Below are 53,403 nucleotides of genomic sequence, written 5' to 3'. Positions count from 1 at the left end.
GTCGAACTTCGACTTCGACTGCGCAAACGCCGAACCCGACGCGAGCGCGACGGCGGCAACACCAACCATAAGAGCAATGCGTGACATGCGGATTGATCCTCCAAGCTGCAAGTTCGTTGGTCCGATTGACTGGACCATCGGCCTTATTGGCCTTTCATGAACGCGATTGAGTTGACACTCATGAATCGGATGTTCCATCGACGTTCCGAAACCAGAATGCGTTCGACGGAAGCACCTCCAAGACAAAACGATAATTCGGGAAACGGGGCAATCGAGATTCGGGATTCTGTGCTCTTTCACTCAAAACTGTGTCAAAAACGCCGCACAATGGTCATTTTGCACCTGCGAAATGGCGCCTGGACGTTGCCAACCCTGCAGTCGGAGGAAAAATTCTATTTTTGCCTATTTATGGAACATACGGTACAGTGAGAACGCCTCGTTCCCCCGTCTTTTCGCGTCACAACGCGCCATCCAGGGACCCCACCACCATGACCAACCTGTTGCTCCGCAACCATTCTCCCGACGAGACCGGACGCGTTCACCATGTGACGCCGGAATCGGCGGGCTGGCGTTTCATCGGTTTCGACCTGTTCCAACTGGCGGCAGGGCAAAGCGTCTGCGGTCGCAGCGAGGATCGTGAAACCTGTCTGGTGCTGGTGGCCGGACGCGCCGACGTGACGGCGGGCGATCAGAGTTGGGCCGACCTAGGCGACCGCATGAGTCCGTTCGAGGACAAGCGCCCCTTCGCCGTCTATCTGCCGCAAGGGGAATCCTGGCGGGTCACGGCCACCAGCGCGCTGGAATTGGCAGTCTGCACCGCCCCCGGCCAGAAGGGCGGTTTGCCGATTCGCCTGATTCGCCCGGAGGATGTGGCCTCGTCCGTGCGTGGGCAGGGCAGCAACACACGCCTTGTCTACGACATTCTGCCCGACTCGCAACCCGCCGACAGCCTGCTGGTGGTGGAGGTCGTGACCCCGCCCGGCAACTGGTCCAGCTACCCGCCGCACAAGCACGATCAGGACAATGGTGGGGCGGAAACCCAGCTTGAGGAAACCTATTACCACCGGATCGACCCGCCGCAGGGCTTCGCCTTCCAGCGCGTCTACACCGACGACCGGTCGCTGGACGAGGCGATGGCGGTGGAGAACGGCGATCTGGTGCTGGTCCCGCGCGGCTATCACCCGGTCGGCGCGGCCCATGGCTACACCGGCTATTACCTGAACGTCATGGCCGGGCCGCGCCGGGCCTGGCATTTCAACACCGCGCCGGAACACCGTTGGCTGCTCAAGCCCGCCTGAAAGTGGGAACGAGGCCGGATCCCGCGCTCAGGATCCGGCCTCCTCCTTGCCGTCCAACAGCTCCGCCAACGCCGACGCCAGTTGGTCCGCCGGGACGGCGTGCGGCAACACCCGCGCCGTCCGCCCCTGCCGGTCCAGCAGGTAGAAGAAGGCGGAATGGTCCATGGTGTAGGCGTCGCTCTCCCCACCCTGGGCGCGGGCGTAATAGACACGGTAGCGCTTGGCCGCCTCCGCCACCTGATCGGGGGTTCCGGTCAGGCCCAGAATGCGCGGGCTGAACAGGGCGGTGAACTCCGCGAGTTGAGCCGGGTTGTCGCGTTGCGGGTCGATGGTGACGAACAGCGGCTGCACCCCGTCGGCGCGGGGGCCGAGCCGGTCCAGCGCCTCGGCAACGATCTGCAAATCGGTCGGGCAGATGTCCGGGCAAAAGGTGTAGCCGAAGAACAGCACCACGACCCGGCCATGGAAATCCCGGTCGGTCACGGCCCGCCCGCGCTGATCGGTCAAGGCAAAGGGGCCGCCCAGCGCGGCCAGCAGCGCCTTGCCGTTGTCCGCCGTGTGTTGGGCCGCCCCGATCTGCGACCACACCGCCCCCACCGTCAGGAACAGCGCCACCGCCGCCCCCGCGATCCACGACCATCCTTTTGCGCCCATCGCGCCGCTCTCCACCGAAAAAGAAACCGAAACATGCGAAAGGGACCGCGCGGCGACGGCTCGCACCCGCCGCCGCGCGCCCGGACGGATCAGTCCACCGTGTCGTCGGCGGACAAATGATGCTCATGCCACACGGCGTTCAGGATCCCGCAGGTGCAGGCGAATCCGACGCCGAGAACCCAGGCGAAATACCACATGGGGGCGCTCTCCTCAGTACAGGCTGTTGCTGTGGCGCTGGACGTCCGCCGGGCTGACCGTTCCGCGCAGGGTGCGGAAGATGAAACCGGTGTAGGCCAACACGATGGGCAGAAAGATCAGGGTCGCCACCAGCATCACGAACAGGGTGACGTGGCTGGACGACGCGTCCCACACCGTCAGGCTGGCCGACGGCGCGACGCTGGACGGCATCAGGAAGGGGAACATGCTGACCCCCGCCGTGCCGACGACTCCGGCGATTCCCAGGCCGCTGGCGATGAAGGCGAGTCCCGCCCGTCCCGTCGCCGACAGCCCCCAGACCAGCAGCGGCCCGACCAGTCCCAGCGCCGGGGCCGCCATCATCCAGGGATGCGCGGCGTAATTGGCCATCCACGCGCCGGGCTGGCGCACCGCCTCCTTGAACAACGGGTTCGATGGGCCGTCCATCACCGCCGCCGTGGTCAGGGCATAGCCCGGCACGCCATAGAACACCCAGACACCGGCCAGCGCGAACAGGGCCACCGACACCGGCGCGCCGACGCGGATGAAGCCCCGCGCGCGGTCGCGCACCGCCCCTTCCGTCTTCAGCGACAGATACACCGCGCCGTGGGTAGTCAGCATCGCCAGCGACAGCAGCCCGGCCAGCAGGCCGAACGGGTTCAGCAGCTCGAACAGGCCACTGCCCTCATAGGCGACGCGCAGATCGCCGTCGATGCGGAACGGAACCCCCTGCAACAAATTGCCAAAGGCGACGCCGAACACCAGCGACGGAACCAGCCCCCCGGCGAACAGCGCCCAGTCCCAGAAGCTCCGCCACCGGGGATCGGCGATCTTGTTGCGGAACTCGAAACCGACCGGACGCAAAATCAGCGTCGCCAGCACCAGGAACAGGGCGATGTAGAAACCGGAAAAGGCCGCCGCGTAAATGGCAGGCCACGCGGCGAAGATCGCCCCGGCCCCCAAAATCAGCCACACCTGATTCCCGTCCCACACCGGGCCGATGCTGTTGATGGCCACACGCCGTTCCACATCGGTGCGCGCCACCAGCGGCAGCAACGCCGCCACCCCCAGATCGAACCCGTCCATGATGGCGAACCCGATCAGCAGAACGCCCAGAAACAGCCACCAGATCAGGCGGAGGATCTCGTAATCAACCAGATGGTGCATTGGATCTCTCCCTTTATTCGGCGGGCTGATGGGCGGGCGCGGCGGACGACGGGCGCAGCGCCTCGGCCGGTCCCAACCGGATGTATGTGCGCATCAGCACGACATCGACGACGGCCAGCGAGGAATAGAACAGGACGAAGCCGGTCAGGGTGAACAGCACCTGCGCCACCGACACGGAGGAGGAGGCGAGGAAGGTCGGCAGCACCCCGTCGATCGACCAGGGTTGCCGCCCGTATTCGGCCACGAACCACCCCAGCTCCGCCGCCACCCACGGCAAGGGCAGGCTCCACAGGCAAACCCTCAAGAACAGCGGGTGGCTGAAATCCCGTCGGCAGGACAGGGCGAAGGCCACCAGGAACAGGCCGATGAAGAAAAAGCCCAGCGCCACCATGATGCGGAAGCACCAGAACAGCGGCCCCACCCCCGGCACCGTGTCGCGCGCGGCCTTGGCGATGGTGGCGTCATCCGCCTTGCGCGGATCGGCGAGGTAGCGTTTCAACAGCAGCGCGTGGCCCAGATCGGCGGCGTGGGCGGTCAAGGTCGCGCGGGCCTCCGCGTCGGCCCGGTTGGCGCGCAACCGCTCCAGCGCGTCATAGGCGACCAGACCGTTGCGGATGCGCCGCTCCGCCCGCAGCACCAGATCGTCGATGCCGGGCAGCACGGTGTCGGTGGAGCGGGTGGCGATCAGCCCCAGCGCCCACGGCACCTTCACCTCGGCGTGGTTGACCCGGTTCTTGGTGTCGGGAATGGCGAACAGGGTGAAACCGGCGGGCGCTTCCTCCGTCTCCCACATCGCTTCGATGGCGGCGAGCTTCATTTTCTGGTGTTCGGACACGGCGTAACCGCTTTCGTCCCCCAGCACCACCACCGACAGGGCCGACGCCAGGCCAAAGGCCGAGGCGACGATCATCGACCGCTTGGCAAAGGCGGCGTGCCGCCCCTTCAGCAGGTAATAGGCGCTGACCGACAGCACGAAGATCGATCCGGTGACGTAACCTGCGCTGACGGTGTGGACGAACTTCGATTGGGCCACCGGGTTGAACATCAGCTCCCAGAAGGAGGTCAGCTCCATCCGCATGGTGTCGGGGTTGAACACCGCGCCAACCGGATTCTGCATCCAGCCGTTGGCGATCAGGATCCACAGGGCCGACAGGTTGGAGCCGATGGCGACCAGCCACGTCACCGTCAGATGGCCCAGCTTCGACAGCCGGTCCCACCCGAAGAAGAACAGGCCGACGAAGCTCGATTCCAGGAAGAAGGCCATCAACCCTTCGATGGCCAGCGGCGCGCCAAAGATGTCGCCGACATAATGGCTGTAATAGGCCCAGTTGGTGCCGAACTGGAATTCCATGGTGATGCCGGTGGCCACCCCCATGGCAAAATTGATGCCGAACAGCTTGCCCCAGAATTTGGTCATGTCGCGCCAGATGGCGCGCCCGGTCATCACATAGACGCTTTCCATGATGGCCAGCAGGAAGGACAGCCCCAGCGTCAGGGGCACGAACAGAAAGTGATAGAGCGCGGTCATGCCGAATTGCAGGCGCGACAGGCTCGACGGATCCAAATCAAACATCGTGCACAGACATCCTTATGAGCGCGGCGACGCCGGAACGGTCAGACGGTCGTCCATCACGGACTCGTCGATCACCGGGCGGTGCGCCGCGTCGAACAGGAACAGCCGCATCGCCACCACCACGCACAGCTTGACCAGCAGCGTGACGGCAATGGCGCGGGCCAACGGGCGGTCCGTCATCGGTCCATCTCCCGAACGTCGGTTGACCGGTTGAGGGAGGGCGCAACCACCATCCCCAACAACCCGAACAGCAGGGGCATGGACAGGAACAGGCTCCAATGCGGCGGGCGGTCGGCGCTGTGCAGCAGCGTGCGCAGGCCCGCGACGTCAAAGGCCAGCAGCAGCGCCACGAACAGGCCGCCGCCAAAGGCTCCGGCGGCGAATCCGGGCAGCAGGCGGCAGAACAGCCGCCAACCGGGCGGCGGTCGCCCGTGGGAACGGTCGGACAGAGGCATGGCAACGGGTTCCTCGGCGGGCGGCAGCGGGGCCGCCCACGGTCGATGAATGGCCCATCCCGGCCCCGCGCAAGGGCCCCGCGCAAGGGCCCTGCGCAAGGGCCCCGCGCAAGGGCGGCGTGTCGGGATGGGCCGTCGGCTCCATCAGGTCGGGAACCCCCACGGCGGCCCGCGCGGCCACGCCACCCCGACCGGACGGGCGGCGGGTGGCGGGTGCGGACGGTCGGAATACAGGGGCGGGCACAGCGTGGCCACGGGCAGGGCCAGCGTGGCGACCGTCGGCAGATCGGTGCCGCCCTGCAGGCCGGGCAGGCAGAACAGGCACAGGTCGCCGTGCGGCCGGTCGGCGTCCGGCGGAACGGGCTGGCCGGTGGCGCGGTCGATCACGACCATGCCGCCCGCCGTGCAAATCACGATGCGGTCGCCGGACAGATCCTGCGCGAACAGGGGCGACGACGGCGCGTCGGCGCGCGGCGGGTGTCCGCCAAGCGCCAGCAGATGGACCAGCAGCAGCCACACGCCCACGCTCGCGCCGATCCGGCGGCGGCGGTCGGGCCGCAGGCCAAAGAGGTGCCCAGCGGGCGTGCGCGTGGCAGAGGGGTGGAACGCGGTCATGACGCCGCTCGCGGTTCCGGTCGTCGCCTCAGACGGGCGCCAGGAAACGGAACGGAGCGGGCGTGGCGGACAGAAACACCATCATGGGATCATCCGGGAAATGGCCGGAGAATGGCCGGGGGATGGGGTCGCGGCCCCAGGGCGGCGGGGCGCGCAACGCACGGATTGCGCCGTGAAAACGGGGGAATAACGGCCACACATCCTTTCCGTTTGTATGAATCCGCAAGCGACGCGGATCCCCGGCGCGGAGGAGGTTTGGTGTGCTCGGACGGGCCGCAGCGACCGCTGGAGATGCCGGGGATTCACAACGCGGGCGGGGGTTGCCACGCGCACGCCAACGGGGCGGGCGGGATCCGCGCGCGAACAATCGCTCCGGTCAGCCGACGGACGGCGGTGCGCGGGCCTGGAGGCTGGACAGGAACCATCCGGCGGCGATGGCGTCGCCGGGCAAGGCGCGCGCGTCGTGCGCGGCAACCTGTTCGGTCGGCAGCGCCAGCGGCGGAACCGGCGGCAGCCCGGCCCCCGCCAGCAGCGGGCAGAGCGGGCAGTGGCCGGACGCGGCGGCCGTGCCGTCCTCGTCGGGGAGAGCCTGTCCGTCGGGGCCGACCTTGATGGTCTTGATCCCGTCCACCGAACAGATGGTGATGACGTCCGCCACCGTGCTGTTGGACGCGGCCATCGCCTGGGCGGGCATCATCACGCTCCAGGCCAGCGCTTGGCACAGGAAGGCCAGCGCGCCAACCATCAGGCTGACACGGCGACATCCCAGGGCAAGGCGGCGGAACAGAGACACCAGAACAAACGCCTTCGGTTGATGCTGCGGCTTATCACGGCGACGCGGTCGATCCCCGCCGCCGCAAGGCCCGAAAGCCGGAGCGCGACAGAGACGGATCAGCACCTTACGCGATTGCAGCATGCGGGGGAACCCGTCGTGTTCAAACGACGTTTCCCTGCGGTGTCGCACCCCCTGTCGCACCCCGCTGTCGGGGGTTGACAGGAAGCTGTCGCAAATGGGCCACCCGACGACCGCCAGCGGTGAAACACTGATTCCCGCCGATGCCTTGAAACCGGGAGCCATCCATGTCCGAATCCGTGTCCGTCGATGCCCTGATCGCGCGCCGCAAGCCCGGCTATTCGCTGGAAGCGCCCTTCTACACCAGCCAAAGCGTCTTTGATCTGGACCTGAAGGCGATCTTCGGACGCCATTGGATTTACGTGGCGGTGGAGCCGGAAATTCCCGAACCCGGCGATTGCGTGACGGTGGACATCGGTCGGGCGTCGGTCATCATCCTGCGCGACGACGACCTGCAGGTGCGCGCCTTTTACAACGTCTGCCGCCATCGCGGCGCGCGGTTGACGCCGGAGGGCGCGTCGTCCGTCGGCAATCTGGTGTGCCCCTATCACCAATGGACCTACGGCCTGGACGGTAAGCTGCTGTTCACCGAGCATATGGGCGCGGAGTTCGATCATTCCTGCCACGGGTTGAAGCCGGTGCATGTCCGCAGCGTCGGCGGCCTGATCTTCGTCTGTCTGGCCAAGGAGGCCCCCACCGACATCGACGCGCTGGCCGCCGCCATCGAGCCGTACATCCTCCCCCACGATCTGCGGAACTGCAAGATCGCCCATTCGACCGATCTGGTGGAGCTGGGCAATTGGAAGCTGACGATGGAGAACAACCGGGAATGCTACCATTGCGTCGGCAACCACCCGGAACTGACGGTCCCGCTGTTCGAATACGGGTTCGGCTTCGCGCCCGACAGCCTGGACGACAACCGCCGGGTTCACGCCGAACGTTATGACCAGCTTCTGGCCGAGTCCCACGCGCGGTGGGAGTCCATGGGCCTGCCGTCGCGCGAGATCGACCGGCTGACCGACATCACCGGCTTCCGCACCCAACGCCTGCCGATCGACGGCAGCGGCGAATCCCAGACCAAGGACACCCGCGTCGCCAGCCGCAAGACCCTGGGCAACCTGCCCGACCGCAGCCTGGGCGGCCTGTCCTTCTGGACCCAGCCGAACTCCTGGCACCATTTCATGTCCGACCACATCGTCACCTTCTCCGTCCTGCCGCTGACGCCCGACCGCACGCTCGTCCGCACCCGCTGGCTGGTGCACAAGGACGCGGTGGAAGGCGTGGATTACAACCTCCAAGCCCTGACGGAGGTCTGGACCGCCACCAACCAGCAGGACGCCGATCTGGTCGCCATCGCCCAGGCCGGGGCCACCAGCCCGGCCTATGAACCCGGCCCCTATTCCCCGCACACCGAAGGGTTGGTCGAGAAGTTCTGCGCGTGGTACATCGACCGTCTGTCGGCCCATCGTGGCCTGCATCGTGACCTGTCGGCGGGCGTTGAGGTGGCGGCATGACCAGCGGCGCGCACATCCCGGATTGGGCATCGGAGCTGACGGGGGCCGAGGCTCCCCTGTGGGATCCCGACCGCGACGACCGGCTGGTCTGCCGGGCGGTGCGGCAGGAAACCCACGACGTCAAAACCTTCGTCTTTTCCGGGCGCACGCCCTGCCGGTTCCGCTTCAAACCGGGGCAGTTCATCACGCTGGATCTGCCCATCGACGGCGGGATCGTGAACCGCTGCTACACGGTCGCCTCGTCGGCCGCCCGCCCGCACCGCATCGCCATCACGGTCAAGCGGGTGCCGGGCGGCCCGGCCTCCAACTGGTTGCACGACCACATGGTCCCGGGGCGCGAACTCCGCGCCACCGGCCCGATGGGGGAGTTCACCCCGGCGGACCGGCCATTGACCAAGCTGCTGTTCCTGTCGGCGGGCAGCGGCATCACCCCGCTGATGTCGATGGCGCGCACGCTCGACGATCTGGCGCTGGAGCGGGACGTCGTCTTCGTCCACGCCGCCCGCAGCCCAACCGACATCATCTTCCGCACCGAACTCGACGCCATGGCGCGGGCCGAAACCGGGTTCCGGCTGGCCCATGTCTGCGAGGCGGCGGGAGCGGAAGGGCAATGGCCGGGCTACAGCGGGCGGTTGTCGCTGCCGATGCTCCGCCTGATCGCCCCGGACCTGTTGGAGCGTGACCTCTATGTCTGCGGCCCCGCCCCCTTCATGGCGGCGGTGCGGGCGATGACGGCGGAGGCCGGGGTCAACCCGGCCCGTTACCACGAGGAAAGCTTCAACTTCGACGAACTTCCGGGCACCGCCGCCCCCGGCGAGGCGAGTCCAGCGGAACCGGCCCCAGCGGAACCGGCTGCCGCCGCAACCGGCTTCACGGTGGAGTTCGCCAAAAGCGGCAAGACCATCACCTGCGGCCCAGACACCCCCATCCTCACCGCCGCCGCTGCGGCGGGGCTGCGGTTGCCCTCCTCCTGCTCGCGCGGCCTGTGCGGCACCTGCAAGAGCAAGGTGATCTCCGGAACGGTGGCGATGAAGCACGGCGGCGGCATCCGCCAGCGCGAAATCGACGCGGGTCAGATCCTGCTCTGTTGCAGCCGCCCGACCAGCGATCTGGTGATCGACCGCTGACGGTCCTCCCTGGTCAGAGCAACGCGGGCGGGTGCCATTGCGGTCCCCACCCGTCTCCGCTCTCGACAGGGCGGGCACAACCCGGCATGAAGGCGTCGTCTCGGCATCAGGGGAGCGACCGGCCATGCGGGCGATTTTCTGCGACCAGTTCGGCGATCCGGCCCGGGTTCTGCGCCTGTGCGACCAGCCGGACCCACGCCCCGGCCCCGGCGACCTGCTGGTGCGGATGGCGGCGGCCAGCGTCAACCCGTCCGATCTGCTGACCGTGCGCGGCACCTACGCCCAGGCCACCGCCCTGCCCTTTGTGCCGGGGTTCGAGGCGGTCGGTCGGGTGGTGGCGGTGGGCGACGGCGTGCCAGCCGACTGGATCGGGCGGCGGGTGCTGCCCCTGCGCGGAACCGGCACCTGGGCGGAGCTGATCGCCAGCCCGGCCCGCTGGGCGGTTCCGGTGCCGGACGCCATTCCCGACGCGGTGGCGACCCAATGCTACATCAATCCACTGACCATCGACCGGCTGCTGACGCGTGAGCTGACCTTGCGGGCCGGAGACACGGTGATCGTCACCGCCGGGGCGTCGGCCTGCGGACGCATCGCCGCGCAGACCGCGCGGGCGTTGGGGTTGCGCCTGATCGCCGTGGTTCGCCGCGACGACGCGCGCGACGACTTGCTGGCGCTGGGGGCCACCGCTGTGGTGAACAGCGCGCGGGAGGATCTGGCCACCACCGTCGCCGCCCTGACCGACGGGCGCGGGGCCGCCGCCGCGCTCGACGCCATCGGCGGGGCGGAGAGTGCGGCCCTGGTCGATCACATCGCCCCCGGCGGCACGCTGGTGACGTATGGCCTGCTCTCCGGGTCGTTGATCCCCACCGATCTGCCCGCCGCCGCCGCGCGCGGGGTGCGGGTGCTGAGCTTTTGGCTGAAACGCTGGGTGGACCGCTGCACGGAAGACGACTGGCACGCCGCCTTTGCCGCCCTGATGGCGCGGGTCGAATCCGGCGCGCTGACCCTGACCGCCACCCCGCCTCTGCCCCTAAGCACTGTGGCCGAGGCGATGCGGCTGGCCGAAACGCCGGGCCGTCGGTCCAAGGTCGTGCTGGCGGGTTGAGGGCAAAGCCGCTAAGACAGCGTTCGCACACGCAACAATACCGTCACACACAACCGACCACCCCATGCCCAACCCGTCGATCACGCTGCGCGCCGTCTCCCACGCCTATGGCGACCGCGCCGTGTTGCGCGACCTGTCCCTGACGCTGACGGAACGGCGCGTCGCCATCCTGGGCGGGAACGGATCGGGCAAGAGCACGCTGGCCCGGATGCTGAACGGCCTGATCCTGCCCAGCGCCGGGACGGTGACGGTGGACGGGCTGGACACCCGGCGCGACGGGCGGGCGGTGCGCCAGCGCGTCGGCTTCGTTTTCCAGAACCCCGACGTGCAGATCGTCTATCCGACGGTGGAGGAGGATGTCGGTTTCGGCCTGAAGGCGCGCAAGATGCCCAAGGACGAGATCGCCCGCCGGGTGACGGCCGCACTCGACCGCTACGCCCTTGCCCGCTACCGCCACCAGCCTGCCCACCAGTTGAGCGGTGGGGAAAAGCAGCTTCTCGCCATCGCCGGGGTGCTGGTGCTCGACCCCGCCCATGTGGTGTTCGACGAGCCGACGACGCTGCTTGACCTGCGCAACCGCCGCACGGTGATCCAGGCCATCCGCGACTTGCCCCAGCACGCCATCGTCGTCACCCATGATCTGGACATGGTGATGGATTTCGACCGCGTCCTGGTGCTGGAGGATGGCCGTGTCGTGATCGACGACGCGCCGTCGGTCGCCGTTCCGGCCTATGTCGCGCGGTTGGGCTGATGCTGGGCCTCTATCTGCACCGGGATTCGCCGATCCACCGGCTGGGGGCCGGGGTGAAGATGGGCGGGTTGCTGGCGGCGACGCTGCTGGTGCTGGCCCTGCCCGGTGCGGTCGGGGCGCTGGGGGCCGGGCTGTCGGGGCTGTTCGCCCTGTGGCTGGCCAAGCTGCCGCTGGGGCGGGTGCTGCGCGAGCTGCGCGCCCCGGTGCTGATGCTGGGGCTGCTGTTCGGGGTGCAGGCGCTGGTGGCCGGGACCGGCTGGGCGGACACGCTGGCCGCCGTCGCCCGCTTCGCCGCGCTGATCCTGCTGGCCACGCTGGTGACGCTGACCACCAAGGTCGCCGCCATGGTGGATCTCTTCGAACGGGTCTTCGCCATCCTGCGCCCGCTGGGGGTGAACCCGGCCAAGCTGGCGCTGATGCTGGCCCTGACCATCCGTTTCATCCCGCTGCTGGCCGAACAGGTGCGCGAGGTGCGGATGGCGCAACAGGCGCGCGGCGTCGAACGGAGCATAGCCGCCCTGTTCGTTCCGCTGCTGGTCAAGATTCTCCGCTTGGCCGATGATCTCACCGCCGCGCTGGACGCGCGGGGGTATGACCCGACCGACGACGCCCGCCCGGGCACCAGTCCCAACGACGCCGTCGGTCCCAACAACAAGGAAGCGCAGCCCCCATGTTGACCACCCGCGATCTCGTCCTCAGCGCCCTGTTCGCCGCCCTGGTGGCCGGTTTGGGCATGGCTCCCCCCATTCCGCTGGGCTTCCTGCCCGTGCCGATCACCGCGCAATCGCTGGGCGTGATGCTGGCGGGCGCGCTGCTGGGGGCCAAGCGCGGCGGTCTGGCGCTGCTGCTGTTCGTGCTGCTGGTCGCCGCCGGTCTGCCGCTGCTGGCCGGTGGCCGTGGCGGCATCGGCGTGATCCTGGGGCCGTCGGGCGGCTTCATCCTGGCCTTCCCGGTCGGGGCCTTCGTCACCGGCCTGCTGGCCGAACGCTTCGCCACCGGGGCCAACCCGCTGCGCCTGTTCGCGGTCTGCGTGGCGGGCGGCATCCTGGCCGTCTACGCCGGTGGCATCCCCTGGCTGTCGGTGGTGGCGGGCATGCCGCTGGAAAAGGCCGTGACCGCCATGGTCGCCTTCATCCCCGGTGATCTCATCAAGGCCGGTGTCGCCGCCGCCGCCGCCGCCGCCGTGCGCCGGGCCGGTGTCCTGCCGACCGCCCACGCCTGACCAACCGGCGATCTGTGGGAATGAGCCTCGCCCGCCCCTTTGCCGAGGCCGCAAGCCGCGCCCCGGACCATCCCGCCCTGATCGTCACCGGCGCTGATCCCACCGCGCCGCTGACCTATGGCGCGCTGTTGGACCGCGTCCGGCTGGCCGGAGCGGGGGTGCGGGCGTTGGCCGCCGCCAAATCCGCGACGGGAGACGAGGCACCGCCGCGCGTCGCCCTGCGTCTCGGCAACCGGGCCGAACTGCTGGTCCTGTTCCTCGGCACGGTGGCGGCGGGCGGCATCGTCGCCCTGCTCGACCCGAAATGGAGCGCGGAGCAAAGCGCCGCCGCGCTCGACACCCTGCGCCCCGACCTGTTGGTTGATGAGGCGACGGTCGCCGACTGGCTCTCCTCACAAGGCGACACCAGCGCCGATGTTCCGCCCTTCGATCTGCCCTTCGTCGATCCGGCCACGCCCTTTCTGATCGGCTTCACCTCCGGGACCACCGGGCGGCCCAAGGCGTTCATCCGCAATCAAGCCTCCTGGCTGGCCACGCTCGACGCCAGCCGGGCGGAGTTCGGCATCGGCCCCGACGACGGCGTGCTGGTTCCGGGTCCGCTGGTCCACGGGCTGGGCCTGTACGGCGCGGTCGAGGGGCTGTCCGCCGGGGCGACGGTGCATGTCCAGGCGAAATTCGACGCCGCCGACGCCGCGCGGCGGCTGGCCGATCCGGCGGCGGCGCTCACCACGCTGGTGGTGGTTCCCACCATGCTGGTCGGCATCCTCGACGCGGCGGAGCGCGCCGGTCTGGCCTTCCCCGCCCTGCGCCGGGTGGTGTGCTCCGGGGCCAAGCTCGCCCCCGCCACCCATGACCGGCTGCTGGCGCTCTGCCCCGGCGTCACCGTGCTGGAGTATTACGGCGCGTCGGAACTGAGCTTCGTCAGCCTGCGCGATTCCCGCGAGGGCGCGCCGCCCGACAGCGTCGGCCGTCCCTTCCATGGGGTGGAATTGTCGGTGCGCGACGACGACGGCCATCCGGTCCCGACGGGCCAGCCCGGCACCGTCTGGGTGCGCAGCGCGATGCTGAGCGACGGCTATCTCGGCCCGTCCGACGGGTCGGGGTTCCGCGCCCGCGACGGCTGGGGAACCGTGGGTGATTTCGGCTGGATCGACGCCCAGGGCTGGTTGCGCCTGATCGGGCGGGCGGGCGACATGCTGATTTCCGGCGGCCTCAACGTCTACCCGGCGGAGGTCGAAGCCGTCCTGCGCGCCCATCCGGCGGTGGCCGAGGCGGTGGTGTTCGGCCTGCCCGATCCCTATTGGGGCGATCTGGTCAGCGCCGTCCTGTGGTGGCGCAGCGCGGCGCGCGTCGGCGCGGAGGAGTTGCGCGCTTGGTCGCACGCCCATCTTGAAGGTTACAAGGCCCCGCGCCGCCTGTTCGCCGCCGCCGACATGCCCCTGACCAGCAGCGGCAAGATCGCCCGCGCCGACATCCGTGACCGCGCCCGCAACGGGGCGTTGGAGGCGATTGCGTGAGCCAACGCGCCATCATCATCGCCGCGCGGCGCAGCCCGGTGGGGCGGATCGGCGGCAGCCTGCGCGACCTGCCGGTCGAGGATCTTGCCGCCCCGGTGATCCGCGCCGCCCTGGCCGACGCCAGGCTGGAGCCGGACGCGGTGGATGAGGTGCTGTTGGGCAACGCCGTCGGCCCCGGTGGCAACGTCGCCCGCCTGTCGGCGCTGGCCGCCGGGCTGCCGGTGAGCGTGCCGGGGGTGACGGTGGACCGCCAATGCGGTTCGGGGCTGGAGGCGATCAACCTCGCCGCCCGTCTGGTCCAGGCCGGGGCCGGGGAGATCATCGTCGCCGGTGGGGTGGAAAGCACCAGCACCGCGCCGTGGCGGGTCGCCAAGCCAACCAGCCTCTACCGCAGCCCGACCTTTTATGACCGCGCCCGTTTCGCCCCCGAAAGCATCGGCGATCCGTCAATGGGGGAGGCCGCCGAAAACGTCGCCGCCGCCTATGGCATCACCCGCGAGCGGCAGGATGCCTATGCCCTGACCAGCCATCGCAAGGCGGTGGCCGCGCAGGACAGCGGTCGTTTCGTCCGCGAAATTGTACCCCTCACTCTGCCCGACGGAACCGTCATCGACCGCGACGACGGGCCGCGCCGCGACAGCAGCCTGGAACGGTTGGCCCGGTTGCGCCCGGTCTTCCGCGACAACGGAACCGTGACGGCGGGCAACGCCTGCCCGATCAACGACGGCGCGGCAGCGGTCGTTGTCGTGTCGGAACGGATTCATCAAGCGTTGGGCGGCCCGCCCGGCCTGTGGGTGGTTGATTCCCAGGCGGCGGGCGTCGATCCCCATCTGCTCGGCACCGGGCCGATTCCGGCGGTGCGCAAGCTGCTGGCCCGCCACCCCGGCCTGAGCCTGGACGCCATCGACCGTGTCGAATTCAACGAGGCGTTCGCCGCCCAGGTGCTGGCCTGCCTCGACACGCTGGGGCTGGACGCGGATCGGGTGTGCGTGGGCGGCGGGGCCTTGGCGCTTGGCCACCCCTATGGCGCGTCGGGGGCCATTCTGATGACCCGCCTGTTCAGCGAACTTCTGCACAACACACTTCTGTTCCCAACCGGCCCGGAACGGCCCCGGCGTGGTCTGGCCACGCTGGGCATCGGCGGCGGTTTGGGGTTGGCAACCTTGGTGGAAACGATGTCATGACCGCAGCGCCCTCATCCGGCACAACCGGCAAACCCACAACCGGAAGTTCTACAACCGGCGGCTCCTTCCGTTCGGCCTTCCGTCACCGCGCCTTTGCCCTGTTCTGGAGCGCGCGCGTCTGCGCCATGCTGGCGATTCAGATGCAGGTGGTGGCGGTGGGCTGGCAGATGTACGATCTGACCGGCAGCGCGCTGGATTTGGGTCTGGTCGGGTTGAGCCAGTTCCTGCCGTCGCTGGCCCTGCTGCTGTTCGCCGGGCATGTGGTGGACAACCACGACCGCAAACGGGTGCTGTTCGCCGCCTTGGCGGTGGAGTGCGCGGCGGTGTTCGGGCTGTTTGTCGCGACCATGGCCGGGGCCTTGTCGCCGTCGGCGATCTTCGCCACCGTCGCCCTGATCGGGGCCGCCAAGGCGTTCGAGGGACCGGCCAATCAAGCCCTGCTGTCGGCCACCGTCCCGGTGGAGGATCTGCCGAACGCCATCGGCTGGCAATCCTCCGCCATCCAGGTGGCGCAGATTTCCGGCCCGGCGCTGGGCGGGCTGCTCTACATCGCCGGTCCGGCGGTGGTCTATGGCGTCAGCGCGGCGATGCTGCTGCTGGCGGTGCTGTTGATCCTGGCGACCCGCCCGCGCCCGGTGACGATGGTGCGCCGGGCCATGAGCTGGTCCACCCTGCTGGCCGGGGCCTCCTTCATCCGCAGCCGTCCGGAGATTCTGGGCGCGATCTCGCTCGATCTGTTCGCCGTGCTGCTGGGCGGGGCGACGGCGCTGTTGCCGATCTACGCCCGCGACATCCTGCACGTCGGCCCCTGGGGGTTGGGGTTGCTGCGCAGCGCCCCGGCGCTGGGCGCGCTGGCGATGGCGGTGGCGATCACCCGCTGGGGGGTGCAGCGCCACGCCGGGCGCTGGATGCTGATCGCCGTCGGCGGCTTTGGTCTGGCCACCATCGTCTTTGGCCTGTCCACCGACCCCGTCTTGTCCTTCGTCGCCCTGTTGGCGGTTGGGGCCACCGATCAGGTCAGCATGTTCGTGCGCCAGACCCTGATCCAGCTCGCCACCCCCGACGACATGCGCGGGCGGGTGGGGGCCGTCACCTCGCTGTTCATCGGCGCGTCGAACCAGTTGGGCGAGTTCGAATCCGGGGCGGCGGCGGCGGCGTTCGGCGTGGTTCCGGCGGCGGTGGCCGGTGGCGTCGGTGCGGTGGCGCTGGCGGGGGCCTGGGCCTGGGTCTTTCCGGCCCTGCGCCGGATCGACCGCCTGTCGGAAACGCGCTGATCCCACGCTGAAAACGAAACACCCCCGCTGCACAGGGCGCGGGGGTGTTCGCAACACATCCGGCGCGACCGGACCGTCACGCGGCCAGCGGCGTCAACCCCTGGGTCAGTGGCTCGAAGAAGCGGCGGAAGCGCTCTTCCGCGTCGGCGTCCATCAGGAAGGACAGGCGCACACCACCGTTGGAACTGATGACCATCGCCGGGATGTCGGCGGTGTAGCCCGACAGGCGCAGCGTGACCCGTGCGTTGGACGGCACCTGCGGCCCGGCGGCCAGCAGCGCGCCACCAATCGACAGATTCTCCACCATCACCTCCACGGACCGCCCCCCCACCTCCAGGCTGCCCGCCTTGCGCACGGCGTAGCGCCGGGCGCGGCGGCGGTCGGCGTCGCGGGTGGAGGTGCGGATCACGCGGACGATGTCGGTGCGCAGGCCGGTGATGCTGACCGCCACCTCATCGGCCTTGGTCCGCACATCCTCGGCGGCGGCCCCGGTCGTTTGCGCGTCGTTCGCCACCACCTCGATGCGGGAACTGACCAGCCGCGCGGCGGACGCCGCCTCGATGACGTTGCGGGAGATGTCGCGGGTGGCGGCGGCCTGCTGGGCCACGCCCGCCGCGACCGTTCCGGCGATCACGTCGATTTCGCCGATGCGTCCCGACATGCTGTCCACCATCGACACGGCGGCCCCGGTGGCGGCGCGCACCTCGGCGATCTGGCGGGCGATGTCGTCGGTGGCCTTGGCGGTCTGGTTGGCCAGCGCCTTGACCTCGCTCGCCACCACGGCGAAGCCCTTGCCAGCCTCACCGGCCCGTGCCGCTTCGATGGTGGCGTTCAACGCCAGCAAGTTGGTTTGTCCGGCGATGTTGGCGATCAGGGTCGCGATGTCGCCGATCCGGCTGACCGCGTCGCTCAGCGACAGAATGGTGCGCTGGGTTTCGGTGCTGAGCTGCACGGTTTCGCGCGTCGCTTCGCTCGCCCCACTGATCTGGCGGCTGATCTCCTGGATCGACACCGACAGTTCCTCGGTCGCCGCCGACACGGTTTCGGCGTTGGCCAAAGCCTGCCGGGCGGCGGACGCCACATCCTGCGAATGGGCACCGACGCGGGCGGCGGCCTCGGCCATCTGGCGGGCGTTGTCGGTCATTTCGTGGGTGCGGTCGGAAATCACACCGACGGCGATCTGGCTTTCCTGCTCCACCGTGCTCGCCATCGATTCGAGCGCGGCGACGCGCTGCTCCTCGGCCTGCTCGCGCATCCGTTCCTGTTCGGCGCGCAGACGGTCGTTGTCCAGGGCGTTTTTCAGGAATTGCGCCACCGCCGCCGCCATCGCGCCGATCTCACCGCCTCGGTGAAGCTCCGGCACCGTCACGCTGGTGTCGCCACCGGCCAAACGGCCCATCACCGCCGTGATCCGGCCCAACGGGGCCGACAGCGCCCGGCTCAGCAACGTCGCCACGAGCGCTGCCACCAGCAGACCGGCCAGAGTCGCCACAATCGACACCCATTGCGCCTGATCGCGCAAGCCCGCGACGTTGGCCGTTCCCTCATCCACGCCCCGCTGACCGACCTCGTACAGCGGAACCAACGCGGCCTGAACATCGGCGTAGGCGCGATCCAGCGCGACCAACGCCTCGCGCTCCTTGCTGCGCAGATCGACCATGACCGGCACGGTGTATTCGATGATCTGGTCCAGCGCGTGGGACGCCTTTTGAATCGAACGGCCCCGCTGCTTGTCGAAAATGGATTGCTTGTTGTCGCTGGACGCGGCGTTGATCTGGCGGGCGGTGTCGTGCACCTGCCGATCCAGCTTGGTGAAGTCGGTGAACAGCTTGGCGAGCTTCGGATCCTTCGGGGTGTAGACCCGCGTCATGGTGGCGAAGTCGCTCTTCTCCGGGTCGATGTTGCCCGCGAACGGGGTGTCGAACCGCGCCGCCTCGCCCAGCGCCTCCACCCATTGCGCCTGCCGGGCCTTCAGCAGATAGGCGTATTGCCCGACGTCATACACCATCTCGTTGAGGGTGAAGGTGTAGGACAGGCGGGTGTCGTGCAGGGCAACGACGGCGCGGGCCTGGGTGGCAAAGGCGACCATCGCCAACCGCGCCTTTTCCGCCAGCGCGGCGGTGTCGCCGACCGCCGACTGGGGAATGAACAGGTGGATGCCCTTGTCCGCGTACAGCTTGCCCGCCGCCGAGGAGCGGAACGCCTCGGAATCCGTGCCGTCGCGCAACATGGTCAGATCCATGTCGGCCAGGGCCAGTTCCTCGTCCAGCGCCTTGACCGCCGCCGGATCGGCGACGGTCCCACGCAGGATCCGCTGCACCTCGATGATGGATTTCAGGGCGCGGGCGTTGGCCTGTTGTTCAATGTGCAGCTTCGGAACATCGGCGTTCAGCGTGTCATCCACCTCCGCCGACATGCGACCGGTGGCGAAATAGCCGACCACCCCCGGAATCGACGACACGACGACCGCCGCCGCCAACCCCACAACCAGCTTGCTTCGGATCGTTGCCAACATGATGGATAACCCCAGGGTGAATGAGCCGATGGTCCGAAAACGCGGGAGCCGGGTCGGCTCACTTGGCCTTGCGCAGCTTTTCCAGATGCTCCAGCACCTCGGTCAACTCACCCTTGGCTTCCGCCAGAGCCTGCTTGTTCTTGCTGGTTTGCCAATCCTTGATGAAGGTGTAGGCGCGGGCCGGATGCATCACGAGGTCGATGTAGTTGCGGGTCTTGCTGAACTGGTCCAGCGCCTTCAGCGGTTGGCCGATGGCGTCGCCCGCGTCGCCGCTGTCACCCCATTTGGCTTCGAGCTGGTCGGGCGTCATCGCCTTCATGCCCGCCGCGCTGGAGATCACCAACTCCATCATCTTGGCGTCGGCGGGGGTCTCCTTGGCGTTTTCCTTGCACGCCTCGATCCCCATGGCCATCAGCTTCTCCTGACGGGCCAGGGAGGCCGCCGGATCGGCGATGGTCCCGGTCAACAATTCGCGCACCGATTCCGTCACCGTCGCCTTGTAGGCATCGACGTCGAACGCCATCGCCGACAGCGGCGTGAACAGGATGGCGGCGGCCAGAAGGGATTTGATGCTGCGGCTCATGCTCTCGTCTCCTCGCCATTCCAGCGATGGCGTTCTGGTTTTTGTTCAGCGTCCCCGCACCGTCCTGCGACCGGGTGACGCAGCCCTGTTGAACTGCCTAAGCAATCATCAGGCCAACTGACAAGAACTTTGGTATGACCCCAACCAAACCAACGTTTCCAAAGCCTACGCGCATCATTCTGCGGTGACGTGGGTTTCTTTCAGTCCGATTCTCATGCGATTCCAAATCAAATTGGTTCGCAAAATGCAAAGAACGTCTCGATTTGAAAAATCCGTAACAGAGTCAGCCCGAATCGAGGCAAGTCCGAAATTCACGTAACATCTTTGTGTTAGTTTCTTCTAATCCAATCGGCGCGATGCTTTGCGCTGTATCTTGCGCGCCCATCACCGTGACCCAGAGGCCGGGCCACCGTTCGGATTTCCGAACGCTCTTTCCGCCACCCATCCGGAAATCCGGACGCTGGCAATCCGAACTGACACAACATCAAACAAAATCAATGGATTGAAATTGAAAACCCGGCAACCGGCGCTGGCACAGCCGTTGCTCTATGGGCGGTATCCCGCACAGACGGGAAAGCCATCACGGAGCGAAACGTCCCATGCCTGCCGCCGCCACCCGCCCCACCCGCCTGGAACATGATCTGCTGGGCGACCGCGAGGTTCCCGCCGATGCCTATTACGGCGTCCACACCCTGCGCGCGGTCGAGAATTTCCCGATCACCGGCACGCCCATCGGCCATTACCCCGATCTGGTGCGGGCGCTGGCGGACATCAAGACGGCGGCGGCCCGCGCCAACCAGGAATTGGGGCTGTTGAGCGCGGAGCGCGCCGACGCCATCGCCGCCGCCTGCCGCGAGATCCGGGGCGGGGCGCTGCTGGATCATTTCGTGGTGGACGTCATCCAGGGCGGGGCGGGCACCTCGACCAACATGAACGCGAACGAGGTCATCGCCAACCGCGCGTTGGAGATTCTGGGCCACGCGCGCGGGGCCTACAGCCACCTGCACCCCAACGAACATGTCAACATGAGCCAGTCCACCAACGACGTCTACCCGACGGCGCTGAAGCTGGCGACCTACACCGGCATTTTCCGGCTGGTGGAGGCGATGGGCTATCTGCGCGCCGCCTTCCAGCGCAAGGCCGACGAGTTCGCCGATGTGCTGAAGATGGGCCGCACCCAGTTGCAGGACGCCGTTCCGATGACGCTGGGGCAGGAGTTTTCCACCTACGCCGTCATGCTGGCCGAGGATGAGGAGCGGTTGAAGGAAGCCGCCCTGCTGATCCGCGAAATCAATCTGGGGGCCACTGCCATCGGCACCGGCATCAACGCCCACCCGGACTACGCCCCGCTCGTCTGCCGCCGCTTGGCCGAAATCAGCGGGGTGCCGGTCGTCACCGCCCCCAACCTGATCGAAGCGACGCAGGATTGCGGCAGCTTCGTCCAATTGTCGGGCGTGCTGAAGCGGGTGGCGGTGAAGCTGTCGAAGACCTGCAACGACCTGCGTTTGCTGTCCAGCGGCCCGCGCGCCGGTCTAGGCGAAATCAACCTGCCCGCCCGTCAGGCCGGGTCCTCGATCATGCCGGGCAAGGTCAACCCGGTGATCCCCGAGGTGGTCAACCAGATCGCCTTCGAGGTCATCGGCAACGACATGACCGTGACCTTCGCCGCCGAAGCCGGTCAGCTCCAGCTCAACGCGTTCGAGCCGATCATCGCCCACAGCCTGTTCAAGAGCATCACCCACCTGCGCCAGGGCTGCCGGGTGCTGGCCGACCTGTGCGTGGACGGCATCACCGCCAACCGCGACCATCTGGCCGCCGCCGTCCGCAACTCCATCGGCATCGTCACCGCGCTCAACCCCTACATCGGCTACGCCAACGCCACGGAAATCGCCGCCGAGGCGCACCGCACCGGCAAGGGCGTCGCCGAGCTGGTGGAGGCGCGCGGCCTGATGACGGCGGAGGCGCTGGCCGAGGTGCTGCGCCCCGACATCCTGACCCGGCCCCAGATGATCCCCACCGCCGGATAACGCGCTCTCACCACAAAACGCCGTTCACAGACGACCCGGCGGATGCACCGCCGGGCAGGGAAGGACACGTCTCATGAATCGACAGACGACGCTCATCATCGCCGCGATGCTGCTTGGCATCCTCACCGGCTATCTCTGCAACACCCTGCTGTCCCCGGCGGACGCCAAGACGGTGGCCGGTTATTTCGTGATGGTCACGGACATTTTCCTGCGCCTGATCAAGATGATCATCGCCCCGCTGATCTTCTCCACCCTGGTGGCGGGCATGGCGGGCATGGGCGACGCCAAGACCGTGGGCCGCATCGGCGGCAAGGCGGTCGGTTGGTTCCTGATGGCGTCCTTCGCCTCGTTGTTCCTCGGCCTGATCTTCGCCAACCTGCTGCAGCCGGGCGCGCACGTCACCATGCCGTTGCCGGACTCCTCGGCCAGCGCGGGGCTGAAGACGTCGTCGCTGAACCTCAAGGACTTCCTGATCCACGTCTTCCCGCGCAACATCTTTGAAGCGATGGCGACGAACGAGATCCTGCAAATCCTGGTCTTCTCGCTGTTCTTCGGCCTGGCGCTGGGCCAGTTGCGCGACACCAAGGCGGGTCTGCTCGCCCAGGCGATCGAAGAGGTGGTTCCGGTCATGCTGCGCGTCACCGACTATGTGATGCGCTTCGCCCCGATCGGTGTCTTCGCCGCCGTCGCCAACGTCGTCGCCACCCAGGGCCTGGGCGTTCTGGCGGTTTACGGCACCTTCATGGGCGGTTTCTACCTGACGCTCGCCGTGCTGTGGCTGGTGCTGCTCACCGCCGGTTTCGCCGTGCTCAAGGGCGACGTGTTCCGTCTGGTCGGCCTGACCCGTCAGCCGATGCTGCTGGCCTTCTCCACCGCGTCGAGCGAATCCGCCTATCCCCGCCTGATGGAAACCCTGAAGCGCTTCGGTGTGAGCGAGCGGGTGATCGGCTTCGTCCTGCCGCTGGGTTACTCCTTCAACCTCGACGGTTCGATGATCTACACGGCCTTCGCGTCGCTGTTCATCGCCCAGGCCTACAACCTGCCGCTCAGCTTGGACCAACAGATCACCATGCTGCTGGTGCTGATGGTGTCGAGCAAGGGAATCGCCGGGGTGCCGCGTTCGTCGCTGGTGGTGGTTGCCGCCGTGCTGCCGATGTTCAACCTGCCGGAAGCGGGCGTGCTGCTGATCCTGGGCATCGACCATTTCCTGGACATGGGCCGCACCGCCACCAACGTGCTGGGCAACGCCATCGCCACCTCGGTGGTCGCCAAGTGGGAAAACGCGCTGGGCACCGAGACCGACGAGGACGAGGACGCCGCCGATCCGGTGCTGGCCTCCGCCACCGCGCGCCACTGATCCCGCCGAAGGGGAAGAGGGGTAGCTAATAAGGGGGCGGGGAAGGGGGCGGGCAGCCCCCTTCTCCACCGGGACAGCCCCCACCCCACCCGATTGTTCCGCGCGCGATTGCCGGAAACCACGGACTGATCTAGGACTGACAACCTGCCCCTATCACGGAGCGCCCCGCCGTGTTCCCACATCACCGCCCGCCCCGCCGCGCCGCCACGCCCCCCCGGACCGCGACCGCGCGCGATGACGTCGCCATGGAACAGGTGAACAGCGCCCGCAAAACCGTTTCACGGTGTTTCAAACGTTCCATTCGCGCGCGCAAGGGCCGCCGCTGATGCGCCTCGCCCCTCTCACCCGCTCCGTCATCCGCCGCCTGCGCCGCATCGGTCCCGTGGCGCTGCTGGTGTTGCTGACCGCCCTGCTGATCGGCGCGGCGGCGTTCCGGGCCAGCGAAACGGCGGGGCTGGCGGCGCTGCGCGAGACCGGGCGGCACCGGCTGGACCTCTACGCCGCCAGCCTGGAACGGGAAATCGACAAATACGCCTTCTTCCCCGCCACGCTCGAACTGGAACGCGACGTTCTCGATCTGGCCGCCGGACGCCCGGCCCCAAAGGCGGACGTCAACCGCTTTCTGGAACGGCTGAACCAGCGCACCGGAACGCTCGCCATCTATGTGATGAACGCGCAGGGCCGCGTCGTCGCGTCGAGCAACTGGAACCGCCCGGACAGCTTCATCGGCGAGGATTTGTTTTACCGCCCCTATTTCATCGCGGCGGCGGCGGGGCGACCTGGGCGCTTTTACGGCATCGGCACCACGCGGAACGAGCCGGGCTATTTCCTCTCCTCCACCCTGATCGACAATGGCGAGATCGTGGGGGTTGCGGTGGTCAAGGTCAGCCTGGAGCAGCTTGAACGCTCCTGGGCGACGGTGGAGGCCCCGGTGCTGGTGGTGGACGAGAACGGCGTGGCCATCCTCGCCTCCGTTCCGTCCTGGCGCTACAGCACCCTGCGCCCATTGGACGGGGCGGAGCGGCAGCGGCTGGAACGGACCCTTCAATACAACGCCCGTCCGCTGCCGCCGCTGGGTCTTGCCCCGGTGCGCCAGTTGTCGGACGACGCCGAACTCGTCCGCCTGCCCGCCGAAGCGCGGACGGAGGCCGACGCCGCCTCGCCCTTCGCCATTTCCGGTCTGGTGCTGGCGCAAAAGGCCCCGCTGCACGGCACGCCCTGGAGCATGACGGTGCTGTCGCCGGTCGCGCCGGTCACGGCCATGGCCTGGGCGCACGCGGCGTTGAGCGCGGTCGGCAGCGCGCTGGTCGGCATGCTGGCTCTTTTGTGGCGGCAGCACCGGCGGCACCTGCGCGCCCTGCGCCACGCCAACGACGCCCTGGAACGCAAAGTGGAGGAGCGCACCCGCCATCTGCGCGCCGCGCAAGGAGAGTTGGTCCACGCGGGGAAACTGGCGGTGATCGGCCAGATGTCCGCCGGGTTGGCGCATGAATTGAACCAACCGCTGGCCGCCCTGCGCACCCTGTCGGGGAACACGGTGAAGTTCCTGCAACGCGGCAAGCTGGAGGCCGCGCAGGACAATCTGGAGCGCATCGGCCAGTTGGTGGACCGCATGGGCGCGCTGACCGGCGAGTTGAAGCGCTTCGCCCGCAAATCCACCGGCGCGCCCCAGCCGGTGGCGGTCGGGCGGGTGATCGGCAACGCGCTGTTCCTGCTCGACGCCCGCCTCAACCGCACCGCCGTGGCGGTGACGGTGGAGGCGGCGGACGACGCGGTGGCCCTGTGCGACGCCAACCGCCTGGAACAGGTGCTGGTCAACCTGCTGACCAACGCGCTCGACGCGCTGGCCGATGCCCCTGATCCAGCCATCACCATCGCCGCCAGCCGTCAGACCGACCGGGTGCGCGTCACCGTGGCCGACAACGGCCCCGGCCTGTCCGACACCGCGCGCGACCGTCTGTTCGAACCCTTCTTCACCACAAAGGATGTGGGCAAGGATGGCGGCAAGGAGACCGAGACCGGCGGCGGCCTGGGCTTGGGGCTTGCCATTTCGGCGGGGATCGTGCGTGACTTCGGCGGCACGCTGAGCGGAACCAACGGCCCGGACGGTGGGGCGCTCTTCGCCATCGATCTGCCCGCCGCCCCCGATCCGGCGGCCCCCGATCCGGTCATCGACACCCCCAACCGCGCCAACGCGTGAGGTTCCGACCATGCCCCCAAGCCCGACCACGCCCCCGCTCACCGTCCTGATCGTCGAGGATGACGCGAACGTCCGGCTGGGCTGCCAACAGGCGCTGGAGCTGGAGGACATCCCGGTGGAAGCGGTGGCGAGCGCGGAGGAGGCGCAACGGCGGCTTGCCGGGTCCGGCGGCGCGTCGGGTGGAAGCGGTCCCGCCGTGGTCGTCACCGACATCCGCCTGCCCGGCATGGACGGCCTGGATTTGCTGCGCAGCCTGCACGCCGCCGATCCCGAACGCCCGGTGGTGCTGATGACCGGGCACGGCGACGTCGCCATGGCGGTGCAGGCGATGAAGATGGGCGCGCACGACTTCATCGAAAAGCCCTTCTCCCCCGATTATCTGGTGGAGGTGGTGCGCCGCGCCCTCGACAAACGGCGGCTGACGCTGGAGGTGCGGGAGCTGCGCGACCGCTTGCAGAACCGCCAGAGCATCGACGCCCGTCTGGTCGGCGGCTCCCCGCTGATGGACCGGGTGCGCCGCCTGATCCTCGATCTCGGCAACTCCGCCGCCGATGTGCTGATCCACGGCGAAACCGGCACGGGCAAGGAGCTGACCGCGCGCTGCCTGCACGACGCCAGCCCGCGCCGCACCGGCAATTTCGTCGCCATCAACTGCGGTGGGCTGCCGGAAAGCCTGTTCGACAGCGAGATTTTCGGCCATGAGGCGGGCAGCTTCACCGGGGCCGGCAAGCGCCGCATCGGCAAGGTGGAGCACGCCAACGGCGGCACCCTGTTCCTGGACGAAATCGAAAGCATGCCGATGCCGGTGCAGATCAAGTTTCTGCGCGTGTTGCAGGAACGCTCGCTCGAACGGTTGGGATCCAACACGGCGATCCCGGTGGATTGCCGGGTGGTGGCCGCCACCAAGGTCGATCTGCGGGCGCTGGCCGACCGGGGGCAGTTCCGCGCCGACCTCTATTACCGGCTGAACGTCGCCACCCTGCCCTTGCCGCCGCTGCGCGACCGGCGCGAGGACATTCCCCTGCTGTTCGAACAATTCGCCTTGCAGGCCGCCCTGCGCCATGGCCGTCCGGTGCCGGAACCGGACACCGCCCGCATGGCCCGGCTGATGGCCTATGACTGGCCGGGCAACGTGCGCGAGCTGCGCAACGTCGCCGACCGCTGCGCCCTGGGCATCGAAAGCGGCTTTCCGTCCTTTGGCGACAGCGCGTCCGCCGCGCCGCGCCCGTTGGCCGACGCCGTGGCCGCCTTTGAACGCGCCATGATCGCCGACGCCCTGCGCCGCCACGACCACAGCCTCGCCCGCGCGGCGGAGGAGCTGCAAATCCCGAAAACAACCCTGCACGACAAAATACGCAAGCATGAGTTGTAATTCGGGCGCGCGGTTATCCTATGCCGCAGGAGCCGGACCGGTTGTCCCCCGCTCGATCAAATCCGGCAGCAGCGGCGGCGGCGGCGGCGGGTCCAGGCCATCCAGCCGGGCCAGCAGATAGTCGGCGGCCAAGCGCCCGATTTCGCGGTTGTCGATGTGCAGGGTGGTCAGGGGCGGGGCGACGTGGCGGCTGATCGCCAGATCGTCAAACCCCGTGATCGACAGATCCTCCGGCACCCGCAGGCCCATGGCCTGGGCTTCCAGCACCGCGCCGATGGCCAGATGGTCGTTGCCGCAGATGATCGCCGTCGGGCGCGGACCGGACCGCACCGCCGCCTCCAGCATCGCCCGCAGGCTGCGCCGCCCGAAATCGATGCTCCACGCCCCTTCGAACAGGCGCTGGGGCCGGATCGCCAGCCCCTGTTCGGCCAGCGCCGCCCGAATGCCGCGCAGGCGGGCCTGCACACGGTCGTTGTCGGCGGTCGGCTGGATGATGACGCCGAAATCGCGGTGCCCAAGGTCGAGCAGACGGCGCGTCAGCCGCTCGAACGCCTCCTGGTTGTCAAATCCGACGCACGCGTGCGGGCTGTCGGGCCGGTGGCTGTAGGTGACGACGTAGGGAATGGCGCGGGCGGCGATCACCGCGAACAGGTCGGGCTTGTGCGACTCCCCGACAATCGCCAACCCCTCCACCCCGCGCGCCAACATCGCCTGCACGTCGCTGAAGGCCTGGTCCTGGCTGTAGTTGAAGCAGCTCAACAGCAGGGTGATGCCCCGCTCGGCAAAGGCGGTTTGCATCGCCCCGACCTGGGCGGCGAAAATCTCGTTGTCGAGGGTGGGGATCACCGCGCCGACGATGGAGGTGCGCCGCCGGGCCAGCGCGCTGCCCGCCGCGTGCGGCATCCAGCCCATCGCCCTGGCCGCCGACAACACCCGGTCGCGGATCGCCGGGGCCACCTTTTCCGGGTTGTTGAACACGCGCGAGACGGTCGCGGTCGACACCTCGGCGGCGGCGGCGACATCCACCGCGCGGGGGCGGCGCGGCGGGTTCGGCGCACGCTCGGTCATCAACCCCATCCTTTGCGTCTGCGCGCGAATCCAGCCCCGCGCCCTGCGGCTTCAACCTGTGAAAGCGATTACAGAGCGTGACGATGGACGTCAAGTTCCCTGTTGTGCGAAGCCGGATTGCGGGGTATGTAAGCGCTTACATTTTGCAATGAGGGATGAGCGGATCATCCGCCAATCCCCAAACCCGGTACGTCACAAACCGAAACATCAAGGCCCGGCACGGGCCATTCAGGAGGAACGCGATGCGGAAGACTCTGACCGCCATGGTCGCGGGTGCGCTGTCGGTCGGCGCGCTGCTGGTTGCCAACGTTGGCCACGCCGCCGAAATCGGCACGCACAGCTTCAAGATGGCCAGCGCCGGGGCGGATGGTTCGCCGCTGGTCCTGGGCATGGGCAAATTCGCCGAGATCGTGGCGGCCAAGAGCGGCGGCAAGATGAAGGTCCAGTTGCACCCGAACGGGGCGCTGGGCGGCGACGTTCAGATGATCTCCGCCTTGCAGGGCGGCATCGTGGAAATGACGGTGCTGAACGCCGGTCTGCTGTCGAGCCTGGATCCGAATTTCGTTCTGGTCGATCTGCCCTTCCAGTTCGACACGCCCAAGGAGGCCGACGCGGTGATGGACGGGCCGGTGGGCCGCGCCCTGCTCGACCGCGTGCAACCCAAGGGGCTGGTCGGTCTGGCCTATTGGGAGCTGGGATTCCGCCAGTTGACCAACAGCCGCCGCGCCGTCACCACGGTCGATGACATCGCCGGGCTGAAGATCCGCGTCGTCCAGTCGCCGATCTACATCGAACTGTTCAAGGCGCTGGGGGCCAACGCCGTGCCGCTGCCCTTCCCGGAAGTCTACACCGCGCTGGAAACCAAGACGGTGGACGGGCAGGAAAACCCCGCCCCCAGCATTCTGTCCGCCAAGCTGAACGAGGTTCAAAAGTACCTGACCCTCAGCAACCACATGTACAACCCGCAAGCCGTGCTGGTCAGCGCCAAATTCTGGGCCAAGCTGAACGCCGACGAACGCAAGCTGATCGAAGAGGCCGCGCAGGAGGCCCGCGATTACGAACGCGCCGTGTCGCGCGAACAGGCCGGCAAGGCGGTGGAGGAGCTGAAGGCGCGCGGCATGACCGTGACCACGCTCGCCCCGGCGGAAATCGAGAAGTTCCGCGCCAAAATCCAACCGGTCATCGACAGCTTTTCGCAAAAGGTCGATCCCGCGCTGATGGCCCAGGCCAAGGCCGAGATCGCCAAGGCCCGCGCGGCCCGCTGATCGTTCCCATCCCCCATCCCAACACACGGATTCAGCCGACCATGGCCCAACGCATCGAAGGCATCATCCCGGTGATGCTCACCCCCTTCACCGAGGCCGGAGACATCGACCCGGCGGGTCTGGCGCGGCTGACCGAGTGGTACATCGCCAACGGGGCCGACGCCCTGTTCGCCGTCTGCCAATCCAGCGAAATGCAATTCCTGTCGCTGGACGAACGCGTGGCGCTCGCCCGGTCGGTGATCGCCACCGTCAACGGGCGGGTGCCGGTGGTCGTCTCCGGCCACATCAGCGACGACCTCGACGCGCAGGTCGAGGAGTTGACGGCGATGGCCGCCACCGGCTGCGACGCCCTGGTGCTGGTCACGAACCACCTCGACCCGAAGAATGAGGGGGAGGTGGTGTTCCGCCGCACGCTTGACCATCTGCTGGCCCGGCTGCCCGCCGATCTGCCGCTCGGGCTGTACGAATGCCCGGCCCCCTACCGGCGGCTGCTGTCCGACAGCGAGTTCCGTTATTGCCTGGAGGTCGGGCGCTTCACCCTGCTGAAGGACGTCAGTTGCGATCTGCCGACGGTGACGCGGCGGGTGGCGATGGCGCAGGGCAGCGGTCTGGCCGTCATCAACGCCAACGCGGCGATTGCCCGCGACGCCATGCGGGCGGGGTCGCCGGGCTTCACCGGCGTGTTCACCAACATCCACCCCGACCTGTACCGCTGGATGCGGCTGGAGGGGGCGGATCATCCGGCCCTGTGCGACGAGCTGGCGACCTTCCTGGTGCTGGCGGCGGTGACGGAAGGGTTGGGCTATCCGGCCCTGGCGAAGATCGTCCACCAGCGGCTCGGCACCTTTGACTCCATCCGCTGCCGGGTGATCGATTACGACGTGCGCGAACGCTTCTGGGCGCTCGACGCCGTTCTGGACAAGGTGATGGTCGGAACCGACCAGTTCCGCGCCCGCATCGCCGCTCTGCCCGGCCCGCGCCGGTAACGGGCGCTGCGGATCCAACAACAACGCCCAAGGGAGGAAACGCCATGGCGCGGGTGATCGAAGGCTACGTCGCGGTCCTGAAATTCCTGATGGTGCTGTGTCTGGCGATCATGCTGGTCCTGGTCTTCGGCAACGTCGTGCTGCGCTATGGCTACAACAGCGGCATCACGGTGTCGGAGGAGCTGACCCGGCTGCTGTTCGTGTGGATGACCTTCATGGGCGCGGTGGTGGCGCTGCACCGCAACGGCCATTTGGGCATGGACAGCCTGGTGGCGGCCCTGCCGCGCGCCGGGCGTCTGGCCTGCTTCGTCGTCAGCCATCTCCTGATGATCTACGCCACCGGACTGCTGTTGAGCGGCAGTTGGGAGCAGACGCTCATCAACCTCGACGTGGCGTCCCCGGCGACCGGCCTGTCGATGGGCATTTTCTATGGCTCCGGCGTGCTGTTCGGGGTGCTGGGGTCGGTGATCCTGCTGACCAATCTGGTCCGCGCGGTCACGGGCCGGATGAGCGACGCGCAACTCATCATGGTGACGGAGTCGGAGGAATCGGCGGAGACCGCCCACACCCCACGCTGAGGTTTCATATCTCCTGTCTTCCGCTGCCCTGTCTTCTGTCAACGCCGCGCCGACCAAGGACGCACCCGATGATCGTCACCGTGTTTCTCGGTTCCCTGCTGGGGGCCATGGCGATTGGCATGCCGATCGCCTTTGCGTTGCTGCTGTGCGGCGTGGCCCTGATGGCCCATCTCGACGCTTTCGACGCGCAGATCGTCGCCCAGAACGTCATCAACGGGGCCGACAGCTTCCCGCTGGTCGCCGTGCCCTTCTTCATGCTGGCGGGCGAGGTGATGAACGCCGGGGGCCTGTCCAAGCGGATCGTCGCCGTCGCCATGGCGATGGTCGGCCACATCCGGGGCGGTCTGGGCTATGTCGCCATTCTGGCCGCCTGCATCATGGCCAGCCTCTCCGGCTCGGCGGTGGCCGACGCCGCCGCGCTGACAGCCCTGCTGATGCCGATGATGACGGCCGCCGGGCATGACCCCGCCCGCTCTGGCGGCCTGATCGCGGCGGCGGGCATCATCGCGCCGATCATCCCGCCCAGCATCGGTTTCATCATCTTCGGCGTCATCGCCAACGTGTCGATCACCAAGCTGTTCCTGGCCGGGATCATGCCGGGCCTGATGCTGGGGCTGGCGCTGGTCGCCGCCTGGTGGCTGTCGGTGCGCAAGGAGGATTTGACCCCTCCCCCCCGCGCCACGGCGGCGGAGCTGTTGGCCGCGCTGCGCGACGGCTTTTGGGCGCTGATGCTGCCGGGGATCATCATTTTCGGCCTGAAGTTCGGTGTCTTCACCCCGACGGAGGCGGCGGTCGTCGCGGCGGTCTATTCGCTGTTCGTCGCCATGGTGGTCTACCGCGAGCTGAAACCCGCCCAGCTGTACGATCTGTTCGCGTCAGCCGCCACCACCACCGCCGTGGTGATGTTCCTGGTCGCCGCCGCGATGGTGTCGGCCTGGATGATCACCATCGCCAACCTGCCCGCCCAGGTCGGCGCGCTGCTGTCGCCCTTCATGGACAACCCCACCCTGTTGATGGCGGTCATCATGCTGCTGGTCGTGGTGGTGGGAACAGCGATGGACATGGCCCCGACCATCCTGATCCTGACCCCGGTTCTGATGCCGGTCATCAAGCAGGCCGGAATCGATCCGGTCTATTTCGGCGTGCTGTTCATCATCAACAACGCCATCGGCCTCATCACCCCGCCGGTCGGCACGGTGCTGAACGTCGTCGCCGGGGTGGGGAAACTCAGCATGGGCAGCGTCATCCGGGGCGTCTGGCCCTTCATGGTGGCGCAACTGATCGTGTTGGCCCTGCTGGTGCTGTTCCCATCGCTTGTCACCGTTCCGGCCCGCTGGTTCGCCGGGTGAGAGTTGCAGCGACGGCGGCTTTCCGGCCGCCGTCGCCCTTCCCGTTCAGATCACAAAATCGCTCTGCCCGATCTGGCGCGCGCTGTGGGCGAGCGCCAGACCTTGCAGGACCCCGGTCACATCGTCCGCCGCCGCCGGACGGCCGAAATGATAGCCCTGGACCAGATCGCAGCCGTTGCGGGTCAGCCACGCGTGCTGTTCGGCGGTTTCCACCCCTTCGGCCACCAGCAGCATGTTCAGGCTCTGCCCCAAGGCGATGATCGCCCGCGCGATGGCCTGCCCGCCGGTGTTGGATGCCTGCCCATCGGTGAGGTTGCGGGTGAAGGAGCCATCCATCTTCAGGATGTCGAACGGCAGGCTGTTGAGGTAGCTGAGGCTGGAATAGCCGGTGCCGAAATCGTCCAGCGCCAGCCGGATGCCCAACCGCTTCAGCGACGCCAAAACCCGGCGGCTCAGCGCCATGTCCTCGATCAGCAGCCCTTCGGTGATTTCCAGCACCAGACGGGAGGGATCCAGGCCGCTGCGGTCCAGCACCCCGCGCACATGCTCGACCAGCTCCGGGTCGCGCAGTTGGCGGGGAGACAGGTTGACGGCGATCTCGATCGGCGGCTGCCCGGCCAACTCCCAGGCGCGGGCCTGACGGCAGGCGGTGTCCAGCACCCAGCGGCCAATCGCCACGATCAGCCCACTTTCCTCGGTCAAGGGAATGAAGGTGGCGGGGGAAACGAGGCCGAACGCCTCGCTGCGCCAGCGCAACAGCGCCTCCACCCCCACCGGGCGGCCTGATCCGGCCTCCACCAACGGCTGATAATGCAAAAAGAACTGGCCGCGCTCCAACGCCTGGGCCAACTGCGCCTTCATCGCCAACCGCTCCGCCGCCGCCGCCGTCATCGCCGCGTCGTAGAATTGCAGGGCGTTGCGGCCCTGCTCCTTGGCGTGCTGCATCGCCATGTCGGCTTTGCGCAACAGATCGTCGATGGCGTCGGCGTCGTCGGGAAACAGCACGCCCCCAACACTGGCCGACAGGCTGTAGCTGTCGCCCGCCAGCGGAAAGGGGTCGGCCAACGCCCGCTGCACCCGCGCGGCCAACACCGCCAGCTCCTCCCGCTCCCCCGGATCCTCGATCAAGGCGGTGAACTCGTCTCCGCCAAAGCGCGCCACGAAAACAGAGGGCGGCAGGGCGTCGCGGATGCGGCGGGCGATGGCGACCAACAGATCGTCGCCCAACTCGTGGCCAAGGCTGTCGTTGATCTCCTTGAAGCGGTCGAAATCCAGGAACAGCACCGCCAGCCGACGCCCGGCCCCGCGCGCCGCCGTGATCGCGCGCTCCAGCCGCTGGCGGAACTGGAAGCGGTTGGGCAGGCCGGTCAAGGCGTCGAACTGCGCCAGATAGGCCATGCGGTCTTCGGTGGCCTTGATGTGGGTGATGTCGCGGAAAACCAGAACACCGCCAACGATCCGGCCATTGGTTTCCAGCAGCGGGCGGGCGTTGACGCGGATCCAGGCACCGGGCCGCGCCCCCTCTTCCTCCGTCCCCTCCGCCCCCCGGTCCAGGAACAGGCTTTGCCGCTCGATGCTGTCGCCCCGGATGGCGCGGGTCATCGGGCGCAAGGCGGGCGGGCACGGCGTGATCTGATCGTCCAGGCGAAAGGACGGGCCAAAGCGTTCGTCAAAGGCCACGCCGTGCAGCGGGCCGAACACCGCCTCCGCCGCCGGGTTGGCGGTGATGATCCGCCCGTCAAGATCGGCGACGCACACCCCTTCGGCCATGTTGTCCAGAACCAGCCGCAGCACCTGCGCAGGGCTGCCGCCCGACGCGGGCGCGCGCAGGCTCGGGGAGCTGACAGACGGATCCCCGGCATGGCGCTGTGGGGCATGGGACATGACATGATCTCCAATCCAGATTCACCGGACAGAGATATTGTTATCTTACTTGTGTATAATAATTATATCACAAAATTTTCTCGCAAATCCTATTGGTCGCGGTGTTCGCCAGCGGTCACGGCGGCCCAAAAGGCTTCAACGGTCGGTGATTGGCGATGGCGCGGGCGGATCAGGTGGATTTCGACCCCGATGGTGAAACGCCCGTCCCCGGCCTCCACCAGACGCCCGGCGGTCAGATCATCCTCGGCCAGGGTTCTGGGCAACCACGCCACCCCATCGCCCTGGCGCGCCATGGTCAACAGCGTGGCCGCCAACTGCGCCGTCAGCGCGTTGTGCGCCGTCAGGGTCAGGCCGTTGCGTCCCAAGGTGGCGGCGACGATGCGGCCCAGCGCCGATTGCGGGCGGTAGGACAGCAGGCGCGGCGGCGCCGACGGATCGCCGGGCAGCGGCCAGCGCGGGCTACCATCCGCCAGCGGGGCGCAAAGCGGCACCAACGCGTCCTGGCCAACGATGGCGCTGATGAAATGGCGCGTGTCCAGCCGGGGCATGGCGTCGCGGTGGCTGTGGCACAACAGGAAATCCGCCGCGCCGCGCGCCATCAACTGTTCGCACGCCTCCATCGTGTCGGAAATCAGGTTGAGCGGGCCGAGGCTGGCAAAGCGCGCGTGCCCCCGGATCCAATCGGGAAAGAAGACAAAGGACAAGGCGTGGGTGGCGGCGATGGTGATGGCCGACGCCTCCCGCCCGGCCACCGCGCGGGTGTCCTGGCGCAGGCGATGGACGCGGCGGGACACATCCTCCGCATGGGCGCGCAGGAAATCACCGGCGGGCGTCAGCGTGGTTCCCTGCGGGGAGCGGGCGAACAGGCGCGTTCCCATCCACTCCTCCAACGCCTGGATGCGGCGGCTGAAGGCCGGTTGGGTCACGTTGCGGGTTTCCGCCGCCCGCGCGAACGTCTTGTGTTCGGCCAGCGCCAGAAAATCATCCAGCCAGTTCAGATCCATCCCTGCACAAACCCGCCCCAGTTCCACGTCATTGGTGATGCCGATCCTGCATGACGAACCACGGTCTTGGCATTGGGCCGCCGCCGCCCCGCCGCTTATACGTCAAGCCGACCGGACAACGAAGCCGCAGCGGCCCCAAACAGGAGATGCCCCATGAGAATCGTCGAGATCCGCGAAACCACCGCCCCGATCGCCTCGGCCATCGCCAACGCCTACATCGATTTTTCCAAGATGACGCTGTCGCTGGTCGCCGTGGTGACGGATGTGGTGCGCGACGGCCGCCGGGTCATCGGCTATGGCTTCAACTCCAACGGGCGCTACGGCCAGGGCGGCTTGATCCGCGAGCGTTTCGCCCCCCGCATTCTGGAGGCCGCGCCGGACAGCCTGCTCGACGACAGCGGCACCAACCTGGATCCCGACCGGATTTGGGCGGCGATGATGAAGAACGAGAAGCCCGGCGGCCATGGCGAACGCTCCGTCGCCGTCGGGACCATCGACATGGCGGTGTGGGATGCGGTGGCGAAGATCGCCGGGGAACCGCTGTTCCGCCTGCTGGCCAAACGCCATGGCCGCGAGGCCAACCCCAAGGTCTTCGTCTACGCCGCCGGCGGCTATTACTACCCCGGAAAGGGGCTGGACGCGCTGCGGGGCGAGATGCGCAGCTACCTGGATCGCGGCTACACCGTGGTCAAGATGAAGATCGGCAACGGCATCGCCGAAGACCAGCCGCGCATCGAAGCGGTGCTGACGGAGCTGGACGGCAAGGCGCAACTGGCCGTGGACGCCAACGGGCGGCTGACACTGGAACAGGGCATCGCCTACGCCAAGATGCTGCGCGACTACCCGCTCTTCTGGTACGAGGAGGTTGGCGACCCGCTGGATTACGCCCTGCAAGCCGCGCTGGCGGAGTTCTATCCGGGACCGATGGCCACCGGTGAAAATCTGTTCAGCCATCAGGACGCCCGCAACCTGCTGCGTTACGGCGGCATGCGCCCGGATCGCGATTGGCTCCAGTTCGATTGCGCCCTGTCCTATGGCCTGTGCGAGTATCAACGGACGCTGGAGGTGTTGAAGACCGCCGGATGGTCGCCCAGCCGCTGCATCCCGCACGGCGGTCATCAGATGTCGCTGAACATCGCCGCCGGTCTGGGGCTGGGCGGCAACGAAAGCTACCCGGACCTGTTCCAACCCTTCGGCGGCTTCCCCGACGGCGTGCGGGTGGAGCACGGTCACATCGTCATGCCCGATCTGCCCGGCATCGGCTTTGAAGGCAAATCCGACCTCATCACGGTCATGCGCGATCTTGCCACGTAAAGCAGCCTGAGACGGGCGACGGCGGGAACGCTCCCTCCCCTCACAAGGCCGCCGGATCGAACAGGCCGCGCAGGTGCGCCGCCAGCGCCTGTTTCTGATAGGGTTTCGGGATGAAGCGCAGGTCGGGCGGCAGGGACGCGCTTTTGACCAGAAAATCCCGCGCGTAGCCCGAACAGAACAGAACATGCAGGCCCGGATGGCGGGCGGTTGCGGCGGCGGCCAGTTCGGGTCCGTTCATGCCGCCGTTCAGCATCACGTCGGTGAACAGAACATCCACCGGCTCGCGCGCCAGCAACGCCAACGCGGCGTCCGCCGAAGCCGCCGCCAGCGCGCGATAGCCAAGGCCGGTCAGCAGGTCCACGGCGGTCGCCCGCACCGCCGGGTCATCCTCCACCACCAGGACGCAGCGTTGCGGCCCGGCGGATGGCAGGATGCGTTCGGCCAGCGGAATGGGGATTTCGGACGGCGGGGCAACGGGAAAGCGCATGGCGACCGTGGTCCCCTGCCCAACCTCGCTGGTGATGTCCACCGTGCCACCCGATTGGCGGACGAAGCCATAGACCATCGACAGACCCAAGCCACTGCCCCGGCCAAAGCGCTTGGTGGTGAAAAAAGGTTCGAAGACCCGCGACAGCACGGCGGGTGGCATGCCGCCACCGGTGTCGATCACCGACAGGACAACCCGGTCCGCCACCACCTCCTCGCTCCGACGCTCCGCACGGGTGGCGATGGTGATGGTCCCGCCCCCCTCGCCCATCGCGTCGCGGGCGTTGACCACCAGATTGAGCAGCGCGTTTTCCAACTGACCGGGATCGACCAGGGCGAGGGGAAGCCCCGGCGTCAGCGCCGGGACCAACGTCACACCCGTACCCAAACCATAGCTCAGCAGATCCAGCATCCCCTCGACCATCTCGTTCACATCGACGGTTTGCGGCTGCAAGGCCTGTTGCCGGGAAAAGGCCAACAGGCGTTGGATCGTCGTCGCCCCCCGTTCGGCGGCATCAAGCGCCCGCAAAGCGCGTGGCCGCACCTCATCCGGGTTGCTGGGATCATCGTGGATCATCTGCAGGTTGCCGATGATCGGGGCGAGCAGATTGTTGAAGTCATGCGCGATGCCGCCGGTCAGCTGGCCGACCGCCTCCATCTTCTGCGCCTGACGCAACCGGCGTTCGATGTCGCGCCGTTCGGTCAGGTCGGAATAGGTGGTGATGAAGCCGCCGGACGGCATCGGGCTGCTGTGCAGCTCCACCACACGGTCATCGGCAAAATGATGCTCCCAGCGCACAGGTTGGGCGGCGCGCAGACGGGTCAGCGCCGCCGGATCGACGCGCCGACCGTCGATCATGCGGATCGTCACCCCGCGCGCCAGGAGGTTGCGCTGCAGATCGGCCAGGCTGCAACCGGCCACATCCTGCGGCGTGAAACCGTTCAGATCCAGAAAGCGCGGATTCCAGGCAACCAGCTGGCCGTTCTGGTCGAACACCGACAAGCCGTCGTTCATGTTGTTGAAGATCGCCGTCAGCATGCGGGAATTCTCCCCCAACTGGCGGGCCAGATCGTCGCGTTCGAAGACGTTGGTTTTGAACACGTTGAAGGCCCGGGCCAGATCGCCGATCTCGTCATGCCGGTCGGTGGCGGGAACGCTGACCTGCCGATCCCCACCCGCCAAGGCAGACATCGCCCGCGTCACCGCCCGCAGATTGGCCGCCACGTCGCGCACCACATACAGCGCCGCCCCCAGCGCAGCCAGCGCGCACAGGACACCCAGCACCAGAATGCTGGCCTGCCCCGACGCGAGCGCGCGTGACGTGGCGTCCGCCCGTTGCCGCGTCGCCGCCTGCATCGCCGCCGTCACCCGGTCCACATCCTGTGTCATCTGCACGGCGAGTGTGTTGGCCGCCGCAACCAGGAAATGCATGCGCTGTTCGATGCCCATCAGACGGCTGCGGGCGTCGGCGGCCCGGCTCTGACGTTCCAGAAGCGCCAGCAACTCCACCAGTTCGGGCAGCGCGCGCCCATCCTGTTGGGCAGCGCGGCGCAGACGAAGCAAATCGGCTTCGAATCCCTCCCGTCGCCGCGCCAGCTCCGCCTGATCCTCCGCCGCCAGCATGGCGGCCACCCAATCGCGCAGGCGGTCGGCCAAACGCAGGGTGCGCGGATCGGGCGCACCATCCACCCGACGGAACGCCGCCTCGGCCAACGCGTCGCCCAAGGCCCGCTGGCGTTCCAGCCCGCTGCGGATGTCCATCACCTCGATCCGCGTGTCGATGGCCTCACCGGTGGCGTCCACCAGACTCCGCAGCGTGCCGTCCAAACGCCCGGCCAACCGGACCAGCGGCGGCACGCGCGACGGCACATGGGGCCGATCCAACTCCAGACCCGGCAAGCGGTCCGGCAATTGGCGCACCAGCGTGGTCAGGTCGATCAAGCGCTGCTCCAGGCGGCTGCGCTCCGCGTCCAGCGCCGGGGTCGAGGTGATGGCGGCGATGAAGGGGGCACGGGCGGCCAAGCCGCTGCTGCGTTCGGACAGGCGCAGCGCCAGCGCGATCTCGCCCAACCCATCATTCTGCAAGGACACCAGCGCGCGTTCGGTTTCGCCGAAACCGAACCAGCCAACCCCGCCGACCGCCGTGGTGAGGAGGACCATCACCCCGAAGGCCGCCACCAACCGCCCACGCACGCTGGCGGGCGACAAGACGCGCCGGACCATGGCCCCCCATTTCGCAACACTGGCCGGGCGAGGAGTCATGCTGTCAATCCCCCGCCTCTTCCCACAGTTTAGGACGCCTTCAGCCCGGTCAGGAAGACCTCAAGCTCCTGCTCCAATTGACCGGACAAGGACAGCATCCGGTCGGCGCTGCCCGCTGCCCTGCCCGCCACGTCCTTGGTCTGGTTGGCTTCGCCGGAGACGCTTTCGATCACCCCCCGGATGCAATCGGCGTTGTCGGCCGCCAACCCGACGCTGCGCGCGATGTCCGCCGTGGACGCCCCCTGCTGCTCCACCGCCGCCGCGATGGCGGCGGTGGTCTTGTCGACCTCGTCCACCGTCAGGGAAATCGCTTCCAACGCCGTGCGGGTGTCGATGGCCGCGCGCTGGATGGCAACGATCTGCGCGGTGATGTCCTCCGTCGCCTGGGCGGTCTGCCCGGCCAGCGCCTTGACCTCGCTGGCAACAACGGCAAACCCGCGCCCAGCTTCGCCCGCACGCGCCGCCTCGATGGTGGCGTTCAACGCCAGCAGATTGGTTTGGGCGGCCACCGCGCTGATGACGTTGCTGACGTCGGCGATGCGCTCCACACACCGCTGCAGCACACCGAGTTGCCGGGTCGTCTGCTCAGACCCCTGAACCGCGCGGCGGGTGACGCTGGACGAGATGGTGATCTGTTGCCCGATCATGGCGATGGAGCGCGACAGCTCATCGGCGGCGGCCGCCACGGTCTGGAAATTCTCGTTGGCGCTGCGGGTGGCGACCAGCGCATCGGCCAATTGGCTGGAGGTGCGCAGGGCGGTGTCGGACAGGCCGCGCGCCACCAGGCTCACCTCCTCCGCCCCGCCCTTCACCTCGCCCACCACCCGGTCCACGGTGGCCTGGAAGGAGTGGGCCAAGGACTCCCGTTCGCGCCGCCGATCCAGCGACTGGCGCTGCCGCAGCGCTTCGGTTTCCGCGCGGGCCTGCTCCATGGCGATGGCGTTGTCGCGGAACACAGTCAAGGCTCCGGCCATCACCGCGATCTCGTCGCGCCCACCGCTGGGAATCTCCGCCAACAGGTCGCCGGTGGCGATGCGGTCCATCGCCCCGGTCAAACGCTCCAACCGCCGGGCCAGATTGCGGCGGACGTAGAACCAGGCGATCAACAGCCCGACCAGGGCGCTGGCCCCGGTGGTGATGGCCAACAGGCGGTTGCCCTGGTCGATGGCCCCCTGCGCGCCGATGGCCGACTCAGTGGCCTCCGCTTTCGCCCGTTCCACCACGGCGGCCACGGCGGCGCTGAAATCGGCGGCCAGACCACGGTTGACTTCCAGCAACTCCACCACCGTCTTGCCGGCAGAGAATCCGGCCTGCTGAATGGCAAACACCCCGTCTTTGCCAGTCCCGAGGGCGACCAACGCATCGAACGATCCGCCCGACGACGGTGTGGTTGGGGTCAACGCCTTGTCGAAACGCCCCTTCCAATCGCGCAAATCGCGCGGGTCGTCCACCGACAGGGCGGTGCTGAGAATGCCGTGCAGCCGATTGGCCTGGGCCAACAGGGCCGGATCGCCCGCCAGCTTGGCGTAGGCCGCATCCAACTGGCGCTGAAGCGCGCCATGGCGCGACAGCGTCGCCAGCCGGGCTTCGACCGCCGCGTTCAGGCGGTCAAGATTCTCCACCAGCGCCGCCGCCGGAGCCTGGATCGTCGCCAGATCGACCCCGGCCTGCCGCAACGCGTCGATCGCCGCACGCAGGGCTTGAACGCGGGTGTCCAACTCCGCCGCCGCCACCCCACGCTCCATCTGGGTGCGGACGTTGGCCAGCGGCGGAGCGGCGGCGGCCAGTTGCGCGCTCTGTTCGGACAGACGCAGGGCCAGCTCCACCACCGGCAACCCGACCGACATGATGCGGTCCATGCCGCGCGCCACACCGCCGAAGGCGTACAGGGCGATGCCGCCCGCCACGAAGGTCATCGCCACGACCACGGCGATCGCCGCGCTCAAACGGAACCGGATGCCAAAGCGGATTCCCCGGTACGCGGCGTGATCGGCCCCAATGCTCCCCTGTGCGCTGTTCCCCAGTGCGCTGTTCCCCTGTGCCATGGCTGTCGTCCCCGTTGGGTGTGGAGTCGCGGTTGCTGCGGTGCGTCGGAACGGGTCGCGCCGGTCAGCGCGGGACCACCATCACCCCATCGTCGGCGAAGCGGGCCGTCACCGTGGTTCCCGCCGGAACCGGGTTGACGACGTTGGTGTCGATGGCGAACAGGTCGCCCAGCGCGCTGGTCAACCCATATTCCATGTGGGAGCCGAGATAGGTGGCCTTGCGCACCGTCACCGGGACGCCGTTGCCGGTCCCGACCTCGGCCCGCAGGCGGATGGCGTTGGGGCGCACCGCCAACAGCACCCCGCCCAACGGCAGATCGGCGGCCACATCGGCGTCCGGGACCGGCAGCACGGCGTGGCCAACGCGGACAGCCGCCACGCCATCGCCACGCCCGATCAACTCCGCCTCGATCAGGTTGGCACCGCCGATGAAGTCGGCGACAAAGCGGTCGCGGGGCCGCCGGTAGAGATCGGTCGGCGAGCCGATCTGAGCGATCACCGAGCGATTCATCACGATGATCCGGTCGGACACCGCCAGCGCCTCTTCCTGGTCGTGCGTGACATAGACGGAGGTCAGGCCCAATGTCTGCTGCAAATCGCGGATGTCGTCGCGCATCTTGCGGCGCAGCTTGGCGTCCAGGTTGGACAGCGGTTCGTCGAACAGCAGCACCTCGGGTTCCAGCACCAGGGCGCGGGCCACGGCCACGCGCTGCTGCTGCCCGCCCGACAATTCGCTGGGCAGCCGTTGGCCATAGCCCGACAACCCGACCAGATCCAACCCGGCGGCGGCCTTCTCCGCCGCGTCCGTCTTGCGCATCCCACCGACCACCAGCCCATAGGCAACGTTCTCCGCCACCGTCATGTGCGGGAACAGGGCGTAGGACTGGAACACCATGGTGACGTTGCGGTCGGTGGCGGGCAGGCGGGTCACGTCCTTGCCGCCGATCAGGATGGTCCCGGAGGACGCCATCTCCAACCCGGCGATCATGCGCAGCGTGGTGGTCTTGCCGCAACCCGACGGCCCCAGCAGGGTGACGAGATCCCCCGCCCGGATGCTGAAGCTGACATCGTTGACGGCAACGGCCTGGCCGTAACGGCGGGTGACGTTGCGGAACTCCACACCGCTGGCGTTGGTGGCGATGCTCATACCGGTTTCTCCTGCAAGGCAAGGCGGTCGGTCGTGCGGCGGCCGATGCGGCGCTCCCCGACCACGAGTTGAATGAGGGCGATGACCGCGCCCATCAGGACGATCAGGGCCGAGCTGTAGGCGATGGCGAGGCCGAAATCCCCCTGCTCGACCCGCCCGACGATGTAGGCGGTGGCCAGTTCATGCTCCGGGCTGACCAGGAAGATCACCGCGCTGATGGAGGTGATGGCGCGGACGAAGCTGTAGACCAGCGAGGCGACGATCGCCGGGCGCAGCAACGGCAGGATCACCCGGCGGATGGTTTGCAGGTTGCCAGCTCCCAGGGTCAGCGAGCTTTCGTCCAGGCTGCGGTCGATCTGCGACATCGCCGCCACCCCGGCGCGGATGCTGACCGGCATGTTGCGGAAAACGATGCACAAAATCAGGATCGCCATCGTCCCCGTCAGTTCGACCGGTGGCTGGTTGAAGGCCAGGATGTAGCTGACGCCGATCACCGTGCCGGGAATGGCGAAGCTCAGCATCGTGAAAAACTCGAACGCGCTTTGCCCGGCGAAACGCTGGCGCACCAGCAGATAGGCGGTCATCAGGCCGACAGCCGCCGTCAGCGGGGCCGACAGCCCGGCCACCTGGATGGTGGTGAACAGCGAATCCCACGCCCGCCCGGCCCAGATCAGCCCATGCTCGCCCCAGGTCAGATCAAAGGCGTTGCGGTAGTGGCGCAGGGTCAGGCTGTTGTTGCGCCCCCAATTCTCGGTGAAGCCGCCGAACAGCACCATGCCATACAGGATGAAGGTGAAGACCGCCCACGGAAGCGCGGTGGCGAAGGCGGCGACCCGCACCCCGGTCGGCAGCGCCGGCGGCACGCCGTTGTCGCCCTTGCCGCTGACGGTGGCGTAGGATTTCGTGCCAAGCCACCGGCGTTGCAGCCAGAAGGCCCCCAGGCACAGGCCCAGCAGGATGATGCCCAACGCCGCCGCGCGCCCCGGATCGTTCTGCGCGCCGACCACGGCGAAATAGATCTTGGTGGACAGAACGTCGTAATTGCCGCCCAGGATCAGGGGGTTGCCGAAATCGGCCAGGCTTTCGATGAAGCCGATCAGAAAGGCGTTGGCCACACCGGGCCGCATCATCGGCCACGTCACCGTGCGGAACGTCACCCACAGGCTGGCGCGCAGCGTCTGGGCGGCCTCCTCCAGCGACGGGCCGATGCCCTGGACCACCCCGATCATCACCAGAAAGGCGATGGGGGTGAAGGCCAGCGTCTGGGTCAGCAACACCCCCGGCAGGCCGTAGATCCAGCGCGACGGCGGGATGCCGAACCAATCGGCCAGGGCCAGCGTCACCGTGCCGGTGCGCCCGAACAGCAGGATCACCGCCAGCGAGATGACAAAGGGCGGGGTGATGATCGGCAGCACCGTCAGCATCCGCAACAGCCCCTTGGCGCGGAAGCCGGTGCGCACCGCCACCAGGGCGAAGGCCAGGCCCAGCAGCGTGGTGAGAAGCCCGGTCATGGTGGCGAGGAACACGCTGTTCCACACCACGCCACAGCTGCGGTTTTCATACAGGCAGTTCAGCCGCCAGATGTCCGGTGCGGTCAACCGCGTCCACAGGGCCAGCGGGGAAAAACCGCCCGCCCCGCTGTCCCCGGCGCTGCTCAGGACAAAACCGACCGGCAGGAACACGAACAGGGCGATGGACAACAGCACCAGCCCGATGGCCCCGGCGGTGAAGCGGTCGCCCTTCATGCAACCCAGCCCGGCAAATCCACCGGTCGTCTGGAACAGAAAGGCCGTCATGGTCAGCGCGGCCCCCAGGCCAAAGGCTCCCTGCCCCTGCGGCAGCGGGCCGAACAGCGCCGCCAGCCCAGGCCAATTCCAGCCGTTCAAGCCGATGGCGAAGCCCTGGACAACGGTCCAGAGCAGACCAGCCGCCCCACCCACCAGCAACAGCCACGGGTGCAGCGAATGATGGCGGGGCAGCGCCACAGCCCCCACCCCGGCCACCAGCGGGGCCAGCAGCGGCAACAGCCACCAGCGGCCGTTGGCAAGCCCATCGATCAAAGCGGATCCCGCCAGCCCCGCCCCCGGCGGGTTGACGGAAAGTTGAGTCGCGGCGCTGGAAAACCAGGGCAGCAGGGCAAAGCCCACCCACCCCAGCACCACCCAGAGTGCCGAGCTGTGACGCATCACATCACCTGTGCGTTGGAGCCGAGGAGGTTACTTTCCGGCGGACTTGATTTCGGAATCCCAACGCGACAGCAGGCGCTTGCGCTCCTCGGCGGTCCCGTATTTCTGGAAATTGTAGTCGATGAAACGAATGTCTTCGAAATTCGGCGCTTCCGGCGGGGTCGGGGCCTTCTTGTTGGATGGCACCTGGAATTGCTTGGCCTGCGCGCCGGTCGCCTGCCCCTCGGGGCTGAGGGCGAACTCGTAGAACGCCTTGGCGGCGTCGAGCTTGCGGGTTCCCTTGATGATGCTGACCGAACCGATCTCGTAACCGGTCCCCTCGCACGGGGTGCTCACATCCACCGGAAAGCCGTTGACCTTCTGGTTGATCCCATCGTGGGTGAAGATGACGCCGACCAGCGTTTCGCCGCGCGACACGGCGGACGCCGGAGCGCTGCCGGATTTGGTGTATTGATTGACGTTGTCGTTCAGCTTTTTCAAATACTCAAAGGCCCCATCCTCGCCGAAAATCTGCACCAGGGTGGCAAGCGCGGTGTAGGCGGTCCCCGATGCGTTGGGGTTGGCGATCTGAACCTCGTCCTTGAATTCCGGGCGCAGCAGATCGGCCCAGCATTTCGGCGGCTCGATCTTGCGCTTGGCCAGCATCTCCACATTGTAGACAAAGCCGAGCGCACCGGCGTAGATGCCGACGCTGCGGCCCTTCGATTGGCGGTGCTGGCTCAAGGCCCAAGGCTGGAGATCCTTGGCGTATTGGCTGTCCTGGGGTTGGGTCAGCCCTTCTTCAGCCGCCTGCAGATGCGGATCGCCAGGGCCGCCCCACCAGACATCGGTCTTGGGATTCGCGGCCTCGGCGCGAAGCTGGGCCAGGGCCTCGCCCGCGCTTTTGCGGCTCATCGCCACCGGAATGCCCGATTTCTTTTCAAAGGCAACGGCGATGGCCTTGCACCATTCCTCTTGCACGCCGCACAGAACGGTCAAACGCTCCTGCGCGCTCGCCGGGGATGCGGCCAACGCCACCAGCGCCACCAAACCGGCCCCAAAACGCCCGGTCCAACCTGTCACCACGCCGCTCATCGACGTTCCTCCTGATGCTTGCGTTTCTTCGCGCCGGTCTGGCCGGGCGGTGACGACAGGGATAGCAGCGCCACATAAACCGGGCATGTCATGGGGAGGCGGATTGTTTGTAACAGTGTTAACTTGGGTTGAACCGCCTCACCCGCCAAAGGCCTCAACCGCGCAATCAAAAATATAGCCAAGCCCGCGTTCGGTGCGGATCAGCCAGGGTTGTTGCGGGTTGCTCTCGATCTTGCGACGCAGGCGCAGGATCAGCACATCGATGGTGCGGTCGAACACGTCGTCGCGGTCGTGATGGGTCAGGTCGAGAATCTGGTTGCGGCTCAACACCCGGCCATGGGCGCGGACCAGCGCCAGCAACAAATCGAACTCCGCCACCGTCAGCGTCACCGGCCGCCCCATCGGATCGGTCAGCTTGCGCCCGTCGGTGTCGAGCGTGAAGCCGGCAAAGCGATAACCCCGCTTGGGGCTGGCGGCGGCGGGGGCCGTCATCTCCCGCATCGTCCGGCGCAACACCGCCTTGACCCGCGCCACAAACTCCCGATTGTGAAACGGCTTGACGATGTAGTCGTCAGCCCCGACCTCCAACCCCATCACCCGGTCGATGTCCCCGGCCCGCCCGGTCAGCATGATGATCGGCGTGCCGCTGGTCGCGGAAATCTGCGCCGACAGGGCGATGCCATCGCGGTCCGGCAGCTTCAGATCCAGCACGATCAGATCAAGCCGCATGGCCTCCAGCGTCGACAGCAAGGACGCTGCGTCCGCGCAACAGACCGGCTCGTAGCCCTCCTCCGTCAGCAGATCCGCCACGGTCTGCCGCACCGCCGGGTCGTCATCAACGACAGCGATCTTCAGGCGACGGTCGTCACGGGAAAGCATGGATGCGCACGCCCTGAACAGAGGAGACGCGCCATTTGCCCGCCATCCGGTCACGCCGTCAAGCCGGGCTGTCGCGCATCGCGTCCCTTCTACACCGTCGCCGCGCAGCGGGCGTCCATTGCGGCCACGGCCTGAGTGAAGATGGACTGGGCGGTGGCGGCCAGGGCTTGCGCCTCCGGGCGGCGACCTTCACGCACCCCGTCTTCGATGGCACGCATCACACCGACGAAGCCGGTCAGACCGAAATGGCTCGCCGCACCGGCCAGACGGTGGGCGATGTCCTCCAGGTCGGCGTCATCGGTGTCGGGATCGGACAGGCGGGGCAAACCGTCCGCCGCCGCCTCCAGCAACAGCCCCCGGATGGTGGCGAAGCGCGCCGGACCGAGAGACTGCACGTATCGGTGCAGGATCTCCGGATTCACCAGCGGATCGGCGGCGGGACCGGTGGCGGGCCGCGCCTCCACCTCCGGTGCGGCGTCGGTGGGATCAGCGGGATCGGCGGCGTTTTCCATCCGTCGCCCGACCGTGTTGGACAACAGATGCATCAGCCGTTCCGGGAAGATCGGCTTTTCGATCACTGCGTCGATCCCGGCGGCCAGATAGCGCGCGCGGTCGGCGGCGAAGACGTTGGCCGTCACCGCGACGATGGGGACCAAGGCGTGCGCCTCGTCCGGCAGCGCACGGATGCGGCGGGCCACCTCCGGCCCGTCGATGTCGGGCAGGCGAATGTCGAGCAGCACGGCGTCGAACCGCCGCCGCGCCGCCAGCTCCAGCCCCTTTTCCCCGGTTTCGGCGATGGTGATGCGGTGCCCGGCGTCCGACAGCAGGCCCATCGCCACCTCGCGGTTGATGGCGTCGTCCTCCACCAGCAGCAGGGCGAGCGAACGGACCATATGCACCGGCAACAGCCGCCCCGGCGCGGTCGGCAGGGCCGGGTTGTCCACCCGAACCAGCGGGACGGCGACGGTGAACAGGCTGCCCAGCCCGACGACGCTGTCCACGGTCACAGTCCCCTGCATGGCGTCGAGCAGATGGCGGACGATGGCCAGCCCCAGACCGCTGCCGCCGAAGCGGCGGGAAATGGTGGGATCGGCCTGCTCCAGCTTTTCAAAAATCGCAGACCGCCGGTCGGCCGGAATGCCGATGCCGGTGTCGCGCACGCTCATCACCAGCGTTTCCCCCCCGGCCCCATCGCAGCCGATGGCCACGCGCAGATCGACCCCGCCGCGTTCGGTGAATTTGATGGCGTTGCCGACCAGATTGACCAGGATTTGCCGCAGCCGCTGGCGGTCCAGAACCACCAGTTCCGGCACCTCCGGCGCGATGTCGAGGTCGAGCGCGATGCCCTTCTCGTTGGCCAGGCTCTCGACCGTCGCCACCACCTCCTCCAGCACCGGCAGGATGGCGCAGGGGGCGGGGTCGAGGTCGAGCTTGCCATCCTCGATCTTGCGCAGATCCAGGATGTCGTTCACCTGATCAAGCAGCCCATGGCCGCAGCGCATGATCGACACCGCGTAGCGCCGTTCCCCCGGATCCAAACGCCCGGTCAGCAGCAGGCGGCACAGCCCAAGGATGCCGTTCAGCGGCGTGCGCATCTCGTGGCTGACGGTGGCGAGGAACTCGGTCTTGGCGGCGTCGGCGCGCTCCGCCCGCTCCTTGGCCTGCCGCAGCTCCTCGCGGGCGCGGCGCGACGCGGTGATGTCGTTGGCGATGCAGATGATGTGGCAGCGCCCATCGCCCGACCATTCGAACGGGTGGCGTTGCAGGGCGAACACCGCCGTGTCGCCGTCGCGCGTCAACACCAGCTCCTCCACCCCCAGGGAGCGCAGGGCACCGGGTTCGCCGCCCGCCAGCGCGCGGCCCGTCTCCTCGCCCAGCGCCTCCACCAACGGGCGGTTCTGGATGGTGGACCGGCTGGTCCCGAACGCCTCCTCCGCCGCGCGGTTCCACAGCACCACCCGACCGCTGTCGCCGTCCAGCACGTAGAGCACGCTCGGCACATTGTCGATCACGGCGTCGAGAAAGGCCTGGGTCCGCCGCAGCATCTCTTCCGCCTCGCGGCGGCGGGTGATGTCCACCACCGAACTCAGCAGCACCTCTTCGCCCTGGAACTCGAACGCGATGCCGGACAGCAGGCCCCAGATGGTCCAACCGGATTCCGTCACCAGCTCCGCTTCCACATCCTGGGCCACGCCCGTGTCCAGAACCTGTTGCACGAAGGCGTCGCGCACCGCCGGGGCCGACCAGACGCTGGCGGCGGGGCGTCCCAACAGCGCCTTGGCCTCGCGCGCGCCGAACAGGTCGGCGGCGCGGCGGTTGACGAAGCGGATTTGCCCGTCGTCACGCCCTGAGATCACCAGCGGGACCGGGGCCGCTTCCAACACCGTGCGCAACCACTGTTCGTTCCGTCGCAACGCCTCGCTCTTCACACCGGTTTCGTGGATGTAAAAGCGCAGGGCATGCGCCAACTCCCCGATCTCGTCGGCCCCGCTGGCGGGAATCTCCCCGCTGCCGCCCGCCGTGCGGTCACGGATCGCCTCGCTGACCGCCCACAACCGGGCCAGCACCTTGCGCCGGACATAGAGAAAGGACAGCACCATCCCCACCAGAACCACCCCGACCGAAGCGAAGAACAGGCGGGTGTAGGTGGTGGAAATTTCGATGATCTGCTGGCGGCTGTCCTCCGCCGCGCGGGTTTGTTCCACGAAAATGCCGGTGGTCAGGCCGGTGTTGACCAGCGAAACCTGATTGGCCCGGTCGATCAGCCCCGTCAGTGATTCCGACGCCTGCAACTCCGCCTGTCGTTGGCGGAAGACGGAGCGCTCCCCCTCCACCACCCCACGCATTCCGCCGATCAACCGCTCCGCCCGATCCCGGACCGCATCCGGCAAGGCGGACAGATCGGACAAGGCGGTGATCTGGGCGGAGGCTCCATCCTTCAGCCGGGTCAGGCCAAAACTGCTTTCCGCCTGATGCACCGACGCGGTGAGAAACAGCAGCCGTTCGGCCATCGCCAGCCAGCGTTGGGTCGCGGCATCCGGCAGGGTGCGCAGGGCCGGGTCGGCCAACCCGTCGGCCAACTGCCGCACGTCGCGGTCACGGTCGATCAAACCACGCCGGGCGGTGATGCGGGCGCTCACCCCTCGGTCGATGGCCTCGCGCAGGCGCAAAATCTCGTCGCGCTGCTGCTTCAGACTGGCGATGCGCTGGGCGGGGCGGTTGTCCCCGACATCAAGCTCCGACAGCAGCCGATCATACCCCACCAACTGGTCGGCCAGCCCTTGATTGATCGTTTCGCGCCCCGAATTGTCGCTGGACAGCGCAAGCTGCTCCAGGCTTCGCATGATCCGCTGGTGCTGACGTTCCAGCCGTGCAGCGGCGACAACGGCGGGAAAACGCTCCGACGTCACCCGGGTGATGCCGATGTGCAGGCCATCAAAGGCGACATAGGCCCCCAATCCAATCAGGAGGGCGACAAGACCGTTGAAGGCGAGGGCACCAAACAGCCGCGCCCCGACGCCGATGCGCACCCGACCAACGCCCGCCGGACGTCCAACCGCCTCGTTTGCCATGCCAGAGCCGTGTCCCATGCCGTCGATTGGTCCTGCTGAGTGGTGCGTCGGTGGCCGTTGTTTGTCGAACAGCGCCCTTGTGGTCTTGCTCCGCGCCCGCACCGCCGTATCATGACCGCCATCATAGCGGTCTTGTGGACGACGTCATGGGCTTTGCGGTGTGGCAGTGAAACAGGTCATCAGACAGTGGGGATGCGCCGCGCTGGTGTGGATCGGCGTGTTGGCGAATGGAGCGGCCCTGGCTGCCGATCCACAGCCCCCCTTTCCCGCGCAAGCCAAGGATGACGGCAGCGTCATCAGCGAGATCGAACGGCGTGGGGCCTTGCGCTGCGGCGTGTCCTACAACCCTGGTTTCGCCGCCAACGACAAGGCCGGGCGACCGATTGGCTTCATGGTCGATCTGTGCCGGGCGCTGGCCGCCGCTGTCCTGGGCCGGGCGGACGCGGTGGAGGTTCGCCGCCTGTCCAAGCCGCAGGAGTTCGCCGCGCTCACAGCGGGTGATGTCGATGTGTCCTTCGCGCAAACCTCCTGGACGCTGGCGCGCGACGCGGGCAACCCGGTCGATTTTGGTCCACCGGTGTTTCACGACGAGCAGGGAATTGCCGTTTGGAAACGGCCGGACGGGCGCTCTCCGCTGGAGGTGGGGGACGCAACGATCTGCACCCCCGTGGGTTCCACCTCCTTCGCCAATCTGGACGCCTATCTGGCGCGAAAGGAGCGGCCCGGTTGGACTCTGCGCCCGGTGGCGACCTGGCCCGACGCGCTGCAAGCCTTCATCGGGCGGGAATGCAACGCGTTGTCGACCGACCGTTCCCTGCTGGTCACGGCCTTGCGCGGGTTGGAGGGCAACCGCGATGGGCTGCTCGTGACCACGCCGCCAATCCCCGCCCGCGAAGCGGTGGCTCCGGTCGCGTCGAATCGTGACCGCCTTTGGTTGAGCGCGATCCGCTGGACCATGTTTGCGCTGTTTCTGGCCGAAGACGCGGGCGTGACGGGTGAGAACGCCGGATTTCTTCGCATCACCGGCAACAGCGAGGTGCAACGACTGCTCTCGGGTTTGCCAAACGAGGCGCGCAAGATCGGGCTGCGCCCCGACTGGGCCTATCAGGCCATCGTGCAGGTCGGCAATTACGGCGAAATCTTCGAACGGAACATCGGCAGCCGTTCCCCCTTCGGGTTGGAACGCGGATCCAATCGCCCCTGGACCCAGGGCGGCCTGCTCTTCGCCCCCGTCTTTCAATAGGCCGGTCTTTCAATAGGGACCTGTTCACATCTGTCCACACTTGCCCACGGGCTGTTCATATTTGCTCGCATCCCTGTTCATCCGCGCGGCGGATAGTCGCGCCGCCGGTCCATGGTGGGCGCGGCGCGCGCAGGCAATGGGCTGGACATCCGACGATGAATCGAACCGCTGTGGCCATGAATGAACCGATGTTGGAACCGACCACGCTGGAACCGGGACCGCTGCAACGGCGGATCGACGACACGCTGGGCCGGGTGACGGCGCTGGTGCGCGAGCGGATCGAGCGCGAGGGGGCGGCGACCGTGGAATGGTTCGTCCGCCAGTTCTACGCCAACGTCCCGCCCGCCGATCTGGCCAACACCCCCGACGAGCAGCTCTACGGCGCGGCGCTGGCCATGTGGCAGGCCGCCCGCCGCCGCCCGGCCGGGACCGCGACGGTGCGGGTCTACACCCCGCGCGTGGAGCAGGCCGGATGGCACGCGCAGCGGACCATCGTGGAAATCGTCAACGACGACATGCCCTTCCTGGTCGATTCGGTGACGGCGGAGCTGAACCGCCGGGGCCTGACCGTCCATCTGGTGATTCACCCGGTGCTGCCGATCCTGCGCAACGCGGCGGGCGACATCACCAGCCTGTTCGAACCGGGAACCGACGCGCCGCCGGGCGCCCGCCCGGAATCGCTGATGCATGTGCAGGTCAACCCGGTGGGCGATCCCGCCGCCCAGGAGGCCATCCGCGCCGGGTTGGAGGCGGTCTTGACCGACGTCCGCGCGGCGGTGGAGGATTGGCGGACCATCGGCAGCCGGATCGCCGAATCCGCCACCCTGACCGCCGCCGCCCGCAGCGCCATGCCCGAGGGGGAGGCCGAAGAGGCCGCCGCCTTCCTCGCCTGGATGGACGAGGACAATTTCACCTATCTGGGCGCGCGCGACTACCGCGTGACCGACGGCGACGAACCGGATTTGGAGCTGATCGCGGGCAGCGGGCTGGGCGTGCTGCGCGACGACGGCGTGACGGTGTTCGACGGCCTGCGCCATTCCGCCAGCCTGTCGGCGGAGGTGCGCGATTTCCTGCGCCAACCCCGCCCGCTGCTGGTGACGAAGGCCAACCGTGACTCCACCGTTCACCGGCCGGTCGCGCTGGACGTCGTGCTGATCAAGCGGTTCGACGCCGACGGGCGGATCGTCGGCGAACGGCTGGTCGTCGGCCTGTTCACCGCCACCGCCTACAACGCCAGCCCGCGCGACATCCCGATCCTGCGCCGCAAGGTCGCCCAGGTCGCCGCCCGCGCCGGCTTCGACCCGCTGGGCCATGACGGCAAGGCGCTGCTCAACATTCTGGAAACCTACCCGCGCGACGAGCTGTTCCAGATCCAGCCCGCCGAACTGCACGACATCGCCATCGGCATCCTGCATTTGCAGGAACGCCAGCGTTTGGCCCTGTTCGTCCGCAAGGATCCGTTCGAGCGTTTCATCTCCGCCCTGGTCTTCGTGCCGCGCGACCGTTTCGACACCGATCTGCGCCGGACGATCCAAACCATTCTGGAGGACGCCTATCGGGGCCGTTGCTCGGCCTTCTACACCCAGTTGGGGGACAGCCGTCTGGCCCGGCTGCACATGATCGTCCAGGCCGGTCCCGATGGCCTGCCGCCGGTCGATCTGGCCGCGCTGGAGCAGCGCTTGGTTCTGGCCTCGCGCGGGTGGGCCGACCATCTGCGCAGCGCGCTGATCGACGCGAACGGGGAGGAACGCGGCTTGGCGCTGGCCGCCCGCTACGCCGACGCCTTCCCGGTCGGCTACCGCGATTCGCACAGCGCCGCGCAGGCGGTGTTCGACATCGGGCGGATCGAACAGGCCCTGGCCGGGTCGGGCTTCTCGATCAACCTCGGCCGCCCGCTGGAGGCGGGGGAGGACGAGCTTCACGTCACCATCCACCATGTCGGGCGGCCCATCGCGCTGTCGGACACGCTGCCGATGCTCGAACACATGGATCTGCGGGTCATCACCGAAGAACCGTTCGCCGTCACCCCGCGCGGGGCAAAACATTCGGTGTGGGTGCAGGATTTCACCGTGCGCAGCGCCACCCCCTGGCCCGCCGACGCCGCCGACGCCAAGCGCCATTTCCAGGACGCGTTCGCCGCCGTGTGGTCTGGCCGGATGGAGGATGACGGGTTCAACCGTCTGATCCTGCGGGCGGGTTTGACGGCGCGGGACGTGGTGGTCCTGCGGGCCTACGCGAAGTTCCTGAAGCAGGCGCGCTTTGCCTACGCGCAGGACACGGTGGAGGCCACGCTGGCCAGCCATCCGGAGATCGCCCGCCTGATCGCCCGGCTGTTCGCCGCGCGCTTCGACCCGAAGCTGCGCCAGGGCACGGGCGCGGACGAGGCCCCGATCCTGGAGGCGATCGATTCCGCGCTGGACGCCGTCACCAATCTGGACGACGACCGCATCCTGCGCCGCTTCGTCACGCTGGTGCGCGCCACCCTGCGCACCAACGCCTACC

41 protein-coding genes are annotated in these 53,403 nt (G+C 67.9%); 21 read left to right on the top strand and 20 right to left on the bottom strand.

The window, feature by feature from the left end; translation table 11 throughout:
- The first annotated feature begins 488 nt into the window (after positions 1-488).
- Complete coding sequence (gene iolB, locus EJ903_RS22290) at positions 489-1,298, top strand: 5-deoxy-glucuronate isomerase (protein ID WP_126619617.1); 810 nt, start codon at positions 489-491, stop codon at positions 1,296-1,298.
- A gap of 27 nt (positions 1,299-1,325) precedes the next feature.
- On the opposite strand, the gene EJ903_RS22285 is transcribed toward iolB, so the two are convergent.
- From EJ903_RS22285 to EJ903_RS27050, 8 genes are all read right to left on the bottom strand, one after another.
- Positions 1,326-1,952, bottom strand: a complete 627-nt coding sequence (locus EJ903_RS22285) for an SCO family protein (RefSeq protein WP_126619615.1) — start codon at positions 1,950-1,952, stop codon at positions 1,326-1,328.
- A gap of 89 nt (positions 1,953-2,041) precedes the next feature.
- Positions 2,042-2,149, bottom strand: coding sequence for a cytochrome bd-I oxidase subunit CydX (cydX, locus tag EJ903_RS22280; protein WP_126619613.1), 108 nt, complete (start codon positions 2,147-2,149; stop codon positions 2,042-2,044).
- Positions 2,150-2,162: 13 nt separating this feature from the next.
- Positions 2,163-3,314, bottom strand: a complete 1,152-nt coding sequence (gene cydB / locus EJ903_RS22275; RefSeq protein WP_126619611.1) for a cytochrome d ubiquinol oxidase subunit II — start codon at positions 3,312-3,314, stop codon at positions 2,163-2,165.
- Positions 3,315-3,327: 13 nt separating this feature from the next.
- Positions 3,328-4,887 carry a cytochrome ubiquinol oxidase subunit I gene (locus EJ903_RS22270; protein ID WP_126619609.1) on the bottom strand — a complete coding sequence of 520 codons (1,560 nt, stop codon included), beginning with the start codon at positions 4,885-4,887 and terminating at the stop codon, positions 3,328-3,330.
- Between the two features lie 15 nt (positions 4,888-4,902).
- Positions 4,903-5,067, bottom strand: a complete 165-nt coding sequence (locus tag EJ903_RS27055) for a hypothetical protein (protein WP_158627981.1) — start codon at positions 5,065-5,067, stop codon at positions 4,903-4,905.
- Complete coding sequence (locus EJ903_RS22265; protein ID WP_126619607.1) at positions 5,064-5,342, bottom strand: hypothetical protein; 279 nt, start codon at positions 5,340-5,342, stop codon at positions 5,064-5,066. Before EJ903_RS22265 ends, EJ903_RS27055 begins: the two co-directional genes overlap by 4 nt.
- A gap of 144 nt (positions 5,343-5,486) precedes the next feature.
- Positions 5,487-5,957, bottom strand: coding sequence for a DUF2946 family protein (locus EJ903_RS22260; protein ID WP_126619605.1), 471 nt, complete (start codon positions 5,955-5,957; stop codon positions 5,487-5,489).
- Positions 5,958-6,333: 376 nt separating this feature from the next.
- Entirely contained in the window at positions 6,334-6,750 is a 417-nt protein-coding gene (locus EJ903_RS27050) for a DUF2946 family protein (protein ID WP_158627980.1), read from the bottom strand.
- Between the two features lie 287 nt (positions 6,751-7,037).
- Here EJ903_RS27050 and EJ903_RS22250 point away from each other — a divergent pair, with 287 nt between their 5' ends.
- The 9 genes from EJ903_RS22250 to EJ903_RS22210 all read left to right on the top strand — a co-directional run bounded on the left by EJ903_RS22250 (position 7,038) and on the right by EJ903_RS22210 (position 16,504).
- Positions 7,038-8,324, top strand: a complete 1,287-nt coding sequence (locus tag EJ903_RS22250; RefSeq protein ID WP_126619601.1) for an aromatic ring-hydroxylating oxygenase subunit alpha — start codon at positions 7,038-7,040, stop codon at positions 8,322-8,324.
- The gene (locus EJ903_RS22245; protein WP_126619599.1) at positions 8,321-9,451 is read left to right on the top strand and encodes an FAD-binding oxidoreductase; all 1,131 of its coding nucleotides are present in this window, start codon (positions 8,321-8,323) and stop codon (positions 9,449-9,451) included. Before EJ903_RS22250 ends, EJ903_RS22245 begins: the two co-directional genes overlap by 4 nt.
- Before the next feature lie 124 nt (positions 9,452-9,575).
- On the top strand, positions 9,576-10,556 hold the full coding sequence (locus tag EJ903_RS22240; RefSeq protein WP_126619597.1) for a zinc-dependent alcohol dehydrogenase family protein: 981 nt from the start codon (positions 9,576-9,578) through the stop codon (positions 10,554-10,556).
- 64 nt (positions 10,557-10,620) lie between these two features.
- A complete protein-coding gene (locus tag EJ903_RS22235; protein WP_126619595.1) occupies positions 10,621-11,307 on the top strand; it encodes an energy-coupling factor ABC transporter ATP-binding protein in 687 nt (228 codons plus the stop codon).
- Positions 11,307-11,984: an energy-coupling factor transporter transmembrane component T family protein gene (locus tag EJ903_RS22230; RefSeq protein ID WP_126619593.1), complete on the top strand. Its 678-nt coding sequence runs from the start codon at positions 11,307-11,309 to the stop codon at positions 11,982-11,984. Before EJ903_RS22235 ends, EJ903_RS22230 begins: the two co-directional genes overlap by 1 nt.
- The gene (locus EJ903_RS22225) at positions 11,978-12,529 is read left to right on the top strand and encodes a biotin transporter BioY (RefSeq protein ID WP_126619591.1); all 552 of its coding nucleotides are present in this window, start codon (positions 11,978-11,980) and stop codon (positions 12,527-12,529) included. The genes EJ903_RS22230 and EJ903_RS22225 overlap by 7 nt, the downstream gene beginning before the upstream one ends.
- Before the next feature lie 20 nt (positions 12,530-12,549).
- Positions 12,550-14,046 carry a class I adenylate-forming enzyme family protein gene (locus tag EJ903_RS22220; RefSeq protein WP_126619589.1) on the top strand — a complete coding sequence of 499 codons (1,497 nt, stop codon included), beginning with the start codon at positions 12,550-12,552 and terminating at the stop codon, positions 14,044-14,046.
- The gene (locus tag EJ903_RS22215; protein WP_126619587.1) at positions 14,043-15,230 is read left to right on the top strand and encodes a thiolase family protein; all 1,188 of its coding nucleotides are present in this window, start codon (positions 14,043-14,045) and stop codon (positions 15,228-15,230) included. Before EJ903_RS22220 ends, EJ903_RS22215 begins: the two co-directional genes overlap by 4 nt.
- Positions 15,227-16,504, top strand: coding sequence for an MFS transporter (locus EJ903_RS22210; RefSeq protein WP_126619585.1), 1,278 nt, complete (start codon positions 15,227-15,229; stop codon positions 16,502-16,504). Before EJ903_RS22215 ends, EJ903_RS22210 begins: the two co-directional genes overlap by 4 nt.
- Positions 16,505-16,580: 76 nt before the next feature.
- Here EJ903_RS22210 and EJ903_RS22205 read toward each other — a convergent pair whose 3' ends face one another.
- Positions 16,581-19,019: a methyl-accepting chemotaxis protein gene (locus tag EJ903_RS22205; RefSeq protein ID WP_126619583.1), complete on the bottom strand. Its 2,439-nt coding sequence runs from the start codon at positions 19,017-19,019 to the stop codon at positions 16,581-16,583.
- 58 nt (positions 19,020-19,077) lie between these two features.
- Positions 19,078-19,602 (bottom strand): hypothetical protein, encoded by a 525-nt coding sequence (locus EJ903_RS22200; RefSeq protein ID WP_126619581.1) that lies wholly within the window; start codon positions 19,600-19,602, stop codon positions 19,078-19,080.
- Between the two features lie 599 nt (positions 19,603-20,201).
- On the opposite strand from EJ903_RS22200, the gene aspA reads away from it, so the two are divergent.
- From aspA to EJ903_RS22180, 4 genes are all read left to right on the top strand, one after another.
- On the top strand, positions 20,202-21,629 hold the full coding sequence (gene aspA, locus EJ903_RS22195; protein ID WP_126619579.1) for an aspartate ammonia-lyase: 1,428 nt from the start codon (positions 20,202-20,204) through the stop codon (positions 21,627-21,629).
- A 73-nt stretch (positions 21,630-21,702) separates the two neighbouring features.
- Positions 21,703-22,986 carry a dicarboxylate/amino acid:cation symporter gene (locus tag EJ903_RS22190; RefSeq protein WP_126619577.1) on the top strand — a complete coding sequence of 428 codons (1,284 nt, stop codon included), beginning with the start codon at positions 21,703-21,705 and terminating at the stop codon, positions 22,984-22,986.
- A 325-nt stretch (positions 22,987-23,311) separates the two neighbouring features.
- Positions 23,312-25,186: a sensor histidine kinase gene (locus EJ903_RS22185; protein ID WP_126619575.1), complete on the top strand. Its 1,875-nt coding sequence runs from the start codon at positions 23,312-23,314 to the stop codon at positions 25,184-25,186.
- 10 nt (positions 25,187-25,196) lie between these two features.
- Positions 25,197-26,558 (top strand): sigma-54-dependent transcriptional regulator, encoded by a 1,362-nt coding sequence (locus EJ903_RS22180; protein WP_126619573.1) that lies wholly within the window; start codon positions 25,197-25,199, stop codon positions 26,556-26,558.
- Between the two features lie 18 nt (positions 26,559-26,576).
- Here the strand turns inward: EJ903_RS22180 and EJ903_RS22175 are convergent, their stop codons facing one another.
- Positions 26,577-27,626, bottom strand: coding sequence for a LacI family DNA-binding transcriptional regulator (locus tag EJ903_RS22175; RefSeq protein ID WP_126619571.1), 1,050 nt, complete (start codon positions 27,624-27,626; stop codon positions 26,577-26,579).
- Between the two features lie 242 nt (positions 27,627-27,868).
- On the opposite strand from EJ903_RS22175, the gene EJ903_RS22170 reads away from it, so the two are divergent.
- The 4 genes from EJ903_RS22170 to EJ903_RS22155 all read left to right on the top strand — a co-directional run bounded on the left by EJ903_RS22170 (position 27,869) and on the right by EJ903_RS22155 (position 31,804).
- Complete coding sequence (locus tag EJ903_RS22170; RefSeq protein ID WP_126619570.1) at positions 27,869-28,891, top strand: TRAP transporter substrate-binding protein; 1,023 nt, start codon at positions 27,869-27,871, stop codon at positions 28,889-28,891.
- A 41-nt stretch (positions 28,892-28,932) separates the two neighbouring features.
- The gene (locus EJ903_RS22165; protein WP_126619568.1) at positions 28,933-29,877 is read left to right on the top strand and encodes a dihydrodipicolinate synthase family protein; all 945 of its coding nucleotides are present in this window, start codon (positions 28,933-28,935) and stop codon (positions 29,875-29,877) included.
- Between the two features lie 44 nt (positions 29,878-29,921).
- Positions 29,922-30,455, top strand: coding sequence for a TRAP transporter small permease (locus tag EJ903_RS22160; protein ID WP_126619566.1), 534 nt, complete (start codon positions 29,922-29,924; stop codon positions 30,453-30,455).
- Positions 30,456-30,523: 68 nt separating this feature from the next.
- A complete protein-coding gene (locus EJ903_RS22155) occupies positions 30,524-31,804 on the top strand; it encodes a TRAP transporter large permease subunit (protein WP_126619564.1) in 1,281 nt (426 codons plus the stop codon).
- Between the two features lie 45 nt (positions 31,805-31,849).
- Here EJ903_RS22155 and EJ903_RS22150 read toward each other — a convergent pair whose 3' ends face one another.
- Both EJ903_RS22150 and EJ903_RS22145 read right to left on the bottom strand, forming a co-directional pair.
- A complete protein-coding gene (locus tag EJ903_RS22150) occupies positions 31,850-33,688 on the bottom strand; it encodes a putative bifunctional diguanylate cyclase/phosphodiesterase (protein ID WP_126619562.1) in 1,839 nt (612 codons plus the stop codon).
- A gap of 89 nt (positions 33,689-33,777) precedes the next feature.
- Complete coding sequence (locus EJ903_RS22145) at positions 33,778-34,692, bottom strand: LysR family transcriptional regulator (protein WP_126619560.1); 915 nt, start codon at positions 34,690-34,692, stop codon at positions 33,778-33,780.
- 153 nt (positions 34,693-34,845) lie between these two features.
- Between EJ903_RS22145 and EJ903_RS22140 the strand changes: the two genes are divergently transcribed.
- Positions 34,846-36,006, top strand: coding sequence for a mandelate racemase/muconate lactonizing enzyme family protein (locus tag EJ903_RS22140; RefSeq protein WP_126619558.1), 1,161 nt, complete (start codon positions 34,846-34,848; stop codon positions 36,004-36,006).
- A gap of 40 nt (positions 36,007-36,046) precedes the next feature.
- Here EJ903_RS22140 and EJ903_RS22135 read toward each other — a convergent pair whose 3' ends face one another.
- From EJ903_RS22135 to EJ903_RS22105, 7 genes are all read right to left on the bottom strand, one after another.
- A complete protein-coding gene (locus tag EJ903_RS22135) occupies positions 36,047-38,755 on the bottom strand; it encodes a hybrid sensor histidine kinase/response regulator (protein WP_126619556.1) in 2,709 nt (902 codons plus the stop codon).
- Positions 38,756-38,784: 29 nt separating this feature from the next.
- Complete coding sequence (locus EJ903_RS27780; protein WP_126619554.1) at positions 38,785-40,800, bottom strand: methyl-accepting chemotaxis protein; 2,016 nt, start codon at positions 40,798-40,800, stop codon at positions 38,785-38,787.
- A gap of 64 nt (positions 40,801-40,864) precedes the next feature.
- Entirely contained in the window at positions 40,865-41,947 is a 1,083-nt protein-coding gene (locus EJ903_RS22125; protein WP_126619552.1) for an ABC transporter ATP-binding protein, read from the bottom strand.
- Entirely contained in the window at positions 41,944-44,133 is a 2,190-nt protein-coding gene (locus EJ903_RS22120; protein WP_126619550.1) for an ABC transporter permease, read from the bottom strand. The genes EJ903_RS22125 and EJ903_RS22120 overlap by 4 nt, the downstream gene beginning before the upstream one ends.
- Before the next feature lie 30 nt (positions 44,134-44,163).
- A complete protein-coding gene (locus tag EJ903_RS22115) occupies positions 44,164-45,207 on the bottom strand; it encodes an ABC transporter substrate-binding protein (RefSeq protein WP_126619548.1) in 1,044 nt (347 codons plus the stop codon).
- 138 nt (positions 45,208-45,345) lie between these two features.
- Positions 45,346-46,086, bottom strand: a complete 741-nt coding sequence (locus EJ903_RS22110; protein ID WP_126619547.1) for a response regulator transcription factor — start codon at positions 46,084-46,086, stop codon at positions 45,346-45,348.
- Between the two features lie 89 nt (positions 46,087-46,175).
- Positions 46,176-49,676, bottom strand: coding sequence for an ATP-binding protein (locus tag EJ903_RS22105; protein WP_246015846.1), 3,501 nt, complete (start codon positions 49,674-49,676; stop codon positions 46,176-46,178).
- A 148-nt stretch (positions 49,677-49,824) separates the two neighbouring features.
- Between EJ903_RS22105 and EJ903_RS22100 the strand changes: the two genes are divergently transcribed.
- Positions 49,825-50,901: a transporter substrate-binding domain-containing protein gene (locus EJ903_RS22100; protein ID WP_246015844.1), complete on the top strand. Its 1,077-nt coding sequence runs from the start codon at positions 49,825-49,827 to the stop codon at positions 50,899-50,901.
- A gap of 155 nt (positions 50,902-51,056) precedes the next feature.
- On the top strand, positions 51,057-53,403 hold a 2,347-nt coding region (locus EJ903_RS22095; protein ID WP_246015842.1), incomplete at its 3' end, for an NAD-glutamate dehydrogenase domain-containing protein.

The sequence above is a fragment of the Azospirillum griseum genome, assembly GCF_003966125.1.
Classification (GTDB): domain Bacteria; phylum Pseudomonadota; class Alphaproteobacteria; order Azospirillales; family Azospirillaceae; genus Azospirillum; species Azospirillum griseum.
This window is presented reverse-complemented; position numbering and strand designations above follow the sequence as displayed.

Bases quoted from the DNA above. Each gene is read 5' to 3' on its own strand.
- EJ903_RS22245 (WP_126619599.1), top strand. From the start codon at position 8,321: ATGACCAGCGGCGCGCACATCCCGGATTGGGCATCGGAGCTGACGGGG.
- EJ903_RS22175 (WP_126619571.1), bottom strand. From the start codon at position 27,626: ATGACCGAGCGTGCGCCGAACCCGCCGCGCCGCCCCCGCGCGGTGGAT.
- cydX (WP_126619613.1), bottom strand. From the start codon at position 2,149: ATGTGGTATTTCGCCTGGGTTCTCGGCGTCGGATTCGCCTGCACCTGC.
- EJ903_RS22185 (WP_126619575.1), top strand. From the start codon at position 23,312: ATGCGCCTCGCCCCTCTCACCCGCTCCGTCATCCGCCGCCTGCGCCGC.
- EJ903_RS22230 (WP_126619593.1), top strand. From the start codon at position 11,307: ATGCTGGGCCTCTATCTGCACCGGGATTCGCCGATCCACCGGCTGGGG.
- EJ903_RS22250 (WP_126619601.1), top strand. From the start codon at position 7,038: ATGTCCGAATCCGTGTCCGTCGATGCCCTGATCGCGCGCCGCAAGCCC.
- EJ903_RS22125 (WP_126619552.1), bottom strand. From the start codon at position 41,947: ATGAGCATCGCCACCAACGCCAGCGGTGTGGAGTTCCGCAACGTCACC.
- EJ903_RS22210 (WP_126619585.1), top strand. From the start codon at position 15,227: ATGACCGCAGCGCCCTCATCCGGCACAACCGGCAAACCCACAACCGGA.
- EJ903_RS22235 (WP_126619595.1), top strand. From the start codon at position 10,621: ATGCCCAACCCGTCGATCACGCTGCGCGCCGTCTCCCACGCCTATGGC.
- EJ903_RS22110 (WP_126619547.1), bottom strand. From the start codon at position 46,086: ATGCTTTCCCGTGACGACCGTCGCCTGAAGATCGCTGTCGTTGATGAC.
- EJ903_RS27780 (WP_126619554.1), bottom strand. From the start codon at position 40,800: ATGGCACAGGGGAACAGCGCACTGGGGAACAGCGCACAGGGGAGCATT.
- EJ903_RS22180 (WP_126619573.1), top strand. From the start codon at position 25,197: ATGCCCCCAAGCCCGACCACGCCCCCGCTCACCGTCCTGATCGTCGAG.
- EJ903_RS22105 (WP_246015846.1), bottom strand. From the start codon at position 49,676: ATGGGACACGGCTCTGGCATGGCAAACGAGGCGGTTGGACGTCCGGCG.
- EJ903_RS22115 (WP_126619548.1), bottom strand. From the start codon at position 45,207: ATGAGCGGCGTGGTGACAGGTTGGACCGGGCGTTTTGGGGCCGGTTTG.
- EJ903_RS27055 (WP_158627981.1), bottom strand. From the start codon at position 5,067: ATGACGGACCGCCCGTTGGCCCGCGCCATTGCCGTCACGCTGCTGGTC.
- EJ903_RS22140 (WP_126619558.1), top strand. From the start codon at position 34,846: ATGAGAATCGTCGAGATCCGCGAAACCACCGCCCCGATCGCCTCGGCC.
- cydB (WP_126619611.1), bottom strand. From the start codon at position 3,314: ATGCACCATCTGGTTGATTACGAGATCCTCCGCCTGATCTGGTGGCTG.
- EJ903_RS22265 (WP_126619607.1), bottom strand. From the start codon at position 5,342: ATGCCTCTGTCCGACCGTTCCCACGGGCGACCGCCGCCCGGTTGGCGG.
- EJ903_RS22260 (WP_126619605.1), bottom strand. From the start codon at position 5,957: ATGACCGCGTTCCACCCCTCTGCCACGCGCACGCCCGCTGGGCACCTC.
- EJ903_RS22190 (WP_126619577.1), top strand. From the start codon at position 21,703: ATGAATCGACAGACGACGCTCATCATCGCCGCGATGCTGCTTGGCATC.
- EJ903_RS22120 (WP_126619550.1), bottom strand. From the start codon at position 44,133: ATGCGTCACAGCTCGGCACTCTGGGTGGTGCTGGGGTGGGTGGGCTTT.
- EJ903_RS22220 (WP_126619589.1), top strand. From the start codon at position 12,550: ATGAGCCTCGCCCGCCCCTTTGCCGAGGCCGCAAGCCGCGCCCCGGAC.
- EJ903_RS22285 (WP_126619615.1), bottom strand. From the start codon at position 1,952: ATGGGCGCAAAAGGATGGTCGTGGATCGCGGGGGCGGCGGTGGCGCTG.
- EJ903_RS22205 (WP_126619583.1), bottom strand. From the start codon at position 19,019: ATGTTGGCAACGATCCGAAGCAAGCTGGTTGTGGGGTTGGCGGCGGCG.
- EJ903_RS22200 (WP_126619581.1), bottom strand. From the start codon at position 19,602: ATGAGCCGCAGCATCAAATCCCTTCTGGCCGCCGCCATCCTGTTCACG.
- EJ903_RS22135 (WP_126619556.1), bottom strand. From the start codon at position 38,755: ATGACTCCTCGCCCGGCCAGTGTTGCGAAATGGGGGGCCATGGTCCGG.
- EJ903_RS22145 (WP_126619560.1), bottom strand. From the start codon at position 34,692: ATGGATCTGAACTGGCTGGATGATTTTCTGGCGCTGGCCGAACACAAG.
- EJ903_RS22270 (WP_126619609.1), bottom strand. From the start codon at position 4,887: ATGTTTGATTTGGATCCGTCGAGCCTGTCGCGCCTGCAATTCGGCATG.
- EJ903_RS22225 (WP_126619591.1), top strand. From the start codon at position 11,978: ATGTTGACCACCCGCGATCTCGTCCTCAGCGCCCTGTTCGCCGCCCTG.
- aspA (WP_126619579.1), top strand. From the start codon at position 20,202: ATGCCTGCCGCCGCCACCCGCCCCACCCGCCTGGAACATGATCTGCTG.
- EJ903_RS22170 (WP_126619570.1), top strand. From the start codon at position 27,869: ATGCGGAAGACTCTGACCGCCATGGTCGCGGGTGCGCTGTCGGTCGGC.
- iolB (WP_126619617.1), top strand. From the start codon at position 489: ATGACCAACCTGTTGCTCCGCAACCATTCTCCCGACGAGACCGGACGC.
- EJ903_RS22240 (WP_126619597.1), top strand. From the start codon at position 9,576: ATGCGGGCGATTTTCTGCGACCAGTTCGGCGATCCGGCCCGGGTTCTG.
- EJ903_RS22165 (WP_126619568.1), top strand. From the start codon at position 28,933: ATGGCCCAACGCATCGAAGGCATCATCCCGGTGATGCTCACCCCCTTC.
- EJ903_RS22155 (WP_126619564.1), top strand. From the start codon at position 30,524: ATGATCGTCACCGTGTTTCTCGGTTCCCTGCTGGGGGCCATGGCGATT.
- EJ903_RS22160 (WP_126619566.1), top strand. From the start codon at position 29,922: ATGGCGCGGGTGATCGAAGGCTACGTCGCGGTCCTGAAATTCCTGATG.
- EJ903_RS22150 (WP_126619562.1), bottom strand. From the start codon at position 33,688: ATGTCCCATGCCCCACAGCGCCATGCCGGGGATCCGTCTGTCAGCTCC.